The sequence below is a fragment of the Enterobacter sp. B79-1 genome (assembly GCF_057444735.1).
In genome coordinates, this window is record NZ_JBYAZJ010000001.1 from 285918 (window position 1) to 342963 (window position 57046).

General features: G+C 55.6%; 53 protein-coding genes and 3 pseudogenes (2 of these 56 only partly in view). 32 read left to right on the plus strand and 24 right to left on the minus strand.

Annotated elements, in window-relative coordinates:
* Both ompC and nifJ read right to left on the minus strand, forming a co-directional pair.
* Positions 1-80, minus strand: partial view of a porin OmpC gene (ompC, locus tag AC2T6E_RS01435; RefSeq protein ID WP_148400778.1) — the 5' end (the start) only. It extends 1030 nt beyond the left edge of the window; 80 of the gene's 1110 nt are visible here — the first part of the coding sequence; the start codon lies at positions 78-80; its stop codon lies beyond the left edge, outside the window.
* A 389-nt stretch (positions 81-469) separates the two neighbouring features.
* Entirely contained in the window at positions 470-3994 is a 3525-nt protein-coding gene (gene nifJ, locus AC2T6E_RS01440; protein ID WP_126816247.1) for a pyruvate:ferredoxin (flavodoxin) oxidoreductase, read from the minus strand.
* Between the two features lie 270 nt (positions 3995-4264).
* Here nifJ and AC2T6E_RS01445 point away from each other — a divergent pair, with 270 nt between their 5' ends.
* Positions 4265-4531 (plus strand): putative hemolysin, encoded by a 267-nt coding sequence (locus tag AC2T6E_RS01445; protein ID WP_174339628.1) that lies wholly within the window; start codon positions 4265-4267, stop codon positions 4529-4531.
* Here AC2T6E_RS01445 and hslJ read toward each other — a convergent pair whose 3' ends face one another.
* The 6 genes from hslJ to AC2T6E_RS01475 form a co-directional block, all read right to left on the minus strand.
* Positions 4532-4969, minus strand: coding sequence for a heat shock protein HslJ (hslJ, locus tag AC2T6E_RS01450; RefSeq protein WP_486690286.1), 438 nt, complete (start codon positions 4967-4969; stop codon positions 4532-4534).
* A gap of 127 nt (positions 4970-5096) precedes the next feature.
* The gene (locus AC2T6E_RS01455; RefSeq protein WP_337255966.1) at positions 5097-5225 is read right to left on the minus strand and encodes a DUF2474 domain-containing protein; all 129 of its coding nucleotides are present in this window, start codon (positions 5223-5225) and stop codon (positions 5097-5099) included.
* Positions 5225-6235, minus strand: a complete 1011-nt coding sequence (gene cydB, locus AC2T6E_RS01460) for a cytochrome d ubiquinol oxidase subunit II (protein ID WP_337255967.1) — start codon at positions 6233-6235, stop codon at positions 5225-5227. Before cydB ends, AC2T6E_RS01455 begins: the two co-directional genes overlap by 1 nt.
* Positions 6235-7635, minus strand: coding sequence for a cytochrome ubiquinol oxidase subunit I (locus AC2T6E_RS01465; protein ID WP_337255968.1), 1401 nt, complete (start codon positions 7633-7635; stop codon positions 6235-6237). Before AC2T6E_RS01465 ends, cydB begins: the two co-directional genes overlap by 1 nt.
* A 118-nt stretch (positions 7636-7753) precedes the next feature.
* Positions 7754-8251, minus strand: coding sequence for a YqhG/Tai3 family protein (locus AC2T6E_RS01470; protein ID WP_214593926.1), 498 nt, complete (start codon positions 8249-8251; stop codon positions 7754-7756).
* Complete coding sequence (locus AC2T6E_RS01475; protein WP_337255969.1) at positions 8251-8619, minus strand: hypothetical protein; 369 nt, start codon at positions 8617-8619, stop codon at positions 8251-8253. Before AC2T6E_RS01475 ends, AC2T6E_RS01470 begins: the two co-directional genes overlap by 1 nt.
* Before the next feature lie 458 nt (positions 8620-9077).
* On the opposite strand from AC2T6E_RS01475, the gene ymcF reads away from it, so the two are divergent.
* The 7 genes from ymcF (at position 9078) to patD (ending at position 16398) form a co-directional block, all read left to right on the plus strand.
* Entirely contained in the window at positions 9078-9266 is a 189-nt protein-coding gene (gene ymcF, locus AC2T6E_RS01480; RefSeq protein WP_052302284.1) for a cold shock small protein YmcF, read from the plus strand.
* Between the two features lie 82 nt (positions 9267-9348).
* Entirely contained in the window at positions 9349-10758 is a 1410-nt protein-coding gene (locus AC2T6E_RS01485) for an aminotransferase-like domain-containing protein (RefSeq protein WP_486690290.1), read from the plus strand.
* 272 nt (positions 10759-11030) lie between these two features.
* Positions 11031-12176: a putative ABC transporter substrate-binding protein YdcS gene (gene ydcS / locus AC2T6E_RS01490; protein ID WP_447853564.1), complete on the plus strand. Its 1146-nt coding sequence runs from the start codon at positions 11031-11033 to the stop codon at positions 12174-12176.
* 17 nt (positions 12177-12193) lie between these two features.
* Positions 12194-13207, plus strand: coding sequence for an ABC transporter ATP-binding protein (locus AC2T6E_RS01495; protein WP_211445498.1), 1014 nt, complete (start codon positions 12194-12196; stop codon positions 13205-13207).
* A 7-nt stretch (positions 13208-13214) separates the two neighbouring features.
* The gene (locus tag AC2T6E_RS01500) at positions 13215-14153 is read left to right on the plus strand and encodes an ABC transporter permease (RefSeq protein WP_374040842.1); all 939 of its coding nucleotides are present in this window, start codon (positions 13215-13217) and stop codon (positions 14151-14153) included.
* Positions 14143-14949 carry an ABC transporter permease gene (locus tag AC2T6E_RS01505; RefSeq protein ID WP_486690294.1) on the plus strand — a complete coding sequence of 269 codons (807 nt, stop codon included), beginning with the start codon at positions 14143-14145 and terminating at the stop codon, positions 14947-14949. Before AC2T6E_RS01500 ends, AC2T6E_RS01505 begins: the two co-directional genes overlap by 11 nt.
* A 24-nt stretch (positions 14950-14973) precedes the next feature.
* Entirely contained in the window at positions 14974-16398 is a 1425-nt protein-coding gene (gene patD, locus AC2T6E_RS01510) for an aminobutyraldehyde dehydrogenase (protein WP_182400671.1), read from the plus strand.
* A gap of 38 nt (positions 16399-16436) precedes the next feature.
* Here patD and AC2T6E_RS01515 read toward each other — a convergent pair whose 3' ends face one another.
* From AC2T6E_RS01515 to AC2T6E_RS01525, 3 genes are read right to left on the minus strand one after another with little or no spacing between them, the layout of a single operon-like run.
* Positions 16437-16619 carry a DUF1869 domain-containing protein gene (locus AC2T6E_RS01515; protein ID WP_010431529.1) on the minus strand — a complete coding sequence of 61 codons (183 nt, stop codon included), beginning with the start codon at positions 16617-16619 and terminating at the stop codon, positions 16437-16439.
* 4 nt (positions 16620-16623) lie between these two features.
* Complete coding sequence (locus tag AC2T6E_RS01520) at positions 16624-16977, minus strand: TehB family protein (protein WP_108417365.1); 354 nt, start codon at positions 16975-16977, stop codon at positions 16624-16626.
* A gap of 27 nt (positions 16978-17004) precedes the next feature.
* Positions 17005-17331 carry a TehB family protein gene (locus AC2T6E_RS01525; RefSeq protein WP_108417515.1) on the minus strand — a complete coding sequence of 109 codons (327 nt, stop codon included), beginning with the start codon at positions 17329-17331 and terminating at the stop codon, positions 17005-17007.
* A 244-nt stretch (positions 17332-17575) separates the two neighbouring features.
* Here AC2T6E_RS01525 and AC2T6E_RS01530 point away from each other — a divergent pair, with 244 nt between their 5' ends.
* Both AC2T6E_RS01530 and AC2T6E_RS01535 read left to right on the plus strand, forming a co-directional pair.
* On the plus strand, positions 17576-17749 hold the full coding sequence (locus AC2T6E_RS01530; RefSeq protein ID WP_042716204.1) for a GhoT/OrtT family toxin: 174 nt from the start codon (positions 17576-17578) through the stop codon (positions 17747-17749).
* A gap of 86 nt (positions 17750-17835) precedes the next feature.
* Positions 17836-18591: an alpha/beta fold hydrolase gene (locus tag AC2T6E_RS01535; RefSeq protein ID WP_126816254.1), complete on the plus strand. Its 756-nt coding sequence runs from the start codon at positions 17836-17838 to the stop codon at positions 18589-18591.
* A gap of 97 nt (positions 18592-18688) precedes the next feature.
* On the opposite strand, the gene AC2T6E_RS01540 is transcribed toward AC2T6E_RS01535, so the two are convergent.
* Genes AC2T6E_RS01540 through AC2T6E_RS01550 form a run of 3 tightly spaced genes read right to left on the minus strand, consistent with a single transcriptional unit; the run spans position 18689 to position 25180 of the window.
* Positions 18689-20863 carry a virulence factor SrfC family protein gene (locus tag AC2T6E_RS01540; protein WP_486690298.1) on the minus strand — a complete coding sequence of 725 codons (2175 nt, stop codon included), beginning with the start codon at positions 20861-20863 and terminating at the stop codon, positions 18689-18691.
* Positions 20860-23841, minus strand: a complete 2982-nt coding sequence (locus AC2T6E_RS01545; protein ID WP_486690299.1) for a virulence factor SrfB — start codon at positions 23839-23841, stop codon at positions 20860-20862. The genes AC2T6E_RS01540 and AC2T6E_RS01545 overlap by 4 nt, the downstream gene beginning before the upstream one ends.
* Positions 23842-23845: 4 nt before the next feature.
* Positions 23846-25180 carry an SrfA family protein gene (locus tag AC2T6E_RS01550; RefSeq protein WP_470296438.1) on the minus strand — a complete coding sequence of 445 codons (1335 nt, stop codon included), beginning with the start codon at positions 25178-25180 and terminating at the stop codon, positions 23846-23848.
* Between the two features lie 280 nt (positions 25181-25460).
* Here AC2T6E_RS01550 and AC2T6E_RS01555 point away from each other — a divergent pair, with 280 nt between their 5' ends.
* Positions 25461-27059: an ABC transporter substrate-binding protein gene (locus AC2T6E_RS01555; protein WP_486690302.1), complete on the plus strand. Its 1599-nt coding sequence runs from the start codon at positions 25461-25463 to the stop codon at positions 27057-27059.
* Between the two features lie 101 nt (positions 27060-27160).
* Positions 27161-27394, plus strand: coding sequence for a YdcY family protein (locus AC2T6E_RS01560; protein WP_148400765.1), 234 nt, complete (start codon positions 27161-27163; stop codon positions 27392-27394).
* Between the two features lie 3 nt (positions 27395-27397).
* On the opposite strand, the gene AC2T6E_RS01565 is transcribed toward AC2T6E_RS01560, so the two are convergent.
* Together AC2T6E_RS01565 and AC2T6E_RS01570 are read right to left on the minus strand one after the other, a co-directional pair.
* Positions 27398-27847 (minus strand): DMT family transporter, encoded by a 450-nt coding sequence (locus tag AC2T6E_RS01565; protein ID WP_010431505.1) that lies wholly within the window; start codon positions 27845-27847, stop codon positions 27398-27400.
* A complete protein-coding gene (locus AC2T6E_RS01570) occupies positions 27844-28362 on the minus strand; it encodes a GNAT family N-acetyltransferase (RefSeq protein WP_010431503.1) in 519 nt (172 codons plus the stop codon). The genes AC2T6E_RS01565 and AC2T6E_RS01570 overlap by 4 nt, the downstream gene beginning before the upstream one ends.
* Before the next feature lie 151 nt (positions 28363-28513).
* Between AC2T6E_RS01570 and AC2T6E_RS01575 the strand changes: the two genes are divergently transcribed.
* The 3 genes from AC2T6E_RS01575 (at position 28514) to AC2T6E_RS01585 (ending at position 31119) form a co-directional block, all read left to right on the plus strand.
* Positions 28514-29089 carry a helix-turn-helix domain-containing protein gene (locus AC2T6E_RS01575; protein WP_126816261.1) on the plus strand — a complete coding sequence of 192 codons (576 nt, stop codon included), beginning with the start codon at positions 28514-28516 and terminating at the stop codon, positions 29087-29089.
* 66 nt (positions 29090-29155) lie between these two features.
* Entirely contained in the window at positions 29156-30196 is a 1041-nt protein-coding gene (locus AC2T6E_RS01580) for an NADP-dependent oxidoreductase (protein WP_460212349.1), read from the plus strand.
* A gap of 254 nt (positions 30197-30450) precedes the next feature.
* The gene (locus AC2T6E_RS01585; RefSeq protein ID WP_108417373.1) at positions 30451-31119 is read left to right on the plus strand and encodes a GntR family transcriptional regulator; all 669 of its coding nucleotides are present in this window, start codon (positions 30451-30453) and stop codon (positions 31117-31119) included.
* Positions 31120-31239: 120 nt separating this feature from the next.
* Here AC2T6E_RS01585 and pqqU read toward each other — a convergent pair whose 3' ends face one another.
* Positions 31240-33354 (minus strand): TonB-dependent receptor PqqU, encoded by a 2115-nt coding sequence (gene pqqU, locus AC2T6E_RS01590; protein WP_460212350.1) that lies wholly within the window; start codon positions 33352-33354, stop codon positions 31240-31242.
* 242 nt (positions 33355-33596) lie between these two features.
* On the opposite strand from pqqU, the pseudogene yncE reads away from it, so the two are divergent.
* A pseudogene (gene yncE / locus AC2T6E_RS01595) lies at positions 33597-34577 on the plus strand (7-bladed beta-propeller protein YncE); the annotation flags it as partial.
* A gap of 91 nt (positions 34578-34668) precedes the next feature.
* Positions 34669-34884: pseudogene (locus AC2T6E_RS01600) on the plus strand (YncE family protein); the annotation flags it as partial.
* Positions 34885-34976: 92 nt separating this feature from the next.
* Here the strand turns inward: AC2T6E_RS01600 and ansP are convergent.
* Positions 34977-36473: an L-asparagine permease gene (gene ansP, locus AC2T6E_RS01605; RefSeq protein WP_010431489.1), complete on the minus strand. Its 1497-nt coding sequence runs from the start codon at positions 36471-36473 to the stop codon at positions 34977-34979.
* Positions 36474-36777: 304 nt separating this feature from the next.
* Positions 36778-37692, minus strand: coding sequence for a LysR family transcriptional regulator (locus AC2T6E_RS01610; RefSeq protein WP_320743040.1), 915 nt, complete (start codon positions 37690-37692; stop codon positions 36778-36780).
* A gap of 113 nt (positions 37693-37805) precedes the next feature.
* Here AC2T6E_RS01610 and AC2T6E_RS01615 point away from each other — a divergent pair, with 113 nt between their 5' ends.
* From AC2T6E_RS01615 to pptA, 11 genes and pseudogenes are all read left to right on the plus strand, one after another.
* Positions 37806-38204 (plus strand): (R)-mandelonitrile lyase, encoded by a 399-nt coding sequence (locus AC2T6E_RS01615; RefSeq protein ID WP_126544786.1) that lies wholly within the window; start codon positions 37806-37808, stop codon positions 38202-38204.
* Positions 38205-38277: 73 nt separating this feature from the next.
* Positions 38278-38817, plus strand: a complete 540-nt coding sequence (locus AC2T6E_RS01620) for an AAA family ATPase (protein ID WP_214605136.1) — start codon at positions 38278-38280, stop codon at positions 38815-38817.
* Positions 38818-38926: 109 nt separating this feature from the next.
* Positions 38927-39928 (plus strand): LLM class flavin-dependent oxidoreductase, encoded by a 1002-nt coding sequence (locus AC2T6E_RS01625; protein WP_126816265.1) that lies wholly within the window; start codon positions 38927-38929, stop codon positions 39926-39928.
* Entirely contained in the window at positions 39925-41046 is a 1122-nt protein-coding gene (locus AC2T6E_RS01630) for an amidohydrolase (protein WP_010431480.1), read from the plus strand. Before AC2T6E_RS01625 ends, AC2T6E_RS01630 begins: the two co-directional genes overlap by 4 nt.
* A gap of 16 nt (positions 41047-41062) precedes the next feature.
* Positions 41063-43326, plus strand: a pseudogene (locus AC2T6E_RS01635) (NtaA/DmoA family FMN-dependent monooxygenase).
* A gap of 9 nt (positions 43327-43335) precedes the next feature.
* Complete coding sequence (locus tag AC2T6E_RS01640) at positions 43336-43845, plus strand: GNAT family N-acetyltransferase (protein WP_032656866.1); 510 nt, start codon at positions 43336-43338, stop codon at positions 43843-43845.
* Between the two features lie 9 nt (positions 43846-43854).
* Complete coding sequence (locus AC2T6E_RS01645; protein WP_010431472.1) at positions 43855-44781, plus strand: amino acid ABC transporter permease; 927 nt, start codon at positions 43855-43857, stop codon at positions 44779-44781.
* Complete coding sequence (locus AC2T6E_RS01650) at positions 44765-45538, plus strand: amino acid ABC transporter ATP-binding protein (protein WP_182400660.1); 774 nt, start codon at positions 44765-44767, stop codon at positions 45536-45538. Before AC2T6E_RS01645 ends, AC2T6E_RS01650 begins: the two co-directional genes overlap by 17 nt.
* A gap of 9 nt (positions 45539-45547) precedes the next feature.
* Positions 45548-46435 carry an ABC transporter substrate-binding protein gene (locus AC2T6E_RS01655; RefSeq protein ID WP_185870002.1) on the plus strand — a complete coding sequence of 296 codons (888 nt, stop codon included), beginning with the start codon at positions 45548-45550 and terminating at the stop codon, positions 46433-46435.
* 41 nt (positions 46436-46476) lie between these two features.
* The gene (locus AC2T6E_RS01660) at positions 46477-47094 is read left to right on the plus strand and encodes a glutathione S-transferase family protein (RefSeq protein WP_108417382.1); all 618 of its coding nucleotides are present in this window, start codon (positions 46477-46479) and stop codon (positions 47092-47094) included.
* Between the two features lie 37 nt (positions 47095-47131).
* Positions 47132-47362 carry a tautomerase PptA gene (gene pptA, locus AC2T6E_RS01665; RefSeq protein ID WP_010426149.1) on the plus strand — a complete coding sequence of 77 codons (231 nt, stop codon included), beginning with the start codon at positions 47132-47134 and terminating at the stop codon, positions 47360-47362.
* A 39-nt stretch (positions 47363-47401) separates the two neighbouring features.
* Here the strand turns inward: pptA and AC2T6E_RS01670 are convergent, their stop codons facing one another.
* Positions 47402-49087, minus strand: coding sequence for an NAD-dependent malic enzyme (locus tag AC2T6E_RS01670; RefSeq protein WP_120158225.1), 1686 nt, complete (start codon positions 49085-49087; stop codon positions 47402-47404).
* A gap of 382 nt (positions 49088-49469) precedes the next feature.
* Between AC2T6E_RS01670 and AC2T6E_RS01675 the strand changes: the two genes are divergently transcribed.
* Both AC2T6E_RS01675 and AC2T6E_RS01680 read left to right on the plus strand, forming a co-directional pair.
* Entirely contained in the window at positions 49470-50798 is a 1329-nt protein-coding gene (locus AC2T6E_RS01675) for a 2-hydroxycarboxylate transporter family protein (RefSeq protein ID WP_108417383.1), read from the plus strand.
* A 121-nt stretch (positions 50799-50919) separates the two neighbouring features.
* The gene (locus AC2T6E_RS01680) at positions 50920-51555 is read left to right on the plus strand and encodes an ECs1377 family protein (RefSeq protein WP_486690313.1); all 636 of its coding nucleotides are present in this window, start codon (positions 50920-50922) and stop codon (positions 51553-51555) included.
* A 27-nt stretch (positions 51556-51582) separates the two neighbouring features.
* Here the strand turns inward: AC2T6E_RS01680 and pdxR are convergent, their stop codons facing one another.
* On the minus strand, positions 51583-53061 hold the full coding sequence (gene pdxR, locus AC2T6E_RS01685) for a MocR-like pyridoxine biosynthesis transcription factor PdxR (protein ID WP_486690315.1): 1479 nt from the start codon (positions 53059-53061) through the stop codon (positions 51583-51585).
* 163 nt (positions 53062-53224) lie between these two features.
* Here pdxR and AC2T6E_RS01690 point away from each other — a divergent pair, with 163 nt between their 5' ends.
* Positions 53225-53680 carry a GNAT family N-acetyltransferase gene (locus tag AC2T6E_RS01690; protein ID WP_010426143.1) on the plus strand — a complete coding sequence of 152 codons (456 nt, stop codon included), beginning with the start codon at positions 53225-53227 and terminating at the stop codon, positions 53678-53680.
* Positions 53681-53748: 68 nt separating this feature from the next.
* Here AC2T6E_RS01690 and AC2T6E_RS01695 read toward each other — a convergent pair whose 3' ends face one another.
* Positions 53749-54051, minus strand: coding sequence for an ArsR/SmtB family transcription factor (locus tag AC2T6E_RS01695; RefSeq protein WP_337256033.1), 303 nt, complete (start codon positions 54049-54051; stop codon positions 53749-53751).
* A gap of 161 nt (positions 54052-54212) precedes the next feature.
* On the opposite strand from AC2T6E_RS01695, the gene fusA reads away from it, so the two are divergent.
* On the plus strand, positions 54213-56312 hold the full coding sequence (fusA, locus tag AC2T6E_RS01700; RefSeq protein WP_337256034.1) for an elongation factor G: 2100 nt from the start codon (positions 54213-54215) through the stop codon (positions 56310-56312).
* A 71-nt stretch (positions 56313-56383) separates the two neighbouring features.
* On the opposite strand, the gene AC2T6E_RS01705 is transcribed toward fusA, so the two are convergent.
* Together AC2T6E_RS01705 and AC2T6E_RS01710 are read right to left on the minus strand one after the other, a co-directional pair.
* Positions 56384-56809, minus strand: a complete 426-nt coding sequence (locus AC2T6E_RS01705) for a DUF3828 domain-containing protein (protein ID WP_120158221.1) — start codon at positions 56807-56809, stop codon at positions 56384-56386.
* Positions 56809-57046: the 3' portion of a CHAP domain-containing protein gene (locus AC2T6E_RS01710; protein WP_337256035.1), read on the minus strand. Its footprint extends 125 nt past the window's final position; the window shows 238 of its 363 coding nt (coding positions 126-363); its start codon lies beyond the right edge, outside the window — the gene reads right to left on this strand; it ends in the stop codon at positions 56809-56811. Before AC2T6E_RS01710 ends, AC2T6E_RS01705 begins: the two co-directional genes overlap by 1 nt.

A 57046-nucleotide genomic window follows, 5' to 3' on the forward strand; every position in this document is an offset into this window, starting at 1 on the left:
TTATTATAAATTTCTGCTGCATGTGCTGCGCCTGCCATTAACAGCGCAGGAATCATGAGGGCCAGTACTTTTCTTTGCATAGTGATATTCCTTTGCAATCATTTTTATTTAATTACCAGATGAACTTTCCACACAGGAAAGATGTCTCATGCTAAATCACTCCCAATGCGGAGTCGTAATTATATTTGTTACATTTTAAGTAAATGCTCAACTAAATAATACCGTTGAAATCTTGATAGATTTCATGAATGTATTAACCAGAAATATACAAAACTAAAATTATTAATTGCGCGGGAGAAAAGGTAAGATCGCCGTCGTTATATGCCTTTAAGATTTCTTCATCCATAATTGATGTGAATATTATTTAGTTAACTAAATAGTCTTCTCTGATTCTCTGGATTAGCCCGGTGTGAATACATCGGGCTTTTTTTATGACAAATAAATGCCCGGACGAGCCGGGCAGGTAGAGTTATTCGCTGGTCGATTTATCCGCTTTCCCGGCCATCTGTGCCAGGAAGTCATAGCGTTTTTGCAGATCCGCGGCGGCATCTTTCCAGAGCTGTTCTGCCACTTCAGGCTGTTGCGCGTTGAGGCGGCGGAAGCGCTGCTCCTGCATAAGCGTCTCGGCAAGAGCGTCAGATGGCGGACGTGAATCCAGCGCCAGCGGCAGTTTGCCTTCATCCGCACGGCGTGGGTCGAACCGGTACAGCGGCCAGAAGCCGGTTGCTGTGAGCTGACGCATCTGATCGTGGCTGAGAGCCAGATCGTAGCCGTGCTCCTCGCAAGGGCTGTAGGCAATGATCAGCGATGGGCCAGGGTAGGCTTCCGCTTCCTGAATCGCTTTCACGGTCTGATTAAGCTGCGCACCCAGTGAAATCTGCGCGACATAAACGTGGCCGTACATCATCATGCTGACGCCGAGATCTTTACGCGCTTTGCGTTTACCGTGCTCACCAAATTTGGTGACGGCGCCTAACGGTGTCGCTTTAGACGCCTGACCGCCCGTGTTGGAATAACACTGCGTATCCAGCACCAGAATATTAACGTTTTCGGTCAGACTCAGAACATGGTCAAGCCCGCCGAAGCCAATGTCGTAGGCCCAGCCGTCGCCGCCGATCAGCCAGATAGATTTCTCAACCAGCGCATCAGCATCCGTCAACAATTGTTCCGCACCCTCAACGCCCTGCAGCGCGTTGCGCAGTTCAGCCACCTGCTCGCGCCGCACGTCCGGCGTGGCTTCCGAGTGAAGTGCATGATTCAGTTCTGCAGGGATTTTATCGGCAAACTGCTCCAGCAAACGCATCACGCGCGCGCGGTGCTGGTCGACGGTCAGACGGAAGCCAAGACCAAACTCGGCGTTATCTTCAAACAGCGAGTTTGCCCATGCCGGGCCGCGACCGTTAGCGTCGGTAGTGTACGGTGTGGAAGGGAGGTTACCACCGTAAATAGACGAACAGCCGGTGGCATTAGCGATCAGCATTCTGTCGCCGTAAAGCTGCGTAAGCAGTTTGATATACGGTGTTTCTCCGCAGCCAGAGCAGGCACCCGAGTATTCGAACAGCGGAGTAATCAGCTGTGAGGTGCGAATATCAATACGTTCCAGCTTGCTGCGATCGATTTCCGGCAGGTTCAGGAAGAAGTCATAATTCACTTTCTCCTCTTCAACATGTTCCAGACGCGACATCATATTGATGGCTTTGATGTCCGGATTTTGACGATCTTTCGCCGGGCACACTTCGACGCACAGGTTACAGCCGGTACAGTCTTCAGGGGCGACCTGCAGAACGTATTTCTGTCCGCGCATGTCGCGGGATTTCACATCCAGCGAGTGCAGGCTGGCCGGTGCGGTTTCCATCTCTTCAGGTGAAACCACCTTGGCACGGATGGCCGAGTGCGGGCAGGCTGCCACGCAGTGGTTGCACTGCGTACACAGCTCTTCTTTCCAGATCGGGATCGCTTCGGCGATGTTGCGTTTTTCCCAACGGGTGGTGCCCATTGGCCAGGTGCCGTCCGGCGGCAGCGCCGAGACGGGCAGGGCGTCGCCCAGACCGGCCAGCATCGCCGCCGTTACGGTTTTCACGAAATCCGGCGCCGCGTCGGACACCACCGGAGGACGGTTCGGGCTGGCTCCGTTCACCTGCTGCAGCGGTACCTCAAACAGCGATTCGCGAGCCAGCGCCAGCGCCTGCCAGTTGCGCTCGACGAGCTCCTGGCCTTTACTGCTGTAGCTTTTGGCTATCGCACCCTGCAGCTCCATTAGCGCACTGTCGCCCGGCAGGATGTTGGTCAGATGGAAGAAGGCCATCTGCATCACGGTGTTGATACGTGCCGCCAGGCCACATTCGCGGGCAATTTTGGCGGCGTTAATCACAAAGAGGCGGGCTTTTTTCTGGTTCAGCACCGCCTGCACTTCCTGCGGCAGCCGCGCCCAGACTTCATCAACGCTGTACGGAGTGTTAATCAGGAAAATACCGCCAGGTTTCAGGCGCTCCGCCATCTGGTATTTGTCGATAAACTGCAGCTGGTGGCAGCCTACAAAATCTGCCTGAGAAATAAGGTAAGCCGAGCGAATAGGGTGTTCGCTGACGCGCAGGTGGGAAACGGTCAGCCCGCCTGCTTTTTTGGAGTCATAGACGAAATAGCCCTGGGCATACCACGGCGTCGAATTGCCGATGATTTTGATGTTGTTTTTGGTTGCTGAGACACTACCGTCGCTGCCCAGACCATAGAACAGCGCCTCGAGTTTGGCGGTCGAGGGCAGGGTGTTTTCCGGCAACGACAGGGACAGGTTAGTCACATCATCATAAATGCCGACCGTAAAGCGCGGTTTTGGCTTCGCTGCATTCAGCTCGTTAAAGATTGCCAGCACGCAGTCCGGGCCAAACTCTTTGGATGACAAGCCATAGCGCCCGCCAATAACGCGCGGCAGCATTTCGCGTTCGCCGCTATTAAACGCTTCCGCCAGGGCCGTCATCACGTCCAGATAGAGCGGTTCCGCGTGCGCACCCGGTTCTTTGGTACGGTCAAGAACGGCAACGGATCGCGCGCTTTCTGGAAGCGCTGAGAGCAAATGTTTAGCTGAGAACGGACGATAAAGCCGCACTTTCAGCACGCCGACCTTTTCGCCGCGCGTCAGCAGTTCATCCACCACTTCTTCACAGGTGCCGATGGCTGAGCCCATCAGTACAATTATGCGTTCCGCCTGCGGATGGCCATAATATTCGAACGGTTTGTACTCCCGTCCGGTGGCGGTGGCGAACGCATTCATCGCCTGTTCAACATGGTCGTAAACCGCGTCGTACCATGGATTGGTCGCTTCGCGAGACTGGAAATAGGTATCCGGGTTTGCAGAGGTTCCGCGAATCACAGGATGTTCCGGATTGAGGGCGCGAGCACGGTGCGCATCGATCTCAGCCTGTGGCAGAAGATTGAGGATCGTATCGTCAGCCAGCGGAACGATTTTGTTGATTTCGTGAGATGTGCGGAATCCATCAAAGAAATGAATGAACGGCACGCGGCTTTTCAGCGTCGCGATATGTGAAATCAGCGCGAAGTCCTGTGCCTCCTGGACACTGCTGGCGCACAGCATGGCGCAGCCCGTCTGACGGACCGCCATCACGTCTGAGTGATCGCCAAAGATGGAGAGGGCGTGAGTCGCGACCGTACGTGCGGCAACATGCAGCACAAATGGCGTCAACTGTCCGGCTAATTTGTATAACGTCGGGATCATCAGCAGCAATCCCTGAGAGGAGGTAAACGACGTGGACAAGGCGCCTGTCTGAAGCGCACCGTGCACCGCGGCAATCGCGCCCGCTTCGGACTGCATTTCAACCACGCGTGGGACATCCCCCCAGACGTTTTTTACTCCGTTTCCGGCCCAGGCATCCGCCTGTTCAGCCATCGTGGAACTTGGCGTAATCGGGTAGATGGCGATAACTTCGCTGGTACGGAACGCAACTGACGCGACTGCACCATTACCGTCAATAGTTTGCATAAGACGACACCCTTACATTGCGCAAAAAGAGGGGCCTGTATAACGGCAACAAGCCCTGATAATTATTCTTTTATTTTAGCAAAGCTCAGGTTTTGCGATTTTCGCTTTTGTGTCCTCGATATTCCCGGCATCAATGAGTAGATCAAACTTTTGCCGGAAAAATTGCGAGAAATTGTTTCCGGAGCGCATAAATACGCACATCCACTCTCGACGATGCGGCGCCGCGTGCCTATTATGCATAGGTTTGTCATTATTCATGGGGGAGAGAACATGCGTTCAGCGTTTTGGGTAGGGTGTGCCGCGTTATTGTTGTCGGCATGTAGTAGTGAACCTGTTCAGCAGGCAACGGCGGCGCACGTTACGCCAGGTATGAGGGCTGCGATGTCAAGTTCCGGCCAGGCCAACTGCGCGATGATTGGGGGTTCGTTATCGGTTGCTCGCCAGCTCGATGGGTCTGCGATTGGTATGTGCGCGTTGCCAAATGGCAAGCGCTGCAGTGAACAGTCGCTTGCCGCGGGATCTTGCGGTAACTACTGATTACTCAACGCGTTTAAACATCAGCGTTTTTTCGGCTGTCGCCAGCGTTAACTGGTCTTCAGTCAGGTCGACCTGTGCGCCCTTGCGCAGCATGTCGCCGATGGCCTGATCCAGTTCGTTAAGCTGTGGGTCAGTGCACAGTTTCCGGTTCATCGCCAGCGTTTTGACGGTGAGCGCGCCTTCGGACAATTTCCCCTGTCCGTTATAGCTGTTACACATCACGCCTGAGACATTGATGTTTTTAATCAGGCTGATATCTGACAGCGCGCTAAAGCTTATTTCAGGCTGCGTTGCCGTTTTGGTGATGGCTTTACCATCGACGTTTTCCAGCACAAAACGGTGGTTTTGAAGCTGCTCCGGCTGAACGGACGCTTTACCCGGGTTAACGCAGCCCGCCAGGGCCAGGCTCAGAAAAGTTACTGCAACGAGCTTTTTCATTTTTCTTCTCTAAATATCAATGCTGTGAATCTATTCCAAGTGTAACCATACGCCCGCGCGAGTTAATGGGGTTTATCTGAAAGTGCGAGAAGAGACCGGGCAACAGCGCGGTGCCCGGCACAAGGTGTTAGTGAGATTTAAATCCCGCCGCCGTCATCAGCATTCGGAAGAACATACTTACGGCGGCCAGCGCCAGGACGCTAGCGCCCCAGATGATGGCCAGCCACATCAGACGTTTCCAGACAGGTTGTTGCATCAGTGATAACCCTCCCCATGCTGAACTTTTCCGCGAAATACGTAGTAGCTCCAGAAGGTGTAGACCAGAATGATGGGAATGATCAATAGTGCGCCCACTAACATAAAGCCCTGACTCTGCGGTGGTGCAGCGGCCTGCCATAAGGTAATAGACGGCGGGATGATGTGCGGCCAGATGCTGATCCCAAGACCGCTAAATCCGAGGAAAATCAACCCCAGCGTCAGCACAAACGGCAGATTATGGCTATCAGGATCCTTCAGGCTTCGCCACTGCCACAGGCTCAGGATCGCCACCAGCACCGGGACGGGCAGCAGATAAAACAGATTCGGCAGCGTAAACCAGCGCGCGGCGATAGCCGGTTGCGCCAAAGGCGTCCAGATACTGATTGCCGCAATGAATAGCAGAAGGACGATTAACAGCGTTTTTGAAACCTCACGCATCCGCTGTTGCAGGGTATTTTCGCTTTTCATCACCAGCCATGTTGAGCCTAACAGGGCATAGGCGATGACCAGACCTGCGCCACAGAACAGGTTAAAGGCAGTGAACCAGTCAAAAGGTCCGCCGCTGTACGCGCGTCCGGTAACGGAGAAACCGTTAATCACCGCGCCGACCGTCACGCCCTGGGTGAACGTCGCCAGTATCGAGCCGCCAATAAAGGCTTTATCCCAGAACGGACGGTGTGCCGGTGTGGCTTTGAAGCGAAACTCAAACGCCACGCCCCGGAAAATAAGTCCGATCAGCATTAATGTCAGCGGAATGGTCAGCGCGTCGATGATGACCGCGTAAGCCAACGGGAAGGCACCAAACAAGGCCGCACCGCCAAGCACCAGCCAGGTTTCGTTCCCGTCCCACACCGGCGCAACACTGTTGACCATCACATCGCGATCGTCGCCGTTTTGCGTCGCGGGAAACAGGATGCCAATTCCCAGATCAAATCCATCCATCACGATGTACATTAACGTGGCGAATACGATGATCACAAACCAGATAAGGGAGAGATCGATTCCCATTATGGTTTCTCCTTACGTTCAGTGATAACGGCAGATAGGGGGCGAGCAGGGCGACCATCAGCTTCAGTGGCAAACGACTCATGAGGCTGAGGGCCTTTTTTGATCAGGCGTACCATATAGCTATAACCCACGCCAAACACCGAGGTATAAACCACGAAGAAGGCCAGCAGGCTGACGCTCATATGCAGATCTCCGTGCGCGGAAACCGCATCTTTCGTGCGCTGCAGTCCATAGACCACCCACGGCTGGCGGCCCACTTCCGTGGTAACCCATCCGGCAAGGATGGCAATCAATCCGGATGGCCCCATAAGCAGGGCAAACCACAGGAAGGGACGAGAGGTATACAGCCGTTTTTTGTAGCGCAGCCAGACCGCCGCAACCCCCAGCAGCAACATCAACATGCCCAGGCCTGCCATGATGCGGAACGACCAGAAGACGATGGTGGCGTTTGGCCGGTCTTCTTTCGGAAACTCCATGAGCGCGGGAACCTGTTTTTCCAGACTGTGGGTCAGGATCAGGCTGCCCAGCGCCGGGATCGCCAGTCCAAAGCGGGTGCGCTCCTGCTCCATGTCCGGCCAGCCGAACAGCAGCAGCGGCGTCGGTTCACCCGGCGGGTTTTCCCAGTGGCCTTCAATGGCGGCAATTTTGGCGGGCTGGTACTTTAAGGTGTTCAGCCCGTGCATATCACCCACCATCGCCTGTATGGGGGCCACAATCAGGGTCATCCATAATCCCATGGAGAACATGGCGCGAATGGCAGGCGTCCTGTTACCGCGCAGCAGGTGCCAGGCGGCAGATGCACCAACAAACAGCGCGCTACTGAGGAAGGCGGCTATCGACATATGCAGCAGGCGGTACGGGAAAGAGGGGTTAAATACCACGGCAAACCAGTCTACCGGTACGACCTGACCGTTGACGATCTCATAGCCTTGCGGGGTCTGCATCCAGCTGTTGGAGGAGAGGATCCAGAAGGTCGATATAATCGTCCCCAGCGCCACCATACAGGTTGCAAAGAAGTGCAGACCCGGACCGACTTTGTTCCAGCCAAACAGCATCACGCCAAGGAAACCGGCCTCAAGGAAGAAAGCGGTGAGCACTTCATAGGTCAGCAGCGGGCCGGTAATACTGCCCGCAAACTGTGAAAATCCACTCCAGTTAGTGCCAAACTGGTAGGCCATGACCAGCCCGGAGACCACACCCATACCAAAGTTAACGGCGAAGATCTTCGACCAGAAATGGTACAGCGAGCGCCAGACGGGATTTTTTGTTTTGAGCCACAGCCCTTCGAGTACAGCAAGATAGCTTGCCAGGCCGATGGTGATGGCCGGGAAAATAATGTGAAAGGATACAGTAAAGGCAAACTGTATCCGCGCAAGGTGAAAAGCATCCAAACCAAACATGCAAAACTCCGCGATGTAATTATGTCGATGCCATTCTAAGCCGCGCCAGCGCTGGGTTGCAGAAACAGACCTGGCTTAATTACCCATAACAGTTTGCCCTGCGTAAAACCTGATGTGCTTAAAGCCCACTTTCAGCAGCCAACCTCGCCCGGGCAATTGCTCCGGCATTAAATATCGGATGCTCGTAGTTATCGGTGACCTCACGGACTCTGTATATTTTCCATGTGCCCGATTCCCGGCGGGCGAATACCTCAAGTTCTATTTTTCCTCCATTTTCTACGCCAATCCACACGGGCAAAACTTCACCCCCCATGAAAGTCGTAGCGGGGCCGACGGTTAGCGCCGGTACCCATGCTGGATCATAATCTTGTGCGTAAGTGAAGTAATCAGACTCCAGCAAATCTTGCTCGGGTATTGATTCTATTTGCTCAATTCTCGAGAGCGTATCGGCAGAGACATACTCCCGCAGATCAGCATTCGAGAATTCTCTTTCGCTACTGGTCAAAGACATGAGATAGAGTGAATAGAATGAACGCACCCGGGTCGTCACGCCACTATCGTGCTTAACAGAGCAAGCAGAAAGCCAGCATGCGCATAATACAATTGCGATTCGCATCAGTTCATCCTGTAGATTTTGTAAGCCGGGTGAGAAGCACGATAACCCGGCCCCGGATACATACTGCTCTGGCGGAAATCGGAAATCCATTGTGTTCCATCATACATAGTCATGTGGCCGCTGGCGCTTCCTCCCGGGTAAGGCTGGATCACTGCGACATCACCACTTCGCAACACAGAACCCGAGGGAACTTCACGAAATCCCGCGCGAAGTAAAGAGGGTCCATAGTCTTTTGCGTTTCGTGTTCTCTCCAGCTGTATACCGCCAGCTTCTATAGCTTCCCGCGTAAATGTCGCACATTCGTGATGCGAGCGGCCGAGAGCGCGTGACCGAAGATGTGAGAGAGCAACGTCTTTATTCCAACTCATTCTTAGTTCCTTTATGCAAAGTTAGAACGAAATTCCTACGTGAGGAGGATACCTATCAGGTTCTTTACCCTATTTTTAATACGCCCAGGCTTGGGAGAGAGGTAGGCAAAAGATGTTATATAAAATATCTATATTTCATAGGGTTATGCTGTGGCGTGTAGGAGGTGCCCACACCAATATTTGAATCCGTAATGTGCAAAGACGGAATAAAAACCATTTTTTTATGAATTTTACGCATTAAACCGCTTGCCTTGTCGTCTGCGTCGTGCGTTAATGGTCTTCTGGTTTTGAGTCCAAATAAATATCTGACGTAGTTTTATAAAGCAGTTCTCATCACGTTGTGCCTCTCCGCAGCCTCTCTTGGGTCTTTATCTACTTTCCGATTAGTTTTGTTTAAAACCATTATTGCCTGATCGGCTCATGAGTAATTTACGTTTTTACGTTTACAGGAGAATCCTATGACTTCTTATATCCATTTTCGCTGCCCATGCTGTCATGGCTCGCAGTACCGTACTTCAGTTTTTGATGTGTCTGAGAAAAATCCTCACGGCGCGAAATGCATTTTTTGCAAATCGTCGATGGTTACGCTCGATCACCTGGCCGCAGCACGTTCTGCCCAGAGCCATATCACTGAGTACCGCAAGTAATTAACAACGCTTTCCATAACAGTTAGCAAAATCTTCTCTTTTTCTCCTGCTGATATACACTGTCGGCAATAAGGAGAATCTGATGAAAAAATACCAGCGTCTGGCGCAACAAATTATCTCGCAGATTGAGCTTGGCGTATGGCTGCCGGGCGATAAGCTGCCTTCGCTGCGAGAGCAGGTGGCGAGCAGCGGCATGAGTTTCATGACCGTGGGCCACGCGTATCAGATGCTGGAAAGCCAGGGGCGCATTGTCGCCAGACCGCAATCGGGCTATTACGTTGCCTCGCGCCCGACTGCGCAACAGCCAGCTCCTCCGGCTCAGGTGATGCGCGATGAAGTGGTCGACATCAATACCTATATCTTCGACGTGCTGCAGGCCAGCCGCGATCCCTCCGTCGTCCCGTTTGCTTCCGCATTTCCCGATCCGCGCATCTTTCCGCTTCAGCAGCTTAACCGCTCGCTGGCGAACGTCAGTAAAACCGCCACCGCGATGAGCGTGATTGAAAACCTGCCGCCGGGTAACGTCGATCTACGCCACGCCATTGCCCGCCGCTACGCGCAGCAGGGGATGAACATCTCACCTGAAGAGATTGTCATTACCGCAGGCGCGCTTGAGGCGCTGAACCTTAGCCTGCAGGCCGTCACCGAACCCGGTGACTGGGTGATCGTTGAAAATCCCTGTTTTTATGGTGCTCTCCAGGCGCTTGAACGCCTGAAGCTGAAGGCCCTGTCGATAGCGACCGACGTGCGCGAGGGGATCGACCTGAATGCCCTTGAACAGGCCCTGAATGATTATCCGGTAAAAGCCTGCTGGCTAATGACCAACAGTCAAAACCCGCTTGGCTTCACGCTGAGCGCGGAGAAAAAGGCGCAGCTGGTGGCGCTGCTAACGAAGCATAACGTCACTCTGATTGAGGACGACGTCTACAGCGAACTCTATTTTGGCCGTGAAAAACCGCTTCCGGCCAAGGCATGGGACAGGCAGGACATGACGCTGCACTGCTCCTCATTTTCAAAATGTCTGGTGGCCGGTTTTCGCATCGGATGGGTCGCGGCGGGAAAGCATGCGCGCCGCATTCAGCAGCTGCAGCTCATGAGCACCTTATCAACCAGCTCACCCATGCAGCTGGCGCTGGTGGATTATCTGGCGACAAAACGGTATGACGCCCATCTTCGCCGTCTGCGACGCACGCTGGCCGAGCGCAAGCAGCAGGGGTGGCAGTCGCTTTTGCGCCATATGCCTGCTGGCGTCAAAATCCATCACAACGACAGCGGCTATTTTTTATGGCTGGAGCTTCCGGCGCAGTTGGATGCCGGGCTGCTGAGCGAGAAAGCGTTAGTGCACCACATCAGCATCGCGCCAGGTAAGATGTTTTCAACGTCAGACAGCTGGACACCGTTTTTCCGGTTTAATACCTCCTGGGCGTGGGGAGAACGGGAAGAACAGGCTGTTATTCAGTTGGGAAAATTAATTAGCGAGATGCTGGAATAAATCGCGTAGTCGGCTTTTAAATAATCCTTCCTTATCTTTATGACGGCGCTGCGAATATCCCTCAGCGCCGTATCATAGGAAATCTGCATACTCCCTTCCTCTGCTAACTCCTTGTCTATAATCCAGTTAACGGGGAATGCGCCCTCGGTCACACCTTGATGAAATTTCCTTTAGCCGAAAGGTGCGGCGCATTTGCGCGGTCTACGTTTAATTAAGGAGATATTTTTACGGCAAGGCTGCCGCTAAATTTCATTGCGACTGGAGTAAATCTAATGAGCAAAAATTTTGCCCGCAGCAGCCTGTATGCGCTTGGCATGACAATCATGACCGCGCAAGCCGCCGAACCGCCGAAGGCCATCGGTAACGGGGAAGGACGACTGGATATTATTGCCTGGCCGGGGTACATCGAACGCGGTCAGACGGATAAAAATTATGACTGGGTGACCCAGTTTGAAAAAGAGACCGGGTGTACCGTCAACGTCAAAACGGCGGCCACATCCGACGAGATGGTCAGCCTGATGGCGAAAGGGGGATATGACCTGGTCACGGCCTCCGGTGACGCCTCGCTGCGCCTGATCATGGGGAAACGCGTTCAGCCGATTAACCCCGATCTCATCCCCAACTGGAAAACCCTCGACGCACGGATTGTGAAAGGGGAATGGTTTAACGTTGACGGCAAAGTCTACGGCACGCCGTATCAGTGGGGGCCAAACCTGCTGATGTACAACACCAAAACTTTCCCGACGCCGCCGGACAGCTGGAGCGTGGTATTCACCAAACAGAATTTGCCTGACGGTAAAACCAACCAGGGACGCGTGCAGGCGTACGACGGCCCGATTTATATCGCCGATGCCGCGCTGTTCGTCAAAGCCACTCAACCGCAATTAGGTATTAAAGACCCGTACCAGCTCACCGAAGAACAGTACGCCGCCGTGCTCAAGGTGCTGCGCGATCAGCACGCGCTTATCCACCGCTACTGGCATGACACTACCGTCCAGATGAGCGACTTTAAAAATGAAGGCGTGGTGGCCTCCAGCGCCTGGCCGTATCAGGCGAATGCCCTGAAGGCAGAGAACCAGCCCGTTGCCACCGTCTTCCCGAAAGAAGGGGTGACCGGCTGGGCGGACACCACCATGCTGCACGCGCAGGCAAAACACCCAATGTGCGCCTACAAATGGATGAACTGGTCGCTGACGCCAAAAGTGCAGGGCGATCTGGCGGCCTGGTTTGGCTCGCTGCCGGTGGTCGAGGAAGGCTGTAAAGCCAGCGCGCTGCTGGGTGATAAAGGCTGCGAAACCAACGGTTATAACGAGTTCGAAAAAATCATGTTCTGGAAAACGCCGATCGCGGAAGGGGGTAAATATGTCCCTTACAGCCGCTGGACGCAGGATTACATTGCCATCATGGGCGGTCGTTGAACGTCCGGGAGCAGAACATGACGTACGCAGTAGAGTTTAATGACGTTTCCCGTCTGTACGGCGACGTACGAGCGGTGGATGGGGTGACTATTGGCATTCGTGACGGGGAGTTTTTCTCCATGCTGGGGCCTTCGGGCTCCGGCAAAACGACCTGCCTGCGCCTGATTGCCGGTTTTGAACAGCTGAGCGGCGGCGCGATAAAAATCTTCGGTAAAGAAGCCAGCGAATTGCCTCCCTGGGAGCGCGACGTCAACACCGTATTTCAGGACTACGCGCTGTTTCCGCACATGTCGATCCTCGATAACGTAGCGTACGGGCTGATGGTTAAAGGTGTCGACAAGAAAAAACGCTACGTGCTGGCCGGTCAGGCGCTGGAGAAGGTCGGCCTGAGTTTTGCCGTCGCGCGTAAGCCTTCACAGCTCTCCGGTGGCCAGCGTCAGCGCGTGGCGATTGCCCGCGCGCTGGTGAACGAACCCCGCGTGCTGCTGCTGGACGAACCGCTAGGCGCGCTCGATCTTAAACTGCGCGAACAAATGCAGTTCGAGCTGAAAAAGCTTCAGCAGGAGCTGGGCATTACCTTTATTTTCGTCACCCACGATCAGGGAGAAGCCCTGTCCATGTCGGATCGGGTGGCCGTCTTCAACAACGGGCGTATCGAGCAGGTTGAGACCCCGCGCGAACTTTACATGCGTCCTCGCACGCCGTTTGTCGCCAGTTTTGTTGGCACCTCTAACGTTTTTGATACCGCATTGGCCCGTCAGGTCTGTGGGATGGAGGGGATGTATTCGCTGCGCCCGGAACATATTCGTCTCAATGAGGGCGGTGACGTTCAGGTGCAGGGCGTGGTACAGGCGGTACAGTATCAGGGCGCGGCCACGCGCTTCGAGCTGCGTCTGGCTGACGGTGCGAAACTGCTGGTCAGCCAGGCAAACCTTACCGGAGGCGCGCTCCCGGCAGGGATTGCGCCCGGACAGCAGGTGCTGGCCTCGTGGTCACGCGAGGCCATGGTGTTGCTTCATGAGGAGAGGTGAAATGGACATGAGCGTTTCACCCACGCCCGCGCCGCACGGTAGGTTAAGCCGTATTACCGCCTTGTTCTGGCGCAAACCGTCGCTTGGCCTGTTCCTGCTCCTTCTCGCGCCGCTGATGTGGTTTGGCATCGTCTATTTGGGTTCGCTTCTGACGCTGCTGTGGCAGGGTTTCTATACGTTCGACGACTTCACCATGTCGGTGACGCCCGATCTCACCTTTGCGAACATTCAGGCACTTTTCAACCCGGCGAACTACGACATCATCTTGCGCACGCTGGTGATGGCTCTTGCGGTCACTGTCGCCAGCGCGATCCTCGCGTTTCCGATGGCGTGGTATATGGCGCGTTATACCCGCGGTAAGTGGAAAGCCTTTTTCTACATCGCGGTGATGCTACCCATGTGGGCGAGTTATATCGTTAAGGCTTACGCCTGGACGCTGCTGCTGGCGAAAGATGGGGTGGCACAGTGGTTTCTCAGCCATTTGGGGCTTGAGCCGCTCCTGATTTCTCTGCTTACGCTTCCGGCGATTGGCGGTAACACATTGTCGACATCAGGGCTGGGCCGCTTTCTGGTCTTCGTCTATATCTGGCTGCCGTTTATGATCCTACCCGTGCAGGCGGCGCTGGAGAGGTTACCCGCTTCTCTGCTACAGGCGTCTGCCGATCTGGGCGCGCGTCCGCGCCAAACCTTCCGCTACGTGGTTCTGCCGCTGGCTATTCCGGGGATTGCGGCAGGATCAATATTTACCTTCTCGCTGACGCTCGGGGATTTTATCGTGCCGCAGCTGGTGGGGCCGCCGGGATATTTCATCGGAAACATGGTCTACGCCCAGCAGGGGGCCATTGGGAATATGCCCATGGCTGCCGCATTCACGCTAGTTCCGATTGTGCTGATCTCGCTTTATCTGGCGTTCGTGAAACGCCTGGGAGCATTCGATGCACTCTGATCGCGCACCGTTGTTCCTGAAAGTGGCCGCGTGGGGCGGGGTCATCTTCCTCCACTTCCCGCTGCTGATTATCGCGATCTATGCGTTCAACACCGAGGACGCGGCTTTCAGCTTCCCGCCGCAGGGGCTAACGCTCATGTGGTTCAGCGTGGCGGCAGGGCGTGGGGATATTCTTGAATCAGTGACGTTGTCACTTAAAATTGCCAGCTTATCAACCGGCATTGCCCTCGTGCTTGGCACGCTTGCTGCAGCGGCACTGTGGCGCAGCGAGTTCTTTGGTAAAAACGCGATCTCTCTGCTGCTGCTGTTGCCGATTGCCCTGCCGGGGATTATCACCGGCCTGGCGCTGCTGACGGCATTCAAAACCATCAACCTTGAGCCGGGATTTTTCACCATCGTTGTAGGACACGCCACCTTCTGCGTGGTGGTGGTTTTCAACAACGTGATTGCCCGGTTCCGGCGCACGTCCTGGAGTCTGGTGGAAGCGTCGATGGATTTAGGTGCAGACGGCTGGCAAACCTTTCGCTATGTGGTGCTGCCTAACCTGGGCTCGGCGCTGCTGGCCGGAGGGATGCTGGCGTTTGCGCTGTCGTTTGACGAAATTATCGTGACGACATTTACGGCGGGACACGAGCGCACGTTACCGCTGTGGTTGCTCAACCAGCTCGGTCGTCCGCGTGACGTACCGGTCACCAACGTTGTTGCACTGCTGGTGATGCTGGTCACAACCATCCCCATTCTGGGAGCCTGGTGGCTAACCCGCGACGGCGAAAACGGTGCCGAAAGCGGGAAATAACATTGATTTCAACAGGACAATGCTATGCAAAAACTACTGCTGATTAATGGTGAACTGGTGGCCGGTGAAGGGGAAACGCAGCCGGTCTACAACCCTGCCACCGGCGACGTACTGCTGGATATTGCTGAAGCGTCAGCGGCGCAGGTCGATGCGGCCGTTCAGGCTGCGGATCGCGCGTTTACGGAGTGGGGGCAAACGACGCCTAAAACCCGCGCCGAGTGTTTGCTGAAGCTGGCTGATGCCATTGAAGCGCATGCTGAAGCGTTCGCCCGGCTCGAATCCCTAAATTGTGGAAAGCCTCTGCACTGCGCGCTGGGGGACGAAATCCCGGCGGTGGTCGATGTGTTTCGCTTCTTTGCGGGCGCGGCGCGCTGCCTGAATGGACTGGCCGCCGGCGAGTATCTTGAAGGGCATACATCAATGATCCGCCGCGATCCGGTCGGCGTCGTCGCGTCCATTGCGCCGTGGAACTACCCGCTGATGATGGCTGCCTGGAAGCTGGCCCCCGCGCTGGCGGCAGGCAACTGCGTGGTGATTAAACCTTCTGAAATCACCCCGTTGACGGCCTTAAAGTTGGCCGAGCTGGCCAGAGACATCTTCCCGGCAGGCGTACTTAACGTTCTCTTTGGGCGCGGTAAAACCGTCGGCGACCCGCTCACCGGGCATGAAAAAGTTCGCATGGTCTCACTCACCGGGTCGATTGCCACGGGAGAGCATATTATCAGCCATACGGCTTCCTCAATTAAGCGCACCCATATGGAGCTGGGCGGTAAAGCACCGGTGATTGTTTTTGACGATGCCGATCTGGACGCCGTGGTGGAAGGCGTGCGCACGTTCGGTTTCTACAACGCCGGACAAGATTGCACCGCCGCCTGCCGTATCTATGCTCAGAAGGGCATTTACGCCGCGCTGGTTGAGAAGCTTGGGGCCGCCGTCGCCAGCCTGAAAATGGGGGCGCCGGAGGACGAGTCGACAGAACTTGGCCCGCTCAGCTCTGCCGCACACCTGTCACGCGTGTGCAACGCGGTTGACGAGGCAAAAGCGCTGAGCCATATCCGCGTGGTGACCGGCGGGAGTAAACACGACGGGGCGGGCTACTACTTCCAGCCAACCCTGCTGGCCGGGGCGAAGCAAGAAGATGCAATTGTTCAACGCGAGGTGTTTGGTCCGGTGGTCAGCGTGACGGAATTTGACGACGAAGCGCAGGTACTTGCCTGGGCCAACGATTCGCAATATGGCCTGGCGTCGTCGGTCTGGACCAAAGACGTGGGCCGCGCCCATCGCCTGAGCGCGCGCCTGCAGTATGGCTGCACCTGGGTGAATACCCATTTTATGCTGGTGAGTGAAATGCCGCACGGCGGCATGAAATTATCCGGCTACGGCAAAGATATGTCGGTCTACGGGCTTGAGGATTATACGGTTGTCCGGCATGTGATGATAAAACACTAAAAACCATGCCCGGCGGCCAGTATCGCCGGGCGTTTTATTTACCAGCCACATACCTCGTGCTCATTTTCCGTATCGTAAGCGCGGACGGTATTCACCAAATCTTTCACCACGTCTGCGGCGACGTCGGGGATAAGCAACTCCATTGGTGCGTCAGTTTCATAATCCACCGAGACGCCGTTGCTGTTGTTGGTCACGGTCACGGTGTACGTTGCTTTACTCACGACGTTACTCCTTATATGTATTAACAACTTTCCCGATACCTGCGCCCTGAAGCGTAACGTCAGGATCGGCAAAAAAGTCGATATTGAAATAGGTATCGTCGGTCAACAGCTCAATGCGATGCCATTTTTCCGGCGGTGAGATGCCAAACGAACCAGCCTCGATCACCTGTTCCAAATCCGGTTCTGTTGCGTCTGCATCCGGGAAGCCAAAATAGCGCACCGCGCCCTGCATCACGGACAAACGGCCGTAGACGCTGGCTTTCGTATTATGATGGGTGAAAAGGGCTTTTGGCGCGGTGTCTTTATCCCAGAAGGGCGTGGAGCGGGTATGCACAAAATTCTCAGGAATACGTAGCATAATGATTTCCTATTAACTAAAAGCCACTTAAAGCGACCTCAGTACCTCGGGTTCGACGAAAAAATCGATGTTGAACAGCGTGTCATCGGACATGACCTCGATGTGATGCCATTTCTCCGGCGGAAAAACACCGAAGTGCCCGGCCTTGATAATCAATGTGCTGTCAGGCTCGGGCGTCAGTTCATCGGCGTAGCCTAAGTAGCGTACGGCGCCTTGCATAACGGAAAGGCGCGGATAAACGCCCGGACGGGTACCCGTGTCGAGATGACGCTGAAAGATCCCGGCAGGGGCGGTGTCTCGATTCCAGAAAGGAGTGGAACGGGTATGAATACAACTCTGCGGAATGCGTAGCATTTTGCCTCCCATGAATGTCTGCCTTTATTAGACGCCTTTCAAAAACAGAGGATTTGTCAAAAAGTGCATTTAAGATGCGTGTTATAGATAAGGAGTATTGCCTGCTCTCCCTGTTTGTTACGCAAGATACTCAGTTGTTATTATCCATAAATTTTAAGTGGTTATTCTGTAACGAAAAAACTTGATCTGTATCAACATATGACGCATATTGCGTGCGGTTATTTTTTCGGCTCTGGAATACAGAATGACGTTGTATCAAAAGATGTTGGTTTTTTACGCAATCATGGCTTCCCTCTGCGCATTAATTACCTGGTTCCTCTCCAAAGACCGCAAACGTATCCGCCTGCTCAGCGCTTTTCTGGTGGGCTCAACGTGGCCAATGAGCTTTCCCGTTGCGCTTCTGATCTCGCTTTTCTGAAGCACGCTTCCATTTTTAAACGATGAACATGGCATTCCAGATACGATAACTGTATAAATACACAGTGCATCGTAAAAGGAGTGCTTATGAACAGTTTTTACTCGCAGCAGGCCGGTTGCACCGTGCGCTGGCATGACTTGCCCGGTACCGGCGATCCCGTGGTGTTCATTCACGGGCTGGGCTGCGCCTCTTCCTATGAATATCCCCGTGTCGTTTATGACCCGCTGTTTGGCGCGCGCAGAGCGATTCTCATCGATTTGCCCGGCAGCGGCTACAGCGATAAGCCTGAGCACTACAGCTATAAAACTACCGACCAGGCGTACGTTGTGGCGGAACTGATTGATCACCTTAAACTGGATGCCTTCTGGTTATACGGCCACAGCATGGGCGGCAGCATTGCTATTGAAGCGGCGGGGCTGCTGGCAACGCGCGTGAAGGGACTGATGGTCTCAGAACCCAATTTTCATGCGGGTGGGGGAATGTTCAGCCGGTCAATTGCCGCACAAACCGAGCAACACTTTCTGACGCAAGGTTATGACGTGATGCTGAGCGCGGAAACGACGGCGTGGGCGGGTTGCCTGAAAAGCAATGCTCCTTATGCCGTCTGGCGGGGCGCGTCGAGTCTCGTGCAAGGTGTTGAACCTGACTGGGCAACACAATTCCTGTCGCTTGCCTGCCCGGTTACGTTGATTTTCGGCGAGCAGTCGCTGCCTGATGACGACGAGGAAAATCTGAAGCAGAAGGGCGTTGAGGTGAAAATCATCCCTGCGGCGGGGCACTCAATGTCGTGGGAAAATCCCTCTGCGCTGGCGCAGACGCTAGCCGGGTGTATAGTGGTGTGATAATGGCCCGCACTGCTGCGGGCCAAAATATCAGGATGTAGGCCGGGTAAGCGCAGCGCCACCCGGCAAGAAAAGCGGCTACATTGTTAATCAGCGTTCAGCGCAATAATGCCTGTAAGGCCTGACGCGCACCAGGCTGGACATCATGCGGATGCTGGTAATCAATGTTCTCTATCGCACGGCTATAAAGCGCAACCAGCCAGTCGTACACATATGCCGTTGCGGCATGGACGGGTTGCTCGCCCAGACGCGCGAGACGCGGGGTGGCACTGCTCACGATGGGCGTAACAAAGATTGCCTTGCCTTTACGGATGCGGCTTGCAGGACGCTCAGTAACCGGCATTTTGTCGTAACCCAGCCAGCCAATGAAATTGCCCATCACCGCATGCAGTTGCGCGGCGCTACTTTTATCCGTCTCAACGATCCGCTGCAGTTGCTGAGGTAAATCCAGACGATAACTGGCGACGACGAGTACATCGGCAACCTGCTGTAAAACCGCCGGTTCAAGGCCTAACCGGGCGGCGGCGGCATCGTTGCGACTCCATTGACGCAGATGGTTAATCCACACCTTGTGCGCGAGGCGTGCTTTATCTTTGGTCTGAACGGTACCGGTGCTTTCCTGCATATTTTCCGCGAACAGGTCAATAACGTCGGTGAACAACCCGTTGACCTGCTCCTCGCGCGGCTGCTGTACTGCCAGCAGCGTTTCAAAGGCTTTGAGCGGCGGTAAAAGCCCTTCAAGCAGTTCACCGTGGCGAGCGGCGCTGCTTTGCAGCATTCTCACCATATTTTCGGCCTGAGCACGTCTTTCCCCTGCATCCTGAGTGACAGGGGCAAGATAAGGTTGCATGAGTGCCGCCAGATCCTGTTGTAAAAGCGTTTTTAGCTTATGGAGCCGCTTGTGACGCTGAGACGGCAGCGTGGCCTGAGAAAGCCACTCAATCATGCGCTGCATGCTGTGGCTGTCCAGCGCCTGCAGCGTACCCCAGCGCAGACCCGGCTGGCCCAGCAGGTGCTGGACGGCTTCATCCAGATTCTGTTTCGTCGTAAAACGCGCGTCGTGCGGCGTTATTGCCCACACGAGACCCGGGAGAGCGGATTCTTCCGCAGGCTGCGTCTCTTTGACCCAGTTCTGAAGGGTTCGCGCAGCTTTTGCCGTCTGCTGATGATGTGCGGTGGCGTTACAGATGACCAGTACATCGGGCTGTAGCTGTTGACGATAATGTTCCAGCAGCCACAGGCATTTGGCCTGCGTCATCAACGAAGCTCCGTCGTCAGACAGCGCAGGAATATCAATAATATCAACATTATCAATGACGCATCCCTCTACCGGCAGCACCAGCTCACGGGTAAGGAAGGCGAGGATATCAACGGGAATGCTGATGGCATTTAGCACGTCACCGTCGCTGATCGGGTGCAGCAGCGCTTCCTGCGCCTCCGGCGCGGTTAACGCCCCGTGAGTCAGGAAACCTTCACTCGGCAGACCAAAATTATCCACCAGCAGGCTAAGGGGGGCCGCAAGCAGCGTGGCATGGCTGGTTTGATGCAGAACGTGGGCGAGCTTAAGCCACTGTTGGGTTAACTCCTGCTGTTCTCCCCATAGCAGTGACCAGACGCTGGCACGAGTGCTGAGATCGAGCGAGGGGATCAGCAGTGCGAACTGGTGCCACAGGGCATCGTCCATGTGCTGTTTCCCGCCGGAAACGGTGCTCTGCCAGAAACGGGCGATTGCGCCCACTTCCTGCGCGGTGATCCCCGGAACGCCCTGCGGTTGACGCAAGGCGCGCCACTTCTCCAGCCGCGTTTCAATCACGGATTTATCCACCGGGCGGATCTGCGGGTGCAGGGTGATGCGAGTAATAAACAGCTGGACCAGTTCGGCTTCGGTCACCAGCCGCAGACGCAGCGGAAACGCCTCATCGGCAATATCCCGCTGTTCGCGGGTGAAGCGAATGGCCATATTCGTTGCCGCATGGCCGGGATTGATATGCGAAAAATAGTCGAACGTGCGCTGGCCGGGTGACACATTCAGACGACCATTACCGCTGCCGCACAATGACGTGAGTAAATGCGATTTCGCCGCCTGGGAATGGCCGTACAGCCCGATGCTGCTCTGGCTCAGGAGGGCACGGTCAATGGCCTGCTCACGCGCCTGGGCGGACGTGACCCGTGACAGCAGGGCATCAGCATCGTTATCCAGCATGGGAGCGTGCAGGCGCGTGTCGTTAATCCACCCGATTAAGGCCTGAGTGGTGGCAGTCGTCACAGTCATTTCAGGTATACGCTCCCGCTGTCAATCCAGTAGTGGCTGCCGCTGTGTCGGCGATCGGCCAGGGTATTCAGTTTAAAGGTCAGTGCGTCCGGGGGAACCGGCGTGCCGTCCTGTAGCCAGGCGTCGCTGAGCTCGAAGGACTCCGGCCCTTCGTGCTTGCTGCCGCCGCGCAGCTTCAGGCGAACGTTCAGCACGCCGTCGCCTGCAATGGCTTTTGCCAGTTCAGCAGAGTTAATGCTCAGGGTATACAGCGGCGTCGCTGGCCAGCGGGCGTTTGCAAGCTGACGGAAGCCGAGCGTGACGTTCCCGCGTAGCGGGAAATGGAGACGGGCATCCAGCTTCGCGCCCGGCTTATCGAGATCGATATCCTGGTACCAGACGTTCTCTTCGCGCAGGGTATTGATGGTGTTATCCAGCACGCCCAGGTAGCGAACCGTCGAGTATGCGCCAATGTCGGCTGCCTTGAAGTTAAAACGCGGCAGGCGAAGATCCAGCGCCAGGCTGCACAGCATCGCGCCGACGGCGGCAGTAGATTTAGGATTGCCGATACGCCCCTGCTGGCTGAATGGATACCATTCATGCACCTGATACTTATCCAGCCAGACGATGCGGTTGACCGGCACCGGCTGCAGGTGGCGAATGAGCGCCTGGACACCCGGCAGGCAGCCCGGACGGCCTGTGATCAGCAAAATATCGCAGCTGTAATGGGAAATGGCCTCGCACACCGCATGAAGAGGAGAAGCCAGCGTGAACTGTCCGGCCAGCATCGCATCCTGCATCTCGCGGAAATTAACGTGCAGCGGAACGGCAAAGAGATTGAACGCTTCTGACCCCGCGGGCAGCGCATGGTCGATCGCCTGCTGCAGATAGTTCAGGACATTGCGCGTCGGTTTTTGCGCAAGGAGATCGCCGAAGGTGGCATGCAGTCCGGCCAGCGGATCGTCAATGTCGCTGGATTCCCACGCGGCGAGGATCGCATGTCCAATCGGCATAAACAGCTGAAGCGCCGTTTGCTGGCGCAGCACGGCCTGCGTGTCAATGCGTCCGGAATCGCCAAACAGCGACGCCATCAGCAGGGAAGCGTCCGCAATCCCGGATTTCTGCAGCTGGGTTTGCAGCGCAGGCAGCACATAGCGCTGGATCACGTCCAGCAGCGTGTCGTCACCGGCGACCTTAAACCCTTCGCGGAACAGTAGCTGCGGGGTAATTTTGACGTTGTTACCGGAACCGTCGTCTAGCTGATAGTGCGTAATCGCCATATCCGTCGTACCGCCGCCAATATCAATGGAGGCCACGCGCAGCGAACGCCCGGGTTGAACGCCCGGTTCAGGCTCACGATCCGGACGGGCGAGGGAAGCGAAGAACGCTTCTGTCTGGCCGCCGAAATGGGAGATGGCTTCGTTATACAGCCAGACCAGCTGGCCGCAGCTGGCTTCGTCCCATTCCATCTGAATTTCAGGTACCGGCACCACGCTTTTTTCCTGCTGTTTGCGGCTGGCAAAATCTTCATCCTGCGGGTGCCAGCCCATCGCTTTCCAGACGATAGCAATGGCTTCAAACATGCGACGACGGAAAATCTCACGCTCCTGTTTCGGCATGGCCGAGGGCAGGGTAAGAATGAGCGTGCGCAGCTGACGCGGAGACGCCGGGAAGCCCAGGCGCAGGCGTGTGGCGACGCTGTTGATCTGCCCCAGCGCCTGTGCCAGCAGCTCACAGAGCATATGGGTCATTAACGTGCTGCGGCTGTACTGCGGGGAAAATACCGGCAGACGTTCATCCTGAGGCAGGGTGAAGAGCGGCTCACCGTCATCGTTCATCAGGTTCATCAGCGGGAACGCGGTCGCCAGCGGTTCACGCTGGGTTTTGCTGTTCATCTGGCTGAAGCGCCAGTCCTGAACCACCGGAGTTTCGTCCCACAGGTAGCGACGCGGGCTGGAGATACCGCTGTTACCTTCTGTACCCAGGCGCTGCATCGCCAGTTTGCGCGCTTCGTCTCCCACGCGCACGATTGACGGCCAGACGAAGGCATCTTCACGGCCGCTTTCCACGGAGAAGTGCTGCTTGCCGAAACGCGCTTCGGAGAACTCCAGGCGGCTGGTGAAGAGCGGCTCATTCAGGAACTGCGGTTCGCTTAGCGAGCGGACCTGCAGCTCGGCGGTCTGGCGCAGCCCATCGTTCGCATCGCCATGATCTTCAATAATGACGCCGCAGGTGTGGGTGTTGCCCACATCGAGGATCAGGTCGACCGGAATGGCAGGGGTGCTGAGCGTGTGGGTGACAAATTTCACTTCAGGCACGGTCAACTGCTCGCCGAGCATCGACAGGAGATTGAGCCAGTGCGCCTGATATTCAAAGCTGCGCATTGCCTGGTACAACTCGCGCTCAGAGCGTTTTTCAACGCCGTCCGCAAACTGGGTAAAGGCTTCGCGCAGCCAGCCGTCAATCCAGGTCTGATCGAGGAAGTTCTCCACTTCCTCATCGCGCCAGGCGAGGGCGAAACGGGTGCCGTTCAGAATGTCGTTTTCGACAGGCGACAGCGCGGAAGTGGCGTGTTCTGCAATCTGGCTGTCGAGCGCGAGGGTCACGCGATGCGTATTGCCTGCCGCATCCGGGGTATCCAGTTTACGCACCTGCACGCGAGCCCAGTTGTCCGGGCCATCAACGAAGGTGCGCGGAGGATTAAAGCGCAGGAACGGTAGCGGGAGCCAGACACCGTCCAGTACCGTCAGAGACTGATGCAGTGGAATGGTGCTTTCCGGCTTCACCACCTCCGGCTGGCTGCTGCCGCTCGCCGGGAGCGTGTAACGGCCGTTCACCAGGTCGAAATCAAGGCGCAGCAGCGGGCCATTTGCCGTTTTACGCACGAAACGACCATTGCTGGCGGTGTCCTGCGGGGTCAGGCCAAAATCAAGGAACTGTACGCCGCTGTTAGCAATGAGCGTGACGCTCTGTTTATAGTCGCAAAGAGTTACCAGCATAGGATCACGCACCTGCTTTCTTGAACGTCAGTGGAACGACGGTGTTGGCATCATAACGTGCGCTACATTCCGCCACATCGCTGGTGCCTGCTTTGCAGGCGACTTCAGGCATGGGATAGCGTGAGCCGTCCGTGCAGCGGGCGTTGCCGCGTGTTTTAATCAGTAACTCACCGTTGCTGTGCAGCCCGGAGAACACCTCGACGCGGCAAACGATGTTGTCGCCGTGAACCACGCGCGCGGTGCCTTTATTATTCTGTATTTGGTAGCGCAATGACGGCGGCTTGCCGGTGACCGGATCTTTCACGTCGAGAAGGGCGCGCCAGGTTCCGTTCAGGAACCGTGTCGAGCCTGCTTTGACCTGATTGGCCTCCATCACCATGGCATCTTTCGGGATCGCGGCAATCACGACAGGCTCTGGTTTTGCGACGGGCGCTTGTACCTTCGGCTCCAGCACTTCGGCCTGGTGCAGAGGCAGGTTCATGGCAAGCTGTTCTACCGGCTTAATGGGTTTTGGCGCAATGGCAACAGGCGCTGCCGGTACGGCGACAGGTTCAGCAGAGGGTGCCTGTTTTGGCCAGAGTAATGGGGTCGCGATTGCCGCAACAATCACCGCTGCGACGGGCAATGACCACAGGGGGACGCGGCGCTTTTTCGGCACGATTTCGGGGGCCGGTTCTTCTGCTACAGTCGGCACAATCACGCGAGGCGGTTCTGGTTCGTACAGCGAGTCCTCGGTGATGCGCACGCTGGTCGCGGGCGTCACGAGCGGCTCATCGGCTTGTTCAAAGGTAATCACCGGCGTAGGTTCTGGCTCTGGCTCGGGATCGTCAATGACAACGGGCGCTGGCTCCGGGATCAGTGATTCCCTCAGGCAATCAAGCACGTCGTCACGGGCGTTCTCGTTAAGGTTCACGAAGCCCCAGAAGCAGATCACCGGTTTGCCATCGACCAGATAAAGGAAGTTTTCGCCGGGGAACTGGAAGGTTTTTGACAGCAGGGAACCAAACAGCTGTTGCGCGGTTTTCGGTGACTGCAGACACTTTTTACTCAGCGATTCCACGCTGGCCAGGGTGTTTTCCAGGTAGCGCAGGGCGCGGTAACGTTCATCTTCCTCTGCGGCTTTCCAGCTGGATACCGTTCCGTCAACGGGGGAATACCAGTCAACGCGATCGCCGCCATCGTTCACCTGAGGAATGGCCAGGCAGTCGACAATAGACTGCTGTTTGCGCAGCCGAAGCGCTTCACGGATTTGCAACGCTGATTCAAAAACGGCCTGTCCGCCGCCGCCAACGGCCTGAAAATCATCCAGATTACCGCTGCGTAAAAGTGTTTTTGCCACGATTTGGTCCCATAGACTTCTTCACACCGTTACTTTAACGAAACCGGGACGCAAACAAACGGCTGAGGAGACGCCAAAAGGGCCGATTTCTTGCGGCATTGATCGCGACGGTTGTGCTTGACGAATAATGGCACTTAAGGCAAATCGCCTTTTTTCTTGACTGGAAAAGCAGCAATAAACTCTGCTTTAGAATAACCTGATAGTGTTTCGTTATTTGTCAGGTCAAAACAGCTGTGCTGTTATTACTGTTCACAATAATAAAACTGAAAGGGTTATAACCATGTCTACAGGGAAAACACTGCTTGCTCTCGCGTTGAGCACGCTTTTACCGGCAGGGGCCGCATGGGCGGCAAACACCGATACCATTATTTACTGCTCCGAGGCTTCACCCGAGTCGTTTAACCCGCAAATCGCCAGTTCGGGTCCGTCTTTTGTCGCCAGCTCTCAGGTACTGTATAACCGCCTGATCAATTTTGACCCGGTGAAGAACACCCCGGTTCCGTCGCTGGCGGAGTCATGGACCATTTCGCCGGACGGCAAAACCTATACGTTCACCCTGCGCAAAGGGGTGAAGTTTAACAGTAATAAATTCTTCAAGCCGACTCGTGACTTTAACGCGGATGACGTTATTTTCTCGGTCTTGCGTCAGAAAGACCCTAAGCACCCGTATCACAACGTCTCGCAGGGCAATTACGAATATTTTAACGACGTGGGGCTGGATAAGCTGATTCAGGACGTGAAAAAGGTCGATGATTATCACGTCCAGTTTACGCTTAGCGAACCGAACGCCGCGTTTCTGGCCGACTGGGGGATGGATTTTGCCTCTATCCTGTCCGCCGAATATGCCGATGCGATGCTGAAAAAGGGCACGCCTGAGAATGTCGATACGTGGCCAATCGGCACCGGGCCTTACGTGCTTCAGCAGTATAAGGTGGACTCGCTTATCCGCTACGTCGCAAACCCGAACTACTGGGACGGCGCGGTCCCGACCAAACACCTGATTTTCTCTATCACGCCAAACGTAGAAACCCGTCTGGCGAAACTGCAGACCAACGAATGCCAGATTATCCCTTCGCCGTCGCCTGTTCAGTTTGACGTCATTAAGAAAAACAAAGACCTGACGCTGCATTCAATCGACGCGCTTAACGTCGGCTATCTGGCGTTCAACACCGAGAAAAAACCGTTCGATAACGTGCTGGTGCGTCAGGCGCTGAACTATGCGACCGACAAAAAGGCGATCGTGAACGCGGTGTTTATGGGTTCGGGTACGGTGGCAAAATCGCCGATCCCGCCAAATATGCTGGGCTTCAACAAAGATCTGAAGGATTACAGCTACGATCCTGAAAAAGCGAAAGCATTGCTGAAACAGGCCGGACTGGAGAAGGGCGCAGAAGTGACCCTGTGGTCAATGCCGGTTCAGCGTCCGTATAATCCGAACTCGCGTCGTATCGCTGAGATGATTCAGGCCGACTGGGCGAAAGTGGGCGTGAAGGCGAAAATTGTCTCTTACGAGTGGGGCGAGTATCTCTCCGGCATGCGTAAGGGCGAGCACGACTCCGCGCTGTTTGGCTGGATGTCCGACAACGGCGACCCGGATAACTTCGCCGACGTGCTGCTGGGCTGTGACAGCATCCAAACCGGATCCAACGCCGCACGCTGGTGCGACAAGGGTTATGACGCTCTGGTGAATAAAGCGAAGCTGACCAGCAACCCGGCCGAACGTGCGAAACTCTACGGCCAGGCGCAGGAGATTTTCTACCAGCAGGCGCCGTGGATTGCCCTCGCGAACGGCAAAACCTTCTACGCGACCCGAAGCAATGTGACGGGTTACAGCGTGAGCCTGATGGGCAGCGATTTCTCCAAAGCGAAGCTGAATTAAGCGTTTTATCGCCGGGTGGCGGCTACGCCTTACCCGGCCTACATTTGGCACCCGTAGGCCCGGTAAGCGTAGCGCCACCGGGCACATAACAAGGAGTGACAATGTCACATTTAAACGACGTAACAGCCCGTGTGAATGCCGCCATCAAAGAGAGCGTGATTACCCACATGAACGAATTGCTGATTGAATTAAGCGATGATGCAGAGCTGAGCCGGGAAGACCGCTATACCCAGCAGCAGCGACTGCGCACCGCGATTTCACACCACGGTAAGCAGCACAAAGAAGAGATGGATGCGCGTGAGGAACAGCTAACTAAAGGCGGCACCATACTGTAACGTTCAAAACTGGCGTCGGGCCACCAGCCAGGCGCCCACCACCAGCATCACCGCGCCGCACACCGGGCCGATCAGCGCGCGCAGTGGAATGCCGTGGCTTCTCAGCACGTCCAGCACCAGCCCACCAATCAGCTGGCTTGCCACCAGCACCGCAATGGTGGTTGCCGCCCCCACATTCTGATACCCGCTAATGCTGGCAAAGACAAAAAACGAGCCCAGCAGGCCCGGGATCAATGTCCACCAGCGAACCGTTGACGCCAGTTCATGAAAGCCGGTGAACCCCTGCTTAATCAACAAAATGCTGACAAACAGCACAATGCCAACCAGCGAGTTCAACAGCATGGCGATGAGAATGGTGGACGAGCTTTGGGTGATGCGCACCATCAGCGTGTTCTGCACCACCAGCCCAATACCCGCAGCAACCAGGAACGCCAGCGTGAGCGATTGATTCATGGGAGTGCATCCGGTTCGCTGCGCTCGTCAAGCTGTAGCTGCATGAAGGTTAAATCCAGCCAGCGGCCAAACTTGGTCCCCACCTGCGGCATCTGTCCCGTGGTGACAAACCCCAGCGTCTCATGAAGATGAATGGAGGTATGGTTTTGCGCTTCGATCCCCGCCACCATGACGTGTTTGCCAATTTTTCGCGCTTCAATAATCAATGCCTTCATCAACAACCGCCCGATGCCTTTACCCTGGTGGTCCGGGTGAACGTAGACGGAGTGCTCAACGGTGTGGCGAAAACCGTCGAACGCCCGCCAGTCGCCGAAGGAGGCATATCCCGTTACCACGCCATCGTCTTCGCTGACCAGTACGGGATAACCCACCAGCGTGCGCGCTTCAAACCACGCGATTCGGTTATCGGTATCCACCGTTTTATCGTTCCAGATGGCGGCCGTATGCAGGACCGCGTGGTTGTATATTTCACCGATAGCGGCGCAATCTTCTTTACTGGCATGACGAACGATCATGATTAACCCTCAGGCTGAGTTGTTCACTATAGTGGTACACTGATGTCACAATAGTACACAAAAGTGCCGTCTTACGGCTACGGCATAAACCCTATTTTTTTGTTATAAAAACTGCCATTGAAATACTGTTCATACACTATAGTATGACGTGATGAATACTATGACAGACAATATGAATCAACGGATTAGCGCGCGTATTCGTATCGAACGCGAGTCGCGGGGCTGGTCCCTGAGCGAGCTGGCCGAACGGGCAGGCGTATCGCGCGCGATGATCCATAAGATAGAGCGTGGGGACAGTAGCCCTACGGCGACGCTGCTCGCCCGGTTATCGGGTGCTTTTGGCATTAGCATGTCCACGTTAATCGCGCGTGCGGAAATGCAGGAGGGCAAACTCCTGCGCCTGGCGAATCAACCGGTCTGGCGCGATCCGCAAACGCATTACGTGCGGCGTCATGTGTCGCCGCGCACCGATTTGCCTATCGATCTCGTGCAGGTGGAACTTCCCCCCGGCAGCGATGTGCCGATGCCCGCATCGTCTTACGCGCTGGCACGTCAGCTGATCTGGCTGCAGTCTGGCGAGCTGGTGTTTCAGGAAGGGGATACCCGGCATGAAATGAAGGCCGGAGATTGTCTCGAACTGGGGCCGCCCAATGACTGTCGGTTTATTAATCAGACCGATGAAGCCTGCATTTATCTGGTTGTCCGCCTCAATCAGTCTGGCTCGTAATGTCAAAGCATCATGCCAGATAAGGGACTAGTCTCAAGAGACATTTGCACGAGAAAGGAGTGATTTATGAGTCAATCTTCCACGCGAAACCGTCGCTGGCTTTTGGCCTCACGCCCACACGGCGCGCCAGTGGCGAATAACTTCCGTTTAGAAGAACAGCCGCTGCCCGCTCTGGCAGAGGGACAGGTGCTATTACGCACAGTGTGGCTCTCGCTGGACCCGTATATGCGCGGTCGCATGAGCGATGCGCCTTCCTATTCGCCGCCCGTTGAGATTGGCGCGGTAATGGTGGGCGGTACGGTAAGCCGGGTTGAGCAGTCGAACCACCCGGATTTCAAACCGGGTGAATGGGTGCTGGGCTATAGCGGCTGGCAGGAGTATGAACTCTCGGACGGCAGCGGCCTGGTCAAGCTGGGAGAAAACCCTTCGCACCCTTCATGGGCGCTTGGCGTGCTCGGGATGCCGGGTTTTACCGCCTATATGGGCCTGCTGGATATCGGTCAGCCAAAAGCCGGTGAAACGCTGGTGGTGGCTGCGGCGACCGGGCCGGTTGGGGCAACGGTTGGGCAAATTGGCAAGATTAAAGGCTGCCGGGTTATCGGTATCGCAGGTGGTGCTGAAAAATGCCGCCATGCTGTCGAGGTATTGGGATTCGACCAGTGCCTGGATCACCATGCTGCGGATTTTGACGCGCAGCTGGCAACCGCCTGCCCGCAGGGAATAGATGTTTATTATGAAAACGTTGGCGGGAAAGTCTTTGATGCCGTACTGCCGCTACTGAATACCGCCGCGCGCGTGCCGGTATGTGGGCTGGTCAGCGGCTACAACGCAACCCGCCTGCCGGACGGCCCGGATCGTTTGCCGCTGTTGATGGCAACCCTGCTGAAGAAACGCATTCGCATGCAGGGCTTTATCATCGGCCAGGACTACGGACACCATATTAAAGAGTTTCAGGACGAGATGGGGCGTTGGGTACAGGAAGGTAAAATCCACTATCGCGAACAGGTTACTGACGGACTCGAAAACGCACCCGAGGCGTTGATTGGGCTGCTTGAAGGCAAAAACTTCGGCAAAGTCGTGATTCGCGTTGCGGCGGACAATAAATAAACGAAAATATGGCGGGAAACCCGCCATATTTATTTGTGAAGATACGATATATTGTCTTTAATTATATCGGCACCGCGCCAGCGTCATCAGCATAGAAGGCCAGAGCACGATAAAAACAGATTGTATGTATTTTTTTTTTGCGTTTATACGCACTTCCCACCACCAGGCATGACGATACAGGATATATCGAACCAGCGTCGTTATAAAAAGCGACGCTTAAAAATAGCGTTAAGTATTAGCTACAGGAATTGAACATGCTTGATTTGGATCATTTAGAAAAAGCGCAAAGAGTCAGTCTAACCATGCAAGTTGAGATCAGTTTAAAAGGGGCGTTAATTACAGGCTCACTTAAACCTGGCGCTCGACTGATTACGAAAGAGATCGCCGATAAATTAGGCACCAGTATCACCCCGGTTCGCGAGGCACTTTTACGTCTGGTATCGGCGGGGGCGCTGCACGCCACGCCGGCGCAGGCCTTCCTGGTGCCGGAGGTAACGTTAGATCGCTATAACGAGATAAATGCCATCAGAAAACAGCTGGAGCCAATGGCGGTAGCGGCAGCCTGTCAGCACATGACCGAGAGCAAGCTGGAAACGCTGCACAAGCTGTCTGGGGCCTTTCATGACGCCATGTCTAACGGCAACGTCCAGCAGGCGTTATACGCAAACCGTGTTTTCCGCTTTACGCTGTATCAGTACGCGGAGATGCCGACGCTCAGCGCGCTCATCGAGCAGTTGTGGGTGCGCATTGGTCCCTGTATTAACTATCTCCACCGGGAGCTGAATGATATCAGGGCGTCAACCTATCATTACGCAGATTTACTTGCAGCCCTGGAAAGAAGGGATGTTGAAGGAAGCAAGAAAGCAATAGATAAGCTGATTGATGAAGCAAACGATCTGCTACAGCGACAATATTTCAACTGAGAGATTATTTTAGCGCGCGACTATTTACCGCATCCATTTATTTTTTTGATGAATAACTCCTGCTGGCATTTAGCCAACAGGAGTTAAATATAAAAAAGAGATGAGGGCCGTCGCGTATCCTTACTCGAAGCGATAAGAGACCGACAGTCCTACGCCGTAGTTGCGGCCCGGAGCAGGTTCGTAATAACGCCCGTTGGACTCGTTGACAATCACCGAGCCCGCGTACTCTTTATCGAACAGGTTATCGACGCGGCCAAAGAGATCCATTCCCCAGTTGCCGTAGTTGAATTTATACCCGGTATTGAGTCCGACAACCGTATAAGACGGCGCTTTGGCCGTGTTTTCGTCGTCGGCCATGATGTCGCTCATGTAGCGCACGTCTGTCCCTGCATACCAGCCTTCTTCTGGCTGCCAGCCAAACGATGCGAAGCCCATGTTGCGGGCAATACCCGGCATACGGTTGCCGTTGCAGCTATCATCACCGCATACGTTGGTACGGTAGGTGGCATCAAGGTAGGTCCACGCCATTTTCAGCTTCCAGTTTTCCGCAAACTGCTGGTCGAGGGAAACTTCCACCCCCTGACGACGGGTTTTACCGGCGTTTTTATAGCTGGTTCGGCCTCCGGAGCTGGAATCCACCACAATCTCGTCATCCGTATCGGTGCGGAACAGCGCTGCCGTCAGCAGGCCATTGCCGATACGGGTTTTGCTGCCCACTTCATAGGTGTTGTTGGTGGACGGCTTCAGGCCAATGTTCAGCCCACCCTGGTTATCGGGACGATAGGAGAGTTCATTGATGGTTGGCGTTTCAAATCCACGTCCTGCGGCGGCATAGAGATTCCACGCGTCGGTCACGGCGTATTTCACCGAGCCCGCCGGGAGCCATTTATGGTAGCTCGCCTCGCCGCTGTCATCGCCGTTGCCGGGCGTAACGTAATGGTCGTTGGAATCAAACCAGACGGAGCTGTAACGCACACCCGCATCGACAGAGAGTTTTTGCGTTAACTGCCAGCTGGTTTGCAGGTAAGGGTCAAGGTTCCACATCAGGTTACGTTCGTCACGACGCTTATCGCCTTTTACACCGTAATCCGGCACGCCGTTGTTCATGACAAAGTTCTCGTACCCGCGACGATCTTCACTCAGATTTTCGTAGTTCAGCCCGGTAGTAAAGGTCACAGGAACCAGCAGCTCGCCCCGGTGCGTCCAGCGGGTATCGACGCCCTGATAGTGACGCTGCATGTCAATCACGCCGCCGGAATGGGTTGGCCTCAACTGTGGCTGATACGGAATGGACTGATACTGCGTCATTTCACGCTCACCGGCGTACATCATCACGCTGAGATCGTCCTGCTCGCTCAGCTGACGGTCATAGCGCAGCCCGGCCTGGGTCTGCTTGATGGTTTTGCGGGTGTTGTACTGGTCGCCGCGCGGTGACTGACGCGGGTTATCACGCCATTCCTGATAGTCAAGACCGCCCGGATCGTTGGCTTTCATGTCCACGCTGTTGAAAATCAGCGTCAGCTTGCTTACGTCATCAATACGCACGCCCAGCTTCGCGTTGGCGAGGTTCTTACGCGCGCCGCTGTGGTCGCGATAGCCATGGGTGGTGAAGCGGGTGGTCGAAACGGTGTAATCCACATCGCCCGCATGCGTACCGTCGCCCATCGCACCGGTGGCTTTCATGCCGTAGCGCCAGGTGCCGTAACTGCCGTAATAGCTGCTGGCCTCAATGGTCGGCGGCTGCTGGCCGGTCTGCGTATTAATGTTAATCACGCCACCAGAAGCGTTGCCGTAAAGAGCAGAGAAGGGGCCGCGAAGCACTTCCACGCTATCCACGCTGGTGAGATCGATGTTCGAGGTCTGGCCCTGTCCGTCCGGCATGGTCGCGGGAATACCGTCCACGTACATCCGAATACCGCGCACGCCGAAGGTAGAGCGGGCGCCAAAGCCACGCATTGAAATCTGCAGATCCTGCGCATAGTTCTGGCGATTCTGAATTTGCAGCCCCGGCACGCTACCGAGAGATTCAGACAAGTTAATCCGTGGCGCTGCCTGACGCATATCGTCGCCATTGACCACGCTGACCGCGGCGGGCGTATCCAGTTCAGAGATGGTCTGCGGCGTGGCGCTGACGATCATGGTCTGCTCGTCCGCGCCTATCGCCTCAAGGGGCGCCAGGATAACAGGAACCAGCAGCAGCGGGAGAGTTGCCTTACGGGCGGTGATGATTTTCATGAAGTAAACCAGTTAAGGTGAAGAAACGAACCAAATGGAACATGTGCATACATGTTAAATCTTTTGTAAATGTTTTGAAAACTATAACCGCACATTGCGTTAATGAAAGGAGAGAAGGGAAGAAAAACTCCACATTTATAGAATTAATGATTACTATTCTCATTATCATAAAGGCGGCGCGATGACGCTGCCGGTTGGAAGCGATGTCAGCAGTACACTTATTCTTCAAAAAAGGAATTGTTATGTCTTTACGTCATCTGTGCTCGCCGCGCCTGCGCGGTTCTCTGCTGTTAGGCTCATTATTATTCGCCGGTACGTTCCAGGCTCATGCTGCAGAAGAGATGCTGCGTAAAGCGGTCGGCAAAGGGGCTTATGAGATGGCGTTGAGCCAGCAGGAGAACGCGCTGTGGGTGGCGACATCACAAAGCCGTAAGACCGATAAAGGCGGCGTCGTTTACCGCCTTGACCCGGTCACGCTAGACGTGACGCAAGCGATCCATAGCGATCTCAAACCGTTCGGGGCAACCTTCAATAACGCCACCCAGACGCTGTGGTTGGGTAACACCATCAACGGTGCGGTGACGGCCATTGATGCCAAAACGGGGGACGTGAAAGGGCGTCTGGTACTCGACGATCGTAAACGCAGCGAGACGGTCAAACCGTTGCAGCCGCGCCAGCTGGTGGCGGACGACGCGAGCAACACCGTTTACATCACCGGGGTAGGCAAAGAGAGCGTGATTTGGGTCGTGGACGGCGCAACCCTGAAGCTGAAGGAGACTATCGCGAATACCGGCACCTACAGCACCGGCCTGGCGCTGGATGCGCAGGCGAAACGTCTCTACACCACGAATGCGGACGGCGAACTGCTGACGATTGACACGGCCACCCACAAAATCATCAGCCGTAAAAAAGTGCAGGACGACGGTAAAGAGCATTTCTACCTTAACCTGAGCCTGGACACCGCCGGCCAGCGCGCGTTCCTGACCGATTCAAAACAGCCGGAAGTGCTGGTGGTGAGCCTGAAAGACGGCAGCGTAATGGAGAAGATCGCCGCGCCTGAATCACTGGCTGTCCTGTTTAACCCAACGCGCAATGAACCCTACGTAACGCACCGCGAAGCGGGCAAGGTGAGCGTAATTGACGCGAAAACCTACAAGGTGACCAAAACGTTCGATACGCCGGTTTATCCGAATAGNGCGCGCGTTCCTGACCGATTCAAAACAGCCGGAAGTGCTGGTGGTGAGCCTGAAAGACGGCAGCGTAATGGAGAAGATCGCCGCGCCTGAATCACTGGCTGTCCTGTTTAACCCAACGCGCAATGAAGTCTACGTGACGCACCGCGAAGCGGGCAAGGTGAGCGTAATTGACGCGAAAACCTACAAGGTGACCAAAACGTTCGATACGCCGGTTTATCCGAATAGCCTGGCACTCTCTGCCGATGGTAAAACGCTGTATGTGACGGTGAAACAGAAGTCGACCCGTCAGCAGGAAGCAACCCAGCCTGACGATGTGATTCGTATTGCACTCTGATGGGGGAATTGCCCGGTGGCGCTGCGCTTACCGGGCCTACAAATTCTTGATATGTAGGCCGGGTGAGGCGAAGCCGCCACCCGGCTTTTTTATTAACGCGAGGTTTCTTCCACCAGCGGTGCGTCGTGCTTTTCATCGTCGTGATGAACCGGCGCGGTGCTGTGGATCTCGTGAACGCGCTTACGCACGCCGAACCAGCCAGCAATCAGCAGAACCGCCAGCAGTGGGATCGTCGCGATGGTGTAAGTACCGTTCGGGTAGTCAAACGCCATCAGCACCAGCACGCTGAACAGGAACAGCAGGGTGAGCCAGGAGGTCACCGGTGCGCCCGGCATCTTGAAGCTCACATCAGCCGCTTTGCCTTCTTTGATCGCTTTGCGCAGACGCATCTGGCAGACCACAATAAAGGCCCAGGAGGCGATAATGCCCAGCGCGGCCACGTTCAGAACGATCTCAAATACGCGGGACGGCACCAGATAGTTCAGGAACACGCCAAAGACGTAAACCACCAGCGTCGCCAGAATCCCCGCATAAGGAACCTGCTGCTTGCTCATCTTCGACATGAACTTCGGCGCTGAACCGCCCATCGACATGGAGCGCAGAATACGGCCAGTGGAATACAGGCCAGAGTTCAGGCTGGAGAGCGCGGCGGTCAGTACCACGATGTTCATGATGCTGCCCACATAAGGGACACCCAGCTTAGAGAAGAAGGTCACGAACGGGCTCTGACCTGCCTGATAGGCGTTCCACGGCAGCAGCAGAACCAGCAGCACCACGGAGCCGACGTAGAACAGGCCGATACGCCAGATCACGCTGTTGATGGCTTTTGGCACCATCGTCTGCGGGTCTTTACATTCACCCGCCGCGGTACCGACGAGCTCAATGGAAGCAAAAGCAAACACCACGCCCTGAACCAGCACCAGCGCAGGCAGCAGGCCGTGGGGGAAGAAGCCGCCGTTATCGGTTATCAGGTGGAAGCCGGTGGCATTGCCGTCCAGCGGTTTACCGCTGCCGAGGAACACCGTACCGACCACCAGGAACACCACGATGGCCAGCACTTTTACCAGCGCAAACCAGAACTCCATCTCGGCGAACCACTTCACGCCGATCATGTTCATGGTGCCGACAATCGCCAGCGCGCCGAGCGCAAACACCCACTGCGGCACATCGCCAAACGCGCCCCAGTAGTGCATGTACAGCGCAACGGCGGTGATGTCGACGATACCGGTCATCGCCCAGTTGACGAAGTACATCCAGCCTGCCACGTAGGCGGCTTTTTCACCGAGGAACTCGCGAGCGTAGGAGACAAAACTGCCGCTGGACGGGCGGTGCAGTACCAGTTCGCCCAGGGCACGAAGGATGAAGAACGAGAAGATCCCGCACACCAGATAGACCAGTGCAAGTGCAGGGCCCGCCATTTGCAGACGTGCGCCAGCACCTAAAAACAGACCTGTACCGATAGCGCCGCCGATGGCGATCATTTGAACCTGACGGTTGCCCATCGCTTTGTGGTAGCCCTCTTCGTGGGAGTTCAACCAGCGACGTTTCGCAGCGTGATGATCGGCTGCGCTTTTATTGCTTGTTTTCATTGAGTTACCTGTTTGCCTGTCTGAACCATTATCGTGATAGTCCTGCCTGGCAGAACGCAATACAAACGATTGCTTCTGCGCAAACACATGCTGCCTTTCCAGTCATTCTGTGTATGGATAAGGCGAAACATGGCGTGGCATCCTACCCGCAATTGATAAGCGACGCAAAATATAACCGTGCCGAAAGTGATGCACGTCGAAGGAAATCGTGTGGTCAGAGCAGACGGGGATCACAACGCGCTGAAACGTGGCGAGTTTTTAGACAAAACGCGCGTTGAAGCGGTGCTTTAATCATCAGGTTTGCTTAATAATTACCTGTGGGTATCGCTGACGGCTGACGCAGGGCATCCAGCAGCAGCTTGAAAGCGTGCGCATGCTGGCGACGACTGGGATAATAAAGGTGATATCCTTCAAAGGTCGGACACCAGGCATCGAGGACCTGAACTAACCGTCCTTCTGACACGGCCTTACTGATCGACGTTTCCGGCACGTAGGCCAAACCGAGACCATTCTCGGCGGCATCGATACGCTGCGGCAGGCTGTTCAACGTAAGCTGTCCTTCAACTCGCACGCTAAAACCGCGCCCGTCGCGTTCAAATTCCCAGGCATATAATCCCCCACGAGTGGGCAGGCGCATATTGATGCAGCGGTGCGTCGCAAGCTGCTCCGGGGTTTCCGGCACGCCAAAGCGCTCCAGATAATCTTCGGACGCGACGACGGCCATGCGCATGTCCGGCGCGATCCTCACCGCCACCATATCTTTTGCCACCTGTTCACCCAAGCGCACGCCCGCGTCGAAACGCCCATCAACAATATCGGTCAGGCCGTTATCCACCGTCACTTCAACGTTAATATCCGGGTATTGCGCCATAAAGGGTTTTAACACCGGCCAAAGTACGCTCTCCATGGCATGTTCACCCGCGGTAATACGGATATTCCCCGCAGGCCTGTCGCGCGTATCGCGCAGCGCCGTTAGCTCCTGTTCGATCTCCATCAGGTGGGGACGTAAGCGGATAAAAAGCTGCTCGCCGGCCTCGGTAGGAGCCACGCTACGGGTGGTTCGGGTCAACAGGCGAACGCCGAGTCGGGCTTCAAGATTGCGCATTGCATGGCTCAGTGCCGACTGCGAGACGCCCAGCTGTGCCGCGGCTCGTGTAAAGCTGCGCTCGCGAGTGACGACCATAAACGAGAGCAGATCGTTGAAATTGTCTTTTAACATGGCGGCTAGCCCTCATTTATGAATTCAGTTCATGTTTCCGTTCTGATTATGCACTCTAATGCTGCGGATGGCTTTGCGCTACTGTTAACGCAACAGTCAACGAGGAGTACATGATGAAAATTATCCGCAGCGGTTCATTACCGTCAGTTAAGGGGCCAGACGCCTGGTTCACCGGCACCGTGCGCATTGATGCACCGTTCCAGGCGACAGAACCGGCAAAAGTAGGCGGGGCCACGGTGACCTTCGAGCCGGGCGCGCGTACCGCCTGGCACACTCATCCGCTTGGGCAAACGCTGATTGTCACCCAGGGGCGCGGCTGGCTGCAGGAGTGGGGTAAAGAGGCGGAGCCGCTTAACCAGGGCGACATCGCGTGGATCCCGCCGGGCGTCAAGCACTGGCACGGCGCGTGTGCGCAAACGGCGATGACTCATATTGCCATCGCCGAAGCGGTAAACGGCAGTCCGGTTGAGTGGCTGGAGAAAGTGAGTGACCTGCAGTACCCGAATGATTAGCCATTGAGCGTTTCGGTGACAAAAAGAAAGGGATATGATGCGATCCTTTTTTTCAGCATAGTCAGGCGGAACGGTGAAAATCAATATTATCGGCACCAGCGGGAGTGGTAAAAGCACGCTTGCCCGGCGCATCGCAACGGAATTGTCACTCCCGTATATCGAGATGGACAGGCTGTACTGGCGTCCTGACTGGCAGGGAACGCCCGACGAGGTGCTGCTGAAAACGCTGGCGGAGACGCTGGCCGCCACGCCCGGCTGGGTGCTCGACGGTAACTACAACCGCACTCGCCCCGTGAAGTGGCGCGAGGTAGATCTGGTGGTGTGGGTGGACTGCGGGTTCGCCCGCACGCTCTGGCAGGCGGTGACGCGTGCGTTTAAACGTGCATGGCACCAGCAGGAACTGTGGCCCGGCACCGGAAACCGTGAAAGCTTCCGCCGCTCGTTTTTTAGTCGGGAGTCCATCATTATATGGACCCTCAAAACCTGGCGCAGCAATCGCGAACGCTACGAAGCCGATATGCAAAATCCGCAATATGCCCACATTCGTTTTGTCCGCATCACCCGTCGGCAGGAGGCGGAGGCGCTGATTTCATCGCTTAAATCACACCGTTAGCAGGGTTTACATATCTGATTTCCGGCAAACTAAATGTAAATTAATTGTTTCTCAGAGGTTAATCGCGCCTTTAATAATGACGACATGTTAAGTCAAACGAGAACGCAACATGTCATGGCGAATCAGCATTCTGGATAAAAGTCCCGTCGCAGAACACGAAACCGCCGCCGATGCGCTGGCACGTACCTTAACACTGGCGCAGCAGGCGGAAACGCTGGGTTATCACCGCTTCTGGATTGCCGAACACCACAACACCCCTCAGCTCGCCAGCCCCTCGCCGGAACTGCTGATTGCCTGGATCCTCGGGCAAACAACGCGCATTCGCGTGGGGTCGGGCGGCGTCATGCTTCAGCACTACAGCCCCTATAAGGTCGCAGAAAACTTTAATCTTCTGGCCGCGCTGGCACCTGGCCGCGTGGATCTGGGCGTCGGGAAAGCCCCCGGCGGTCTCCCGCTCTCTACCCGCGCACTGCAGCTCGGTTTACATCCGCAGGAAAAAGGCAGCTTTGCTGAACAGCTGACGCAGCTGGACGGCTGGATCCGCCCTGAAAATCAGTCGGCGGAGGAGGCCGTTCGCGCCACGCCGCTGCCGTCGGTGCCTGCGCAGGGGTTCCTGCTGGGAGCCAGTACCGAAAGCGCGCTGCTCGCCGCATCACTTGACTGGCACTTTGTTTTTGCCGCTCATCTGAACGGCGATCCGGAACTGCTGCGAGAGGTGGTGTCAACCTGGCGTCAGAACAGCACCCGCGATGTGATTGTTGCAGTGCAGGCCATTGTGGCGGAGTCGCAGGAGCAGGCCGACGCGCTGGCGCAGAAGGTCGAAGTATGGGGCGTTGAGCTGGCAAACGGCCAGCGCGTGACCGTCGCCAGCGAAGAACAGGCCTACGCCTTTGCGCGTCAGGCCGGCAGCGAGCCGGTGCGTATTGCCCGCCGGGCGCAGTCCCTGCTGGCGGGCACGGCTGACTCGGTGCTTGAACAACTGAACGCCCTGCACGAGCAGTGGGGCATTGACGAATTTATCATCGACACGCCGGTCGCGGAGGGGACAACGCGCGTCGCGTCGCTGCGTCTGCTTGGCGAAGCGCGTCTCAACAAGGAGGTCACCGTATGAGTTTTGGCGAACAACTGATTGCCTGGCGTCGTGAACTGCACCAGAACCCGGAACTCTCCGGACAGGAGGTCGAAACGACTGCACGCCTGCGCCAGTGGCTGACGAATGCTGGCATTACGCCGCTGCCGTATGACCTGACAACCGGGCTGGTGGCGGAAATCGGGACGGGTAATAAGCTGATTGCGCTGCGCGCAGACATTGATGCGCTGCCGATAGAGGAGCGCAGCGGCGTGCCGTTTAGCTCGCAGCGTGCGGGGGTGATGCATGCCTGCGGACACGACATCCACACCAGCGTGATCCTCGGCGCGGCGCTGAAGCTGAAAGAGCGTGAAGCGTCGCTCGACGGGCGGGTGCGGATCCTGTTCCAGCCTGCGGAAGAGAACTTTGGCGGCGCAAAAAGCATGGTGCGGGCCGGTGCCCTGCGTGACGTTAGCGCCATCTTCGGTATGCATAACGAGCCGGGGCTGCCGGTAGGCGAGTTTGCCACTCGCGGCGGGCCGTTTTATGCCAACGTTGACCGCTTCGTGATCCGCATTACCGGCAAGGGCGCGCACGCCGCACGTCCACACGAAGGCAACGATGCCATTGTGCTGGCGAGCCAGCTGGTGACGGCGCTGCAAAGCGTTGCCAGCCGCAACGTCAACACGCTGGATTCGGTGGTGTTGAGCGTAACGCGCATTGCCGGAGGCAACACCTGGAACGTCCTGCCGGAAAGCGTGGAGCTGGAAGGCACGCTGCGCACCCATCGCACGGAAGTGCAGCAAAACGTGAAGGCCCGCGTCGGGGAAATCGCCGCCGGGTTTGCCAGCGCCTTCAGTGCGCAGATCGACATCACCTGGTATGCCGGACCGACCGCGCTGGTGAACGACGAACGTTGGGCAGATTTCGCCACCTCTGTTGCCAGAGAGTCAGGGTACGAAACCCAGCACGCGGAGCTGCACATGGGCGGGGAGGATTTTGCTGTCTATCTGCAGTCTATTCCTGGTGCGTTTGTCAGCATTGGCAGCAACAGCCCGTTTGGTTTACACCACCCGTCCTTTAATCCGGATGAGGCCCTCATTGAACCCGCTGCCCGCTATTTTGCACAGCTTGCGGAAAAAGCCCTGCAACACGTTTAATTTATTTGAGGTGAATATGTCTGCACATCGTCAACTGCGGCTGGGAACCATTTTGCATGGTGCATCCGGAAATATGTCAGCCTGGCGTCATCCTGCGGCAATCGCGGATGCCAGCATCAATTTTGATTTTGTTAAAGAGACGGCGCTAAAAGCGGAGGCGGGCAAACTCGATTTCTTATTCGTGGCCGACGGTCTCTATATTAACGAGAAATCGATCCCGCATTTTTTAAATCGCTTTGAACCGCTAACGGTGTTATCCGCGCTGGCGAGTATTACCTCACGCCTTGGCCTGGTGGGAACCTTATCCACCTCCTACAGCGAGCCTTTTACCGTGGCACGTCAGTTTGCCAGCCTCGATCACCTGAGTAACGGACGCGCGGGCTGGAACGTGGTGACCTCGCCGCTGGAAGGCTCAGCGAAGAATTTTTCCCGTGAAAAGCACCCCGAGCATGCGCTGCGCTATCGCATTGCGGACGAGTATCTCGACGTCGTGAAAGGGCTGTGGGATTCCTGGGAGGGCGACGCCTTTGTGCGCAATAAAGAGAGTGGTCAATTCTTTGATTCGGCAAAATTGCATACCCTGGACCACCACGGTGATTTCTTCCAGGTCGCCGGTCCGCTGAATATTGGTCGAACGCCACAAGGGCGACCGATTGTCTTTCAGGCGGGCGCGTCGGACGACGGGAAAAAACTGGCGGCGAAGCATGCCGACGCCATTTTTACGCATCATGAAACCTTCGACGAAGCGAAAGCCTTTTATCGCGACGTGAAGCAGCAGCTGGAAATTAACGGACGCCGCGCGTCTGATTTGCATATATTCCAGGGCGTCAGCGTCATTGTGGGTAAAGACGCCGATGACGTGGAAAACCAGTATCAAACCACGGCGGCGCTGGTATCGATTAACGATGCCCTCAACTACCTCGGGCGTTATTTTGAGCATCACGATTTCAGCCAGTATCCACTCGACGAGCCGTTCCCGGATATCGGCGACTTAGGTAAAAACAGCTTCCGCAGCACCACAGATGAAATTAAGCGTAATGCCGCAGAGCGTAACTTAACCCTGCGTCAGGTGGCCCTTGAAGCTGCATCACCGCGCCCGCGCTTTTCCGGCACGCCGGAAGAGGTAGCTGACGGGCTTCAGGCCTGGTTCGAAGGCCATGCGGCGGACGGATTCATCATTCAGGGCGGTACGCCGGACACCTTCCCGCGCTTTGTTGACCAAGTGGTGCCCGTTTTACAGGCGCGCGGACTGTTTCGGACCGACTATCCCGGCACCACGCTGCGCGAAAGTCTTGGCTTAGACGAACCTAAAAACCAATTCACACAACAATAAAAGAGAACCCCGCTATGCAGAAAACATCGCTTATTCTGGCGCTTGCGCTGGCTTTTACCCCTGCCGTCTGGGCAGAGAATGTGAAGATTAACGGCACCGGCGTGAGCATCGAGGCCAATAAAACGCCGGTTAATACCGCCAAAAACAACGATGCGGTGGCACAGCTGCCGAAAGATTACCGCTTCGCCGTGCCGGGTAAATTTACCGTTGCGGTGGCGGGCCTCAATCAACCGCCGCTGACGGTGTTTTCCGATGACAACAAAACGCTGCTGGGGAGTGAAGTGGACGTCGCCCGTCTGGTCGCTGACAGCCTGGGACTGGAGCTGAACGTGGTGCCGACCTCCTGGGAAGACTGGCCGCTGGGCGTGGCCTCCGGGAAATATGATGCCGCCATCAGCAATATCACCGTGACCAAAGAGCGCAAAGAGAAATTTGATTTTGCCACCTACCGAAAAGATTCCCTCGGGTTCTACGTGAAATCAACCAGCCCGATCGCGTCGCTTGAGAAGGCGGAGGACATCGCCGGGCTGCGGATTATCGTTGGCTCCGGCACCAACCAGGAGGCCATCCTGCTGGCATGGAATGCCGAAAACCTGAAGAAGGGACTCAAACCCTTTACCCCGATCTACACCAAAGACGATGCGGCACAAACGCTGGCGCTGCAGTCCGGACGCGCGGATGCCTACTTTGGTCCGAACGTGATTGGCGCCTGGAAAGCGGCGCTAAACGGGAAAACCAAACTGGTGGGTAGCGTCGACGGCGGCTGGCCAAAGGCGGCGCACATTGCCGTGACGCTGAAAAAAGGCAGCGGGCTGGTTGAGCCAGTGCAAACCGCGCTGAACGGCGTGATCAAAAACGGCGATTACGACAAAGTGCTGAACCGCTGGGGGGAAGGGGTTGAGCGCATTCCTCAGTCCGAAGTGAACCCGGCTGGCCTGGGCGATTAAGGAGGCTGCATGAGCGAACGATTTCGTGACGTTTCCCCGGAGGATGCCGAGCTCCAGCCCATCATTGAGGGGCTGTTCGGTGAATATGCCGCCCGTTACGGCGACTACTTCTCTAAAGACGCGGAAGTAGAACTCACCGAGTGGTATTTAGCGCCGCAGGGGCTGTTTATCGTACTGGAGCGAGACGGAAAGATTATCGCCACCGGCGCGTACAAACCTTTCGACGAACGCACCGCGGAAATCAAACGCATCTGGACGGACAAAACCCTGCGTCAACAGGGGCTTGCCGGGCGCGTGGTGCAGGAGCTTGAGCGCCGGGCGGTACTGGCAGGCTATAGCCAAATCTACCTGACAACCGGTTTTCGCCAGCCGGAAGCGGTCAGGCTCTATCTCAGCCAGGGCTACCAGGCGCAGTTCGATCTGAACCGGGATCCGGAAGAGTACAGCCAGCCGCCGTTTGACGGTCGGCTGCGCTTCACTAAAACGCTGGTACGCGAAGCGTTCAGTAAAACCGCATGAGGAACGACGATGAGCAACGTTGAAACCATTAAGGTGGTCCCGGCGCGATATCCGCTGCGGGCCGTCGGCGCCGCGGTGGCGCTGTTTGTCCTGGCCGTCGTGATTCAGTCGGTGGCCTTTAACCCGCGCTGGGAGTGGGCGGTATTCGCCCGCTGGTTCTTTGACCCGGTGATCCTCGAAGGCGTAGGGCAGACCCTGCTGCTGACTCTGATCGGCACCGCGCTGAGCGTGGTGTTGGGCGGCCTGCTGGCGCTGGCGAGACTGTCCTCGTCATGGCTGCTGAACAGCCTGGCGTGGGGCTATATCTGGCTGTTTCGGTCGCTGCCGCTGATTGTGGTGCTGATCATTCTCTACAACTTCTCCTATCTCTACGACACGCTCTCTCTGGGCGTGCCGTTCACCGGTATCACATGGGGCAGCTTCGACACCATCAACGTGCTGGGGCAGTTCTCTACCGCCGTGGTGGGGCTGACGCTGGTGCAGAGCGCCTATACCGCCGAGATCATTCGCGGGGGCTTCCTTGGGGTCGATCACGGTCAGTATGAAGCGGCCGCCGCGCTGGGTCTCCCGGCCTGGCGCCGTACGGTGCGGATCATTCTGCCTCAGGCGCTGCGCACCATCTTGCCGTCGGGATTCAATGAAATCATCAGTCTCGCCAAAGGTACGGCGATGGTGTACGTCCTGGCGATGCCGGAACTGTTCTATACCATTCAGATGATCTACAACCGCACGCAGGAGGTGATCCCGCTGCTGATGGTCGGTGCTGCCTGGTATCTGGTCATTACCACCGTCTTGTCCGCCATTCAGTATGTTGTTGAGCGCGCTCTGGCACGCAGCGAACGCCGCTCCGCCGTCAATCAGAACCGCGCCACTCGCCGCGTCCGTTCCGTTACCTCCACGCCAGCACAGGAGCCCGTTCATGCAAGCCTCTCCTGAAGGACATATTTCGATTACCGGCGTCAGCAAGTTTTTTGGCCGCCATAAGGCACTCGACAACGTTTCGCTTGAGATCCCGCCCGGGTCCGTGACGGTCATCCTTGGGCCGTCCGGCTCCGGCAAATCAACCCTGCTGCGCACCATTAACCACCTGGAGCGCGTTGACGAAGGATTTATCCAGATTGACGGGGATTACATCGGCTATCGCCGTCATGGCGACAAGCTTTACGAGCTGAAGGAGAAGGAGATCCTCAAACAGCGCGTCAACGTAGGTTACGTGTTCCAGAACTTTAATCTCTTCCCGCATCTGACGGTGCTGGAAAACCTGATTGAAGCGCCCATCGCCCACAAAAAGCTCAGCAAAAAAGAGGCGCTGGAAAGGGCGTACAGCCTGCTGGACGTGGTTGGGCTGCGGGATAAAGCCGATGCCTGGTCGCGCCATCTTTCCGGCGGACAGCAGCAGCGTATCGCCATTGCCCGGGCGCTGGCGCTGCGCCCCCGCGTGATGCTGTTTGATGAGCCCACCTCGGCGCTCGACCCTGAACTGGTTGGCGAAGTGCTGGACGTGATCAAAAAGCTCGCCCGATCCGGCACCACGCTGGTGGTCGTCACCCACGAGATCGGTTTTGCCCGTGAAGTGGCGGATCAGGTGGTGTTTATGGTTGACGGGAAAATTGTTGAGCAGGGCAGTAGCGACGAGGTGTTGAACCGTCCGTCGCATGCGCGAACGCGCCAGTTTCTGTCTAAAGTGCTGTAAGGAGCGCAGATGAAATATGGACTTCTGGCGGGGCTGGTCTTCACGACGGTGAGCCACGCCAGCATTGATGTGAAAGCCAACGAGCAGCCGCTGCCGGTAACGCGCGATCCGCAGGCGGTGGCGAAGATCCCCGCGAACTACAAATTCGTTGAACCGGGTACGCTGACGGTGGCCATTTCAGCCCTCAATTCGCCGCCGCTGGCGCTGCTGGCAAGCGATAACCGCACGCGCATCGGCAGCGACCCGGATATCGCTCGCCTGCTGGCGGGCAGTCTGGGGCTAAAGCTGAAGCTGGTGCCGACGGCGTGGGAAGACTGGCCGCTGGGGATCAGCTCCGGGCGCTACGACGTGGCGCTGGTGAACATTGCGGTGACCGAACAGCGCAAAGAGAAGTTTGATTTCGCCACCTACCGCGTCGATTCGCTGGCGTTTTCGGTGAAATCCACCAGCGAGATCCAGTCAATCAAAAACGCGGAAGATCTGGCCGGGAAAAAGGTGATTGTCGGCTCGGGTACCAATCAGGAGCGCATACTGCTGGGCTGGAACGAAGAGAACAAAAAGGCGGGGCGGACGCCTGCGCTGCCGGTCTATCTCCAGGACGATGCCTCCGGCAATCTCTATATTCAGTCCGGCAGGGCAGACGTGTTCTTCGGGCCTCAGTCAGTCTCGGCCTACAAAGCGGCGCTCACCGGAAAAACGCGCGTCGTGGGATTAGGGCCGAAGAAGGCGTTTGTAGCCACCACCACGAAAAAGGGCAATGAGCTGGTGTACGCGCTGCAGGCCGCGCTGGACGGTGCGATTAAGCGCGGGGAGTACCAGAAGGTGCTGGCGCGCTGGGGTGAACAGGGCGAAGCGGTGGCGCAATCAGAGGTCAACCCGCCTGGGATAACCTATTAATGGTGCTCTACACTTAGGGTTTTCATCCCTGAGGGGGCAACATGATTAAACTCTATGGCGTACCCGGCTGGGGCTCGGCAATCAGCGAAGTGATGCTAACCCTGGCAGATATCCCTTATCAGTTTATCAACGTGGACGGGTTTGACCAGCCCGGCCCGCAGCGTGAGCTGCTGCAAAAACTCAACCCGCTGTGTCAGGTGCCCACGCTTGAGCTTGAAAATGGTGCCATCATGACGGAAACCGCGGCGATTGCCCTGATGGTGCTTGACCGTTGCCCGGATCTTGCCCCGCCCGTCGGCCAGGCCGAGCGCCAGCAGTTTCAGCGTTTGCTCATCTGGTTTGTGGCGAACGTTTATCCCACCTTTACCTATGCCGATTATCCGGAACGCTGGGTGCCCGACGCGCCGGAGCAGCTGCAGAAAAACTGCATTGAGTACCGGAAATCACTCTATCTGTGGTTCGATAGCCAACTTAACGCGTCTCCTTTTGCGCTGGGGGAGCGGCTGACGCTGCTCGACGTCTATATTGCGGTCGCGCGCACCTGGGGGCCACGGCACGACTGGTTTGCAGCCAATACGCCAAATATGACGTCAATTGCCGATTCCGTTTGTGCGCTGCCGGAACTGCACAAGGTGTTAAAGGCAAACGAGATTATCTGATAACGTGGAATGCTCACCCACAACAGGAAGCCTGCACATGCCACACGTTGATATCAAATGTTTTCCCCGCGATCTGAATGATGAACAAAAAAACGCTCTGGCGGCGGATATCGCCGAGGTGATTACGCGCCATCTGAACAGCAAAGACCGCTCCATTTCGGTGGCGCTGAATGAAGTTCAGGAAGCCGACTGGAAAGCGCAGGTCTGGGATACCGAGATCGGACCGAAACTGGACGAGCTGATCAAGAAGCCTGGGTATTCGATGTAAGGTTTGCCGGGCAGGCGGGAACGCTACCCGGCGTTGAAACTACAGCGCCGACCTGCGGTATGGCGCATAGTCCGCCTGCCACCAGGTTTTTTCGATTTGCGCCAGCAAGGTCTCGTCATCCATTGCCGCCGCAACGCCTTGCTCAATCGCTGCCCGGGCGACCGCAAACGCGATATTGCGCGACACGGTGTCAATGCGGTCGACGGGAGGGAGTAATCCACCTTTTTCAGTGGTGACCAGCGGCGATTGCGCCGCCAGGCTACGGCTCGCCACCATCAACATCTCTTCGGTAACCCGCCGCGCGTTGCTGGCCAATATCCCCAGCCCCAGACCGGGGAAAATGTAGGCATTGTTACACTGGGCAATGTCGTACTGGTCGTTCTGCCAGAATACCGGCGAGAAGGGGCTACCCGTCGCAACCAGAGCGCTACCCTGCGTCCATTCGATCAGATCCTGAGGTTGCGCCTCTGCGCGTGATGTTGGATTAGAGAGGGGCATAATAATAGGGCGCGGGCAGTGGCGGTGCATCTCTTTAACTATCGCTTCGCTGAACAGCCCCGGCTGACCGGATACGCCAATCATCACGGTTGGATGGGCATTTCTGACCACCTCCATCAGCGAAATATTGCACGATTCCACCTGCCAGTCGCGAATGGCTTCCCGCGCCGTAAGCAGGTTTTTCTGGAAATCGAGCAGGTTGGTCATATCGTCGGTCAGTAAGCCAAAACGATCGACCATAAAGATCCGGCTGCGAGCCTCGGCCTCGGTTAGCCCGTCGTCGACCATCAGCGCCACGATTTTTTCGGCTATACCGCATCCGGCAGAGCCGCTGCCGAGGAAGACCACGCGCTGATCGCGAATGCGGGTTCCGGCTGCATGGGCGGCAGCAATCAGCGTGCCGGCCGTGACGGCAGCGGTTCCCTGAATATCGTCATTGAAGCAGCACAGCTGGTCGCGGTAACGCTGGAGTAATCGGGTCGCATTTTTTTGCGCAAAATCTTCGAACTGCAGTAAAACAGTTGGCCAGCGGGCGTTGACGGTACTGATAAACATATCCATAAATTCAGCGTATTGCTCGTCGCTGATGCGTGGATGACGCCAGCCCATATACAGCGGGTCGTCCAGATGTTGCTGATTATTGGTGCCGACATCCAGCATAATCGGTAACGTTGAGGCCGGATGAATACCACCGCACGCGGTATACAATGACAATTTACCAATCGGAATGCCCATTCCGCCGATCCCCTGGTCGCCAAGGCCCAAAATACGCTCTCCGTCAGTCACCACGATCACGCGAATATCATTACGCGAGAAACTTTGCAGCATTTCATCGATGCGATGGCGATTCGGCCATGAAATAAAAAGCCCGCGCGCCCGACGATAGATGGTAGAGAAATGTTCGCAGGCTTCACCGACCGTTGGGGTATATATGATCGGCAGCGTCTCCTTCATATGTTTCCGCAACAGATTGTAAAACAGGGTCTCATTGGTGTCCTGAATATTACGCAGATAAACGTGACGGGAAATATCACTTTTGAAATGACAGAATTGTACCCATGCGCGTTCGGTCTGCTCTTCAATGGTTTCAACATTATGCGGTAATAAGCCGTGCAGATTAAAATTATCACGTTCCTCTTTAATGAACGCGAGGCCTTTATTCAGTAATGGGTTTTCCAGCAGTACAGCGCCGTTATAGGGCGTGTACAGCACTTCTTTGCGAGACATGGTTGACTCCTGAAATAGTTAAAACGGATTAAATAAGATTTGCGAAGCAGGTCTGTTCTTAAGCGCGTTTATGTTTTATTTAGCGCTAATCTAGCGGTTAAACATCAGGGCGGTGGTGATAAGGGTCACACTCTTTCTGGTTTTATTAATTTCAAAATACGGGTGGTGATTAATAACTTTACTTACAAAAAGATGAATTAAGTTTATAAAAAGAAATCATTGCGGCCTTCACATTTCTGGCTGAATGCTCGTGCTAATTTCATGCTGAACCATTTTATCAATGGTGATTTAAAATTATTAAATATAAAGAATATTTTTGAACACGGGAGTTATCGGTTTTTACTCCTGTTTTTATATCCGAACCTACTAATCTGGTGATTATATGAAAGATAATCCTGTATCGACTTCTCCGGTCTCCTCGCGTTTTACGTTAGGGTTGAGTAATGCCGAAGTGGGCGCAGTCCCACTGATGTTGTTTGTGGGCATTGCGACCATCGTGGCGACGTCCGCATGGGCGGGGCTGCTGCCGAAAAATATGATCGGTGGACTGGCGGTGATCATGACGCTCGGTTTCGCCTTTGCCAAAATCGGTCGTCAGATCCCCCTGTTGAAGGACATCGGTGGTCCGGCCATTCTCTGCCTGATGGTGCCATCCATCCTGGTCTATTTTGGCGTGTTCGAAAAACAGACGCTGGATACCGTACACCTGCTGATGAAAGAGGCGAATCTGCTCTATTTCGTCATTGCCTGTCTGGTGGTGGGAAGCATTCTGGGGATGAACCGGGTGCTGCTTATCCAGGGGATGATCCGCATGTTTGTACCCTTGGTTGTCGGGACGCTGATGGCGGTAATGAGCGGGTTAATCGTCGGCTCGCTGTTTGGCTATACGCCTTACCACACCTTTTTCTTCATCATCGTGCCGATTATTGGCGGTGGGATTGGTGAGGGAATTTTGCCACTGTCGCTGGCGTATTCGGCCATACTCGGACAAGCGCCTGACGTTTACGTCGCACAGCTGGCCCCTGCCGCCGTCGTCGGTAATATCTTCGCCATCATCTGTGCGGGTACGCTGGCGCGTCTGGGAACGAAACGTCCTGCACTTTCGGGAAACGGCATGCTAACCCGCAGCAAGGACGATCAGAATCTATTTGCGGGGGCGCAAAGCGTTCAGCAGACGGATTTCCACCTGATGGGGGGCGGGCTGCTCATGGTGTGCGCATTTTTCATCGTCGGTGGTCTGTTTGAAAAACTGGTGCACATCCCTGGTCCGGTGCTGATGATCCTCATCGCCGTGCTGTGTAAGTATTTCAGGGTGATCCCCGGTTCCATGGAACAGGGGGCGCACAGTTGCTATAAGTTTGTCTCGGCAGCGCTGGTCTGGCCGCTAATGATTGGTCTGGGCATGCTGTACGTGCCGCTGGAGAGCGTGGTGGCGGTCTTCTCGGTGGGCTACGTTGTGGTGTGCGGATCGATCGTGATTGCAATGGCGTTGAGCGGCTATTTTATTGCGTCGCGTCTGAATATGTATCCCGTGGAAGCGGCTATCGTCACCTGCTGCCACAGCGGGCTGGGTGGGACAGGGGACGTGGCGATTTTATCCGCCTCTAACCGCATGTCGTTGATGCCGTTCGCGCAGATCGCTACCCGTATCGGCGGCGCATCGACGGTGATTTTCGCCACGCTGCTGATGGGCTGGATAATGGCGCACTGATTCGAAATATCAGGAGACTGAATCGCAACGGCATTTTGTGAATGCCGTTGCGGTTCAGTCCTTTATAAAAGTCGCCGCGCTGGATAGAATTACCCCATCCACAGCGACCGGATACACCACTATGACCACCCGAGTCGATTACCAGATTGAAAAATATCTCCTTACCGAAGCCGCCGAGCCGGAATGCCTGACGCGTCAGTGGGCAGAGGTGCTGGAAGAGTGTCGTGAGCAAAAATCCGGTGCTGAGGAGCGCTTGCGCCTCGCGCTGCTAAATGTGGATTATGTGACCAGCTTCGAGCTTCCCTTCAGGCTTCTCCTCACCCGTGCGCCACAGCTGATAGACGGCGTCAGAAACGAGCTGCAGCTTAGTCAGAAAAATGTTCTGTTTAACGGCAAGCGCTTTGGCTGCGTCTATAGCCTTAAAAAGGATCTCAACGGAATACCTGACGAGTTTACCTATCAGCTGAAAACGCGGATCCAGCGCAGTGACGCGACAGGATGCAATGAAGTCCCTTACCGGCAAATCGCCCAGCAGGTGAAAGCGCCCCGCGAACGCCTCAAGCTGGCGCTGGAAAACGGGCTGTCCGTGACGGCGCTCGACGGGCTTTTCTGGTTTGGCATTCAGCGCATCGCGGCGGATGTGCAGAGGCTAAGGAAAATGGGCGTGAGAATTGTGACGTCTGAGACTGAGGTCTTCGATACGCTGACAAAGACCAGCCGACGGATCCCTGTTTATAGCCTTGCTCGCCCGGAATGAGTATTCGCCGCTGACCGGTCGACGGCATCAAACATGACGGAAAATTACGGCCAGTTTTTTTACAGCGTCTTCTATTTCCCTCTCCGTGTAGGCAGCAAACCCCATCAAAAAACCGGTGGAGCCGGGGGGGCCTGCATATAAACCGGTAAGCCCTAATATATCAACGCCCGCACGACGAGCGGCGGCGGCAATCTCTTTCTCAGATATACCGTGCTTCAGGAGACAAGGCATCTGCATTCCACCCGCTGGCGCTATGCACGCAACATAATCAGAAAGATACTCTTCCATCTGGCTAGCCAGTTTGTCGCGACGAGTAACATAAACGCTCCGCATCTTGCGAATGTAGGCACCAAAATGCCCACCTTCCAAAAATTTAGCCAGCGTCAATTGGGTTATTGAGGCTGTATGGCCATCCATTAATGTCCTGGCCATGGTAAGAGGCTCTGTCAGCTCTGAGGGAACGATCATGTAAGCAATACGTAACCCAGGGAACAGGGACTTAGTGAACGTGCCGATATAAATTGTCCGATGGTAAGCATCCAGCCCCTGAAGACAGGCCATTGGCTTTCCTTCGTAGTGAAACTCACTGTCATAGTCATCCTCAATGATCCAGGCCGAGTGACGATTTGCCCAGTCAATGACAGCCAGCCGTCGGTCAAGAGAGAGCGTCACCCCGGTAGGGTACTGATGAGACGGCGTAAGGTAGATAGCTCTGGCAGGCTCGGTCAGCGAATTAAGACCGTCAACCGAGATGCCTTTTTCATCAAGAGGAACCGGAATACAGCGAAGTCCTGCAGCGTTGAACGCTTTGTGTGCCCCCTGATAGGTGGGATCTTCAATGATAATGCCATCCCCGGTGTCCATCAGCACGTGGGAACAGAGCGCAAGCGCCTGCTGAGAACTTGTCAGAATGATGACCTGTTCTGCACTCGCCCGTGTCCCGCGCTCAAGATTGACATATTCCGCGATTGCTCGCCGCAGGCGCTCCATACCCTGTGGTGGACTTTGTTCTAACGCCTGGTGCTGAAACTCCTTCAGGACCTGCCGCTGAAGACGTTCCCAGGTTGGAATGGGAAACATGCGGGTTTCAGGAATACCGGGTGCCAGCGGGCGGGGTGAGGAAAATTCGCGGATCCCGCCGCTTTCATAGATGACTTTTCCACGGGCGCTGAGTTTTGCTTTTTGTGTTTCAGCGGTTGGCTGGCGCAGTCGAGAGCGAGGTTTTAAAAACCGCGCGCTGGAAGAGACAAAGCTTCCTCGGCCTGTTTGCCGCTCAATAAAACCTTCCGCATGCAGGCTGGAATAGGCTGCTTCAATCGTATCCCGGGAAACACTCAGTGAGATAGCCAGCGCACGTGAAGCAGGAAGGGCCTTACCGTTAGATAAGATCCCTTCCAGTATCAGTGTCCGTATCGCTCTCTGGATCCTTTCGTGAAGCGGTAGCGAACCGTTTGCAGGATCGATGATCCATGCTTTAACCGTTTCAAGCTGCGCGTGCTTAAACATTACGTTGTCCACTTTTCCTCTGTGTCTCTTGATTCTAAAGCAATATTGCAGACAGCAGGATGAAAAATTGGTCTGCCTTTATGGCAAAAATTGGCGGGGAAAAACGTGCCATTCAGCAAATACACTCTTCCTGAAACGAATAACGGATAAGGAAAGAGGCAATATGAACAATACGAGCGTGACGGTTGAGGCAGTTAAAGAACGTGATTTTGAAAGCTGGATGCCACTGTGGGGTAAATACCAGGAATTTTATAATGTCGACCTCTCAGGGGCCGTCACTCAACGAACCTGGCAACGATTTTTCAGCCCCGTAGAACCGCTATTCTGCGTGGTGGCGCGATGTGATGGAGACGTAGTGGGTTTTGCGCATTATCTTTTTCACCGTTCGACCTGGGCTGAGAGCGATTACTGCTACCTCGAAGATTTATATGTCTGTGAGACCATCAGAGGCAAACACGTTGGCAAACAGTTAATAGAATATGTTCAGAAAGAAGCAAGGAAACATCATGCCGCCCATCTTTACTGGCATACGCATGAAGCCAATTATCGCGGGCAACGTTTGTACGACTGGATTGCGAAAAAAAGCGGGATGATTGAGTATCGTATGCACGTGAGATAAATCCCTTAGCTGACGTGATGCCCCTTAAATCTATACGGGGCATTTTTCAGGGGAAACCCCACATGTTCTTATGATTTCGCCTGTAAAAGTATCTCTATCAGCCCCGGAAAGCGGGCGTCCAGATCCTCTCTTCGCAATGAAATCATATTTTCCCGCCCCTGCGGGCGCTGCCAGATAACGCCGCTGTCGCGCAGTACGCGCCAGTGGTGCGTCATGGTGGATTTCACTACATCCTCCGGGCGTAGCGCATTGCAACTCAGTTCACTGCCGTCGGCCAGCCTGCGAATTATCGAGAGGCGGAGCGGGTTACCGAGGGCGAACAGCACGTTTTCCAGGAGTATTTGTTCAGGTTCGGGGTGGTTTGGGATCATGGTTTTCCTGCGTGAAATGTCAGATTGAGCTATATCAACAATAGGTCAATCGTTAAAAAATAGTTCGATAATACTCGTACAATAGGACTATTATAGCAAACGAACGAATATACGACCATCCCGGTCGTCACACTACAGTCTTGAAGACTTAAGGAAATATCATGCCCCGACCCATCCCCCTCGAACGTTATCGTAACATCGGTATCTCCGCGCATATCGATGCCGGTAAAACAACCACCACTGAGCGCATCCTGTTTTATACCGGGATGAGCCACAAGCTGGGTGAAGTACACGATGGCGCGGCAACCACCGACTGGATGGCGCAGGAGCAAGAGCGCGGTATCACCATTACCTCCGCGGCGGTCAGCTGCTTCTGGCCGGGTATGGACCGGGGGTTTGAGCCGCACCGGATCAACATCATCGACACTCCGGGGCACGTTGATTTCACCATAGAGGTGGAACGTTCCATGCGCGTACTCGACGGTGCCGTGATGGTGTATGACTCCGTGGGCGGCGTGCAGCCGCAGTCGGAAACCGTCTGGCGTCAGGCGAACAAATACAAGGTTCCACGCATTGCGTTCGTCAACAAAATGGATCGTCCGGGCGCCGATTTCTTCCGCGTCGTGCGGATGATGCAGGAACGCCTGAAGGCCAATCCGGTGCCGATTGTGATCCCGGTGGGCGCAGAAGACCATTTCACCGGCGTGGTGGATCTCATCAAGATGCGCACCATTTTGTGGGACGATGCCACCCAGGGCATGGCGTTTAGCTATGCGCCGGTCCCTGACGATCTGCTCGGTACCGCGCAAGAGTGGCGCGAAAAAATGGTCTCTGCGGCGGCGGAAGCTAGCGATGAGCTGATGGATAAGTACCTGGAAACGGGCAATCTTGATGAAGCTGAAATCATCAAGGGGTTGCGTGTTCGCACCATTGCCGGTGAAATCCAGCCGATGCTGTGCGGCAGCGCCTTCAAAAACAAAGGTGTGCAGCGCATGCTGGATGCCGTGATCGAACTGATGCCGTCGCCGCTGGACGTCCCCGCCATTGATGGCGTGGATGAAAAAGGGCAGCACGCGGAACGTCATCCGAGTGATGACGAACCGTTCTCGGCGCTGGCATTCAAACTGATGAGCGACCCGTACGTCGGGCAGTTGACGTTTATCCGCGTGTACTCCGGCGTGCTGCGCAAAGGCGACGCGGTGTATAACCCGGTAAAAGGGAAGAAAGAGCGCATCGGGCGTATTGTGCTGATGCATGCCAACGATCGCCACGAGGTGGACGAACTGCGCGCGGGCGATATCGCGGCCTGCGTGGGTCTGAAAGATGTCACGACCGGTGACACGCTGACCGACCCTAATGCGGTCATTACGCTTGAACGCATGGAGTTCCCGGACCCGGTAATTTCTCTGGCGATCGAGCCGAAAACCAAGGCCGACCAGGAGAAAATGGGTATCGCGCTGCAGCGTCTGGCGGCGGAAGATCCGTCGTTCCGTCTCCACACCGACGAGGAGTCTGGCCAGACGATTATCTCCGGGATGGGCGAGCTTCATCTGGAAATCATCGTCGACCGCATGAAGCGTGAGTTTGGCGTGGAGGCGAACATTGGTCGTCCACAGGTAACGTACCGTGAAACCCTGCGTAAAGCGGTGAAGGACATCGAAGGCAAATTTGTCCGTCAGTCCGGCGGTAAAGGGCAGTACGGCCATGTGGTGCTCAGCCTTGAACCGTTAGAGCCGGGCAGCGGCTTTAAGTTTGAAGATGCCACCAAGGGCGGCGTGGTGCCGCGCGAGTATATTCCTTCTGTTGAGAAAGGACTGCGTGAGGCCATGAACTCTGGGGTGCTGGCGGGATATCCGGTTGTGGATGTGAAAGCCACCCTGACGTTTGGTTCGTATCACGACGTCGACTCCTCGGAGATGGCCTTCCGCATGGCGGCGATCCTGGGCTTCAAAGAGGGCGCGCGTAAAGCGGATCCGGTCATCCTGGAGCCCGTGATGCACGTGGAGGTGGAAACACCGGAAGAGTACGCCGGTAACATCATGGGCGATCTCTCTTCCCGACGCGGCATGGTGCAGGGGATGGCAGAGCAGTACGGCAGCCAGATTATTCGTGCCGACGTGCCGCTCGCAGAGATGTTTGGTTACGCCACCACCTTGCGCTCGATGTCCCAGGGGCGCGCGACGTACACGATGGAGTTCCATCATTTCGCAGAAGCACCGCGGAATGTTGCGGATGAGATTATTTCGCGGCGTGCTAAGTAGTTAATTAATTGCACATGGTAGTCGTTAGGCTACCATGTGTTTTTATTATTACGACTGGGAGCTTATGCCTGTTACTTAATTAGCGTCGCCGATCGAACTTTCCATTTTCCTTGTTCTTCAACGAGACAATCCGCAACAACATGATCTTGCTTCTTACCAAACGCGATATAGACGTTTGTGCAAACGGCGTCAAAATCAGAATGTAAGACGGTTATCTGATTCCAGTCATCATCCCAGTCCTGTGCTTTGATAAACATATCCGCGTCGGGCATATCTTTTTCATTACTGTCACCTGAATACAATTCTTTAACTGCTGCAATTGTCCCAGAGGCAACGTAATCATTCATAACATCTGGATTGAGTACGGGCGGTTTGTTCTGTTCTAACTGCGCGATATACCATTGATTGAATTTAAGCGCTGCCTGGCCCGGTGTATAAATGTTTTCTGCAACCGCGAGCGGAGAAAGGGTGAAAAGTAATAAGTAGAGTGGTTTCATTAATCATGCCTGAACAGTTCGTAATGAGGTTGTATGTTGCGGTAAGCCTGTCCTGGATACAGGGTGCGTTGTACAAAATCGCTGATCCACTGCTGACCATCGTATATGCAAACGTGCCCGCTATCGTGACCCACAATATTTTGGATAACGGCTACGTCACCGGCATGAGGTTGATCGTATACCAGGCGGAATCCAGCGTTGACCAAGGTACGGCCCATATCTTTCGCCAGACGCGTA

Coding starts and splice junctions, on each gene's coding strand:
- nifJ (WP_126816247.1), bottom strand. CDS start 3,994: ATGCAAACTATTGACGGTAATGGTGCAGTCGCGTCAGTTGCGTTCCGT.
- AC2T6E_RS01445 (WP_174339628.1), top strand. CDS start 4,265: ATGCGTTCAGCGTTTTGGGTAGGGTGTGCCGCGTTATTGTTGTCGGCA.
- hslJ (WP_486690286.1), bottom strand. CDS start 4,969: ATGAAAAAGCTCGTTGCAGTAACTTTTCTGAGCCTGGCCCTGGCGGGC.
- AC2T6E_RS01455 (WP_337255966.1), bottom strand. CDS start 5,225: ATGCAACAACCTGTCTGGAAACGTCTGATGTGGCTGGCCATCATCTGG.
- cydB (WP_337255967.1), bottom strand. CDS start 6,235: ATGGGAATCGATCTCTCCCTTATCTGGTTTGTGATCATCGTATTCGCC.
- AC2T6E_RS01465 (WP_337255968.1), bottom strand. CDS start 7,635: ATGTTTGGTTTGGATGCTTTTCACCTTGCGCGGATACAGTTTGCCTTT.
- AC2T6E_RS01470 (WP_214593926.1), bottom strand. CDS start 8,251: ATGCGAATCGCAATTGTATTATGCGCATGCTGGCTTTCTGCTTGCTCT.
- AC2T6E_RS01475 (WP_337255969.1), bottom strand. CDS start 8,619: ATGAGTTGGAATAAAGACGTTGCTCTCTCACATCTTCGGTCACGCGCT.
- ymcF (WP_052302284.1), top strand. CDS start 9,078: ATGACTTCTTATATCCATTTTCGCTGCCCATGCTGTCATGGCTCGCAG.
- AC2T6E_RS01485 (WP_486690290.1), top strand. CDS start 9,349: ATGAAAAAATACCAGCGTCTGGCGCAACAAATTATCTCGCAGATTGAG.
- ydcS (WP_447853564.1), top strand. CDS start 11,031: ATGAGCAAAAATTTTGCCCGCAGCAGCCTGTATGCGCTTGGCATGACA.
- AC2T6E_RS01495 (WP_211445498.1), top strand. CDS start 12,194: ATGACGTACGCAGTAGAGTTTAATGACGTTTCCCGTCTGTACGGCGAC.
- AC2T6E_RS01500 (WP_374040842.1), top strand. CDS start 13,215: ATGAGCGTTTCACCCACGCCCGCGCCGCACGGTAGGTTAAGCCGTATT.
- AC2T6E_RS01505 (WP_486690294.1), top strand. CDS start 14,143: ATGCACTCTGATCGCGCACCGTTGTTCCTGAAAGTGGCCGCGTGGGGC.
- patD (WP_182400671.1), top strand. CDS start 14,974: ATGCAAAAACTACTGCTGATTAATGGTGAACTGGTGGCCGGTGAAGGG.
- AC2T6E_RS01520 (WP_108417365.1), bottom strand. CDS start 16,977: ATGCTACGTATTCCTGAGAATTTTGTGCATACCCGCTCCACGCCCTTC.
- AC2T6E_RS01525 (WP_108417515.1), bottom strand. CDS start 17,331: ATGCTACGCATTCCGCAGAGTTGTATTCATACCCGTTCCACTCCTTTC.
- AC2T6E_RS01530 (WP_042716204.1), top strand. CDS start 17,576: ATGACGTTGTATCAAAAGATGTTGGTTTTTTACGCAATCATGGCTTCC.
- AC2T6E_RS01535 (WP_126816254.1), top strand. CDS start 17,836: ATGAACAGTTTTTACTCGCAGCAGGCCGGTTGCACCGTGCGCTGGCAT.
- AC2T6E_RS01540 (WP_486690298.1), bottom strand. CDS start 20,863: ATGACTGTGACGACTGCCACCACTCAGGCCTTAATCGGGTGGATTAAC.
- AC2T6E_RS01545 (WP_486690299.1), bottom strand. CDS start 23,841: ATGCTGGTAACTCTTTGCGACTATAAACAGAGCGTCACGCTCATTGCT.
- AC2T6E_RS01555 (WP_486690302.1), top strand. CDS start 25,461: ATGTCTACAGGGAAAACACTGCTTGCTCTCGCGTTGAGCACGCTTTTA.
- AC2T6E_RS01560 (WP_148400765.1), top strand. CDS start 27,161: ATGTCACATTTAAACGACGTAACAGCCCGTGTGAATGCCGCCATCAAA.
- AC2T6E_RS01565 (WP_010431505.1), bottom strand. CDS start 27,847: ATGAATCAATCGCTCACGCTGGCGTTCCTGGTTGCTGCGGGTATTGGG.
- AC2T6E_RS01570 (WP_010431503.1), bottom strand. CDS start 28,362: ATGATCGTTCGTCATGCCAGTAAAGAAGATTGCGCCGCTATCGGTGAA.
- AC2T6E_RS01575 (WP_126816261.1), top strand. CDS start 28,514: ATGAATACTATGACAGACAATATGAATCAACGGATTAGCGCGCGTATT.
- AC2T6E_RS01580 (WP_460212349.1), top strand. CDS start 29,156: ATGAGTCAATCTTCCACGCGAAACCGTCGCTGGCTTTTGGCCTCACGC.
- AC2T6E_RS01585 (WP_108417373.1), top strand. CDS start 30,451: ATGCTTGATTTGGATCATTTAGAAAAAGCGCAAAGAGTCAGTCTAACC.
- pqqU (WP_460212350.1), bottom strand. CDS start 33,354: ATGAAAATCATCACCGCCCGTAAGGCAACTCTCCCGCTGCTGCTGGTT.
- ansP (WP_010431489.1), bottom strand. CDS start 36,473: ATGAAAACAAGCAATAAAAGCGCAGCCGATCATCACGCTGCGAAACGT.
- AC2T6E_RS01610 (WP_320743040.1), bottom strand. CDS start 37,692: ATGTTAAAAGACAATTTCAACGATCTGCTCTCGTTTATGGTCGTCACT.
- AC2T6E_RS01615 (WP_126544786.1), top strand. CDS start 37,806: ATGAAAATTATCCGCAGCGGTTCATTACCGTCAGTTAAGGGGCCAGAC.
- AC2T6E_RS01625 (WP_126816265.1), top strand. CDS start 38,927: ATGTCATGGCGAATCAGCATTCTGGATAAAAGTCCCGTCGCAGAACAC.
- AC2T6E_RS01630 (WP_010431480.1), top strand. CDS start 39,925: ATGAGTTTTGGCGAACAACTGATTGCCTGGCGTCGTGAACTGCACCAG.
- AC2T6E_RS01640 (WP_032656866.1), top strand. CDS start 43,336: ATGAGCGAACGATTTCGTGACGTTTCCCCGGAGGATGCCGAGCTCCAG.
- AC2T6E_RS01645 (WP_010431472.1), top strand. CDS start 43,855: ATGAGCAACGTTGAAACCATTAAGGTGGTCCCGGCGCGATATCCGCTG.
- AC2T6E_RS01650 (WP_182400660.1), top strand. CDS start 44,765: ATGCAAGCCTCTCCTGAAGGACATATTTCGATTACCGGCGTCAGCAAG.
- AC2T6E_RS01655 (WP_185870002.1), top strand. CDS start 45,548: ATGAAATATGGACTTCTGGCGGGGCTGGTCTTCACGACGGTGAGCCAC.
- AC2T6E_RS01660 (WP_108417382.1), top strand. CDS start 46,477: ATGATTAAACTCTATGGCGTACCCGGCTGGGGCTCGGCAATCAGCGAA.
- pptA (WP_010426149.1), top strand. CDS start 47,132: ATGCCACACGTTGATATCAAATGTTTTCCCCGCGATCTGAATGATGAA.
- AC2T6E_RS01670 (WP_120158225.1), bottom strand. CDS start 49,087: ATGTCTCGCAAAGAAGTGCTGTACACGCCCTATAACGGCGCTGTACTG.
- AC2T6E_RS01675 (WP_108417383.1), top strand. CDS start 49,470: ATGAAAGATAATCCTGTATCGACTTCTCCGGTCTCCTCGCGTTTTACG.
- AC2T6E_RS01680 (WP_486690313.1), top strand. CDS start 50,920: ATGACCACCCGAGTCGATTACCAGATTGAAAAATATCTCCTTACCGAA.
- pdxR (WP_486690315.1), bottom strand. CDS start 53,061: ATGTTTAAGCACGCGCAGCTTGAAACGGTTAAAGCATGGATCATCGAT.
- AC2T6E_RS01690 (WP_010426143.1), top strand. CDS start 53,225: ATGAACAATACGAGCGTGACGGTTGAGGCAGTTAAAGAACGTGATTTT.
- AC2T6E_RS01695 (WP_337256033.1), bottom strand. CDS start 54,051: ATGATCCCAAACCACCCCGAACCTGAACAAATACTCCTGGAAAACGTG.
- fusA (WP_337256034.1), top strand. CDS start 54,213: ATGCCCCGACCCATCCCCCTCGAACGTTATCGTAACATCGGTATCTCC.
- AC2T6E_RS01705 (WP_120158221.1), bottom strand. CDS start 56,809: ATGAAACCACTCTACTTATTACTTTTCACCCTTTCTCCGCTCGCGGTT.